Annotated in this window: 58 protein-coding genes (2 of these 58 cut by a window edge); 38 read left to right on the top strand and 20 right to left on the bottom strand. The window is 54.4% G+C overall.

What is annotated here, in order from left to right; translation table 11 throughout:
• The 8 genes from VGM48_RS08235 to hisB form a co-directional block, all read left to right on the top strand.
• Nucleotides 1-329, top strand: partial view of a hypothetical protein gene (locus tag VGM48_RS08235; protein WP_331577900.1) — the 3' portion only. 190 nt of this gene lie to the left of the window's left edge; 329 of the gene's 519 nt are visible here — the last part of the coding sequence; its start codon lies off the left edge, out of view; the stop codon is at nt 327-329.
• Nucleotides 326-784 carry a hypothetical protein gene (locus VGM48_RS08230; protein WP_331577898.1) on the top strand — a complete coding sequence of 153 codons (459 nt, stop codon included), beginning with the start codon at nt 326-328 and terminating at the stop codon, nt 782-784. Before VGM48_RS08235 ends, VGM48_RS08230 begins: the two co-directional genes overlap by 4 nt.
• Before the next feature lie 163 nt (nt 785-947).
• Nucleotides 948-1805: an ATP phosphoribosyltransferase gene (gene hisG, locus VGM48_RS08225; protein WP_331577896.1), complete on the top strand. Its 858-nt coding sequence runs from the start codon at nt 948-950 to the stop codon at nt 1803-1805.
• Nucleotides 1802-3085 carry a histidinol dehydrogenase gene (hisD, locus tag VGM48_RS08220; protein WP_331577895.1) on the top strand — a complete coding sequence of 428 codons (1284 nt, stop codon included), beginning with the start codon at nt 1802-1804 and terminating at the stop codon, nt 3083-3085. Before hisG ends, hisD begins: the two co-directional genes overlap by 4 nt.
• 4 nt (nt 3086-3089) lie before the next feature.
• Nucleotides 3090-4139, top strand: a complete 1050-nt coding sequence (gene hisC / locus VGM48_RS08215) for a histidinol-phosphate transaminase (RefSeq protein WP_331577894.1) — start codon at nt 3090-3092, stop codon at nt 4137-4139.
• Between the two features lie 67 nt (nt 4140-4206).
• Nucleotides 4207-5490 (top strand): PQQ-dependent sugar dehydrogenase, encoded by a 1284-nt coding sequence (locus VGM48_RS08210; RefSeq protein ID WP_331577893.1) that lies wholly within the window; start codon nt 4207-4209, stop codon nt 5488-5490.
• A gap of 4 nt (nt 5491-5494) precedes the next feature.
• Nucleotides 5495-5944 (top strand): cytochrome c, encoded by a 450-nt coding sequence (locus VGM48_RS08205; protein WP_331577892.1) that lies wholly within the window; start codon nt 5495-5497, stop codon nt 5942-5944.
• Nucleotides 5941-7080 (top strand): bifunctional histidinol-phosphatase/imidazoleglycerol-phosphate dehydratase HisB, encoded by a 1140-nt coding sequence (gene hisB, locus VGM48_RS08200; RefSeq protein WP_331577891.1) that lies wholly within the window; start codon nt 5941-5943, stop codon nt 7078-7080. Before VGM48_RS08205 ends, hisB begins: the two co-directional genes overlap by 4 nt.
• Before the next feature lie 9 nt (nt 7081-7089).
• On the opposite strand, the gene VGM48_RS08195 is transcribed toward hisB, so the two are convergent.
• The 3 genes from VGM48_RS08195 to VGM48_RS08185 all read right to left on the bottom strand — a co-directional run bounded on the left by VGM48_RS08195 (nt 7090) and on the right by VGM48_RS08185 (nt 9763).
• A complete protein-coding gene (locus VGM48_RS08195) occupies nt 7090-7671 on the bottom strand; it encodes a TetR/AcrR family transcriptional regulator (protein ID WP_331577890.1) in 582 nt (193 codons plus the stop codon).
• Nucleotides 7672-7720: 49 nt separating this feature from the next.
• On the bottom strand, nt 7721-8470 hold the full coding sequence (locus VGM48_RS08190) for a glucose 1-dehydrogenase (RefSeq protein ID WP_331577889.1): 750 nt from the start codon (nt 8468-8470) through the stop codon (nt 7721-7723).
• 138 nt (nt 8471-8608) lie between these two features.
• Nucleotides 8609-9763 carry a DUF5009 domain-containing protein gene (locus tag VGM48_RS08185; RefSeq protein WP_331577888.1) on the bottom strand — a complete coding sequence of 385 codons (1155 nt, stop codon included), beginning with the start codon at nt 9761-9763 and terminating at the stop codon, nt 8609-8611.
• Between the two features lie 191 nt (nt 9764-9954).
• Between VGM48_RS08185 and VGM48_RS08180 the strand changes: the two genes are divergently transcribed.
• From VGM48_RS08180 to VGM48_RS08125, 12 genes are read left to right on the top strand one after another with little or no spacing between them, the layout of a single operon-like run.
• Nucleotides 9955-11436, top strand: coding sequence for an anthranilate synthase component I family protein (locus VGM48_RS08180; protein ID WP_331577887.1), 1482 nt, complete (start codon nt 9955-9957; stop codon nt 11434-11436).
• 6 nt (nt 11437-11442) lie between these two features.
• Nucleotides 11443-12012 (top strand): aminodeoxychorismate/anthranilate synthase component II, encoded by a 570-nt coding sequence (locus VGM48_RS08175; protein ID WP_331577886.1) that lies wholly within the window; start codon nt 11443-11445, stop codon nt 12010-12012.
• Nucleotides 12009-13001, top strand: a complete 993-nt coding sequence (trpD, locus tag VGM48_RS08170; RefSeq protein WP_331577885.1) for an anthranilate phosphoribosyltransferase — start codon at nt 12009-12011, stop codon at nt 12999-13001. Before VGM48_RS08175 ends, trpD begins: the two co-directional genes overlap by 4 nt.
• Nucleotides 12998-13786: an indole-3-glycerol phosphate synthase TrpC gene (gene trpC, locus VGM48_RS08165; RefSeq protein WP_331577884.1), complete on the top strand. Its 789-nt coding sequence runs from the start codon at nt 12998-13000 to the stop codon at nt 13784-13786. The genes trpD and trpC overlap by 4 nt, the downstream gene beginning before the upstream one ends.
• Nucleotides 13783-14427 (top strand): phosphoribosylanthranilate isomerase, encoded by a 645-nt coding sequence (locus VGM48_RS08160; RefSeq protein ID WP_331577883.1) that lies wholly within the window; start codon nt 13783-13785, stop codon nt 14425-14427. Before trpC ends, VGM48_RS08160 begins: the two co-directional genes overlap by 4 nt.
• A 10-nt stretch (nt 14428-14437) precedes the next feature.
• Nucleotides 14438-15643: a tryptophan synthase subunit beta gene (gene trpB, locus VGM48_RS08155; RefSeq protein ID WP_331577882.1), complete on the top strand. Its 1206-nt coding sequence runs from the start codon at nt 14438-14440 to the stop codon at nt 15641-15643.
• Nucleotides 15640-16452, top strand: a complete 813-nt coding sequence (gene trpA / locus VGM48_RS08150) for a tryptophan synthase subunit alpha (protein ID WP_331577881.1) — start codon at nt 15640-15642, stop codon at nt 16450-16452. Before trpB ends, trpA begins: the two co-directional genes overlap by 4 nt.
• On the top strand, nt 16449-17036 hold the full coding sequence (gene hisH, locus VGM48_RS08145; RefSeq protein ID WP_331577880.1) for an imidazole glycerol phosphate synthase subunit HisH: 588 nt from the start codon (nt 16449-16451) through the stop codon (nt 17034-17036). Before trpA ends, hisH begins: the two co-directional genes overlap by 4 nt.
• Nucleotides 17037-17038: 2 nt before the next feature.
• Nucleotides 17039-17746 (top strand): 1-(5-phosphoribosyl)-5-[(5-phosphoribosylamino)methylideneamino]imidazole-4-carboxamide isomerase, encoded by a 708-nt coding sequence (gene hisA, locus VGM48_RS08140; protein ID WP_331577879.1) that lies wholly within the window; start codon nt 17039-17041, stop codon nt 17744-17746.
• Entirely contained in the window at nt 17740-18498 is a 759-nt protein-coding gene (gene hisF, locus VGM48_RS08135; RefSeq protein WP_331577878.1) for an imidazole glycerol phosphate synthase subunit HisF, read from the top strand. Before hisA ends, hisF begins: the two co-directional genes overlap by 7 nt.
• 9 nt (nt 18499-18507) lie before the next feature.
• Nucleotides 18508-19113, top strand: a complete 606-nt coding sequence (hisIE, locus tag VGM48_RS08130; RefSeq protein ID WP_331577877.1) for a bifunctional phosphoribosyl-AMP cyclohydrolase/phosphoribosyl-ATP diphosphatase HisIE — start codon at nt 18508-18510, stop codon at nt 19111-19113.
• Nucleotides 19114-19120: 7 nt separating this feature from the next.
• The gene (locus VGM48_RS08125) at nt 19121-20212 is read left to right on the top strand and encodes a TlpA disulfide reductase family protein (protein WP_331577876.1); all 1092 of its coding nucleotides are present in this window, start codon (nt 19121-19123) and stop codon (nt 20210-20212) included.
• A gap of 39 nt (nt 20213-20251) precedes the next feature.
• Here VGM48_RS08125 and VGM48_RS08120 read toward each other — a convergent pair whose 3' ends face one another.
• The 7 genes from VGM48_RS08120 to VGM48_RS08090 all read right to left on the bottom strand — a co-directional run bounded on the left by VGM48_RS08120 (nt 20252) and on the right by VGM48_RS08090 (nt 29987).
• Nucleotides 20252-21370, bottom strand: coding sequence for a DUF2911 domain-containing protein (locus VGM48_RS08120; RefSeq protein WP_331577875.1), 1119 nt, complete (start codon nt 21368-21370; stop codon nt 20252-20254).
• 177 nt (nt 21371-21547) lie between these two features.
• Nucleotides 21548-22270, bottom strand: a complete 723-nt coding sequence (locus tag VGM48_RS08115; protein ID WP_331577874.1) for a pyridoxine 5'-phosphate synthase — start codon at nt 22268-22270, stop codon at nt 21548-21550.
• Between the two features lie 140 nt (nt 22271-22410).
• Nucleotides 22411-22707: a hypothetical protein gene (locus VGM48_RS08110; protein WP_331577872.1), complete on the bottom strand. Its 297-nt coding sequence runs from the start codon at nt 22705-22707 to the stop codon at nt 22411-22413.
• A gap of 726 nt (nt 22708-23433) precedes the next feature.
• The gene (locus VGM48_RS08105; RefSeq protein WP_331577870.1) at nt 23434-25971 is read right to left on the bottom strand and encodes a TonB-dependent receptor; all 2538 of its coding nucleotides are present in this window, start codon (nt 25969-25971) and stop codon (nt 23434-23436) included.
• A gap of 31 nt (nt 25972-26002) precedes the next feature.
• The gene (gene rpe, locus VGM48_RS08100; protein ID WP_331577868.1) at nt 26003-26653 is read right to left on the bottom strand and encodes a ribulose-phosphate 3-epimerase; all 651 of its coding nucleotides are present in this window, start codon (nt 26651-26653) and stop codon (nt 26003-26005) included.
• A 30-nt stretch (nt 26654-26683) separates the two neighbouring features.
• Nucleotides 26684-27700: a tetratricopeptide repeat protein gene (locus VGM48_RS08095; RefSeq protein WP_331577866.1), complete on the bottom strand. Its 1017-nt coding sequence runs from the start codon at nt 27698-27700 to the stop codon at nt 26684-26686.
• 73 nt (nt 27701-27773) lie between these two features.
• On the bottom strand, nt 27774-29987 hold the full coding sequence (locus VGM48_RS08090) for a hypothetical protein (protein WP_331577864.1): 2214 nt from the start codon (nt 29985-29987) through the stop codon (nt 27774-27776).
• A 233-nt stretch (nt 29988-30220) separates the two neighbouring features.
• On the opposite strand from VGM48_RS08090, the gene VGM48_RS08085 reads away from it, so the two are divergent.
• A complete protein-coding gene (locus VGM48_RS08085) occupies nt 30221-30682 on the top strand; it encodes a hypothetical protein (RefSeq protein ID WP_331577862.1) in 462 nt (153 codons plus the stop codon).
• 1063 nt (nt 30683-31745) lie between these two features.
• Here the strand turns inward: VGM48_RS08085 and VGM48_RS08080 are convergent.
• Complete coding sequence (locus VGM48_RS08080; protein WP_331577860.1) at nt 31746-32465, bottom strand: LytTR family DNA-binding domain-containing protein; 720 nt, start codon at nt 32463-32465, stop codon at nt 31746-31748.
• Between the two features lie 79 nt (nt 32466-32544).
• Entirely contained in the window at nt 32545-32940 is a 396-nt protein-coding gene (locus tag VGM48_RS08075) for an Hpt domain-containing protein (protein WP_331577858.1), read from the bottom strand.
• Nucleotides 32941-33079: 139 nt separating this feature from the next.
• Here VGM48_RS08075 and VGM48_RS08070 point away from each other — a divergent pair, with 139 nt between their 5' ends.
• On the top strand, nt 33080-33523 hold the full coding sequence (locus VGM48_RS08070) for a hypothetical protein (protein WP_331577856.1): 444 nt from the start codon (nt 33080-33082) through the stop codon (nt 33521-33523).
• 87 nt (nt 33524-33610) lie between these two features.
• Nucleotides 33611-35923: a hybrid sensor histidine kinase/response regulator gene (locus tag VGM48_RS08065; protein WP_331577854.1), complete on the top strand. Its 2313-nt coding sequence runs from the start codon at nt 33611-33613 to the stop codon at nt 35921-35923.
• Between the two features lie 15 nt (nt 35924-35938).
• Here the strand turns inward: VGM48_RS08065 and VGM48_RS08060 are convergent, their stop codons facing one another.
• The 3 genes from VGM48_RS08060 to VGM48_RS08050 are packed head-to-tail and all read right to left on the bottom strand — an operon-like array spanning nt 35939 to nt 39645.
• Complete coding sequence (locus tag VGM48_RS08060; RefSeq protein WP_331577852.1) at nt 35939-36436, bottom strand: metallophosphoesterase family protein; 498 nt, start codon at nt 36434-36436, stop codon at nt 35939-35941.
• A 1-nt stretch (nt 36437) separates the two neighbouring features.
• Complete coding sequence (locus VGM48_RS08055; RefSeq protein ID WP_331577850.1) at nt 36438-38672, bottom strand: hypothetical protein; 2235 nt, start codon at nt 38670-38672, stop codon at nt 36438-36440.
• Nucleotides 38629-39645: a hypothetical protein gene (locus VGM48_RS08050; protein ID WP_331577848.1), complete on the bottom strand. Its 1017-nt coding sequence runs from the start codon at nt 39643-39645 to the stop codon at nt 38629-38631. Before VGM48_RS08050 ends, VGM48_RS08055 begins: the two co-directional genes overlap by 44 nt.
• Nucleotides 39646-39727: 82 nt before the next feature.
• Here VGM48_RS08050 and VGM48_RS08045 point away from each other — a divergent pair, with 82 nt between their 5' ends.
• From VGM48_RS08045 to aroQ, 13 genes are all read left to right on the top strand, one after another.
• Nucleotides 39728-40885, top strand: a complete 1158-nt coding sequence (locus VGM48_RS08045) for a homogentisate 1,2-dioxygenase (RefSeq protein ID WP_331577846.1) — start codon at nt 39728-39730, stop codon at nt 40883-40885.
• Nucleotides 40886-40959: 74 nt separating this feature from the next.
• Nucleotides 40960-42603 (top strand): amidohydrolase, encoded by a 1644-nt coding sequence (locus tag VGM48_RS08040; RefSeq protein WP_331577844.1) that lies wholly within the window; start codon nt 40960-40962, stop codon nt 42601-42603.
• 83 nt (nt 42604-42686) lie between these two features.
• The gene (locus tag VGM48_RS08035; protein ID WP_331577842.1) at nt 42687-43679 is read left to right on the top strand and encodes an aldo/keto reductase; all 993 of its coding nucleotides are present in this window, start codon (nt 42687-42689) and stop codon (nt 43677-43679) included.
• A gap of 57 nt (nt 43680-43736) precedes the next feature.
• Nucleotides 43737-44147 (top strand): hypothetical protein, encoded by a 411-nt coding sequence (locus VGM48_RS08030; protein WP_331577840.1) that lies wholly within the window; start codon nt 43737-43739, stop codon nt 44145-44147.
• A 122-nt stretch (nt 44148-44269) separates the two neighbouring features.
• Nucleotides 44270-44488, top strand: coding sequence for a translation initiation factor IF-1 (gene infA, locus VGM48_RS08025; RefSeq protein WP_188929708.1), 219 nt, complete (start codon nt 44270-44272; stop codon nt 44486-44488).
• Nucleotides 44489-44496: 8 nt separating this feature from the next.
• A complete protein-coding gene (ykgO, locus tag VGM48_RS08020; protein ID WP_038084689.1) occupies nt 44497-44613 on the top strand; it encodes a type B 50S ribosomal protein L36 in 117 nt (38 codons plus the stop codon).
• Between the two features lie 26 nt (nt 44614-44639).
• Entirely contained in the window at nt 44640-45020 is a 381-nt protein-coding gene (rpsM, locus tag VGM48_RS08015) for a 30S ribosomal protein S13 (protein ID WP_331577827.1), read from the top strand.
• A gap of 302 nt (nt 45021-45322) precedes the next feature.
• A complete protein-coding gene (gene rpsK / locus VGM48_RS08010) occupies nt 45323-45727 on the top strand; it encodes a 30S ribosomal protein S11 (RefSeq protein ID WP_331577825.1) in 405 nt (134 codons plus the stop codon).
• 119 nt (nt 45728-45846) lie between these two features.
• Complete coding sequence (rpsD, locus tag VGM48_RS08005) at nt 45847-46452, top strand: 30S ribosomal protein S4 (RefSeq protein WP_331577823.1); 606 nt, start codon at nt 45847-45849, stop codon at nt 46450-46452.
• A gap of 35 nt (nt 46453-46487) precedes the next feature.
• A complete protein-coding gene (locus VGM48_RS08000; RefSeq protein ID WP_331577821.1) occupies nt 46488-47483 on the top strand; it encodes a DNA-directed RNA polymerase subunit alpha in 996 nt (331 codons plus the stop codon).
• A 96-nt stretch (nt 47484-47579) separates the two neighbouring features.
• A complete protein-coding gene (gene rplQ, locus VGM48_RS07995) occupies nt 47580-48074 on the top strand; it encodes a 50S ribosomal protein L17 (RefSeq protein ID WP_349257093.1) in 495 nt (164 codons plus the stop codon).
• A gap of 114 nt (nt 48075-48188) precedes the next feature.
• Nucleotides 48189-49298, top strand: a complete 1110-nt coding sequence (carA, locus tag VGM48_RS07990; protein WP_331577819.1) for a glutamine-hydrolyzing carbamoyl-phosphate synthase small subunit — start codon at nt 48189-48191, stop codon at nt 49296-49298.
• 15 nt (nt 49299-49313) lie between these two features.
• Nucleotides 49314-49727: a type II 3-dehydroquinate dehydratase gene (aroQ, locus tag VGM48_RS07985; protein WP_331577817.1), complete on the top strand. Its 414-nt coding sequence runs from the start codon at nt 49314-49316 to the stop codon at nt 49725-49727.
• Between the two features lie 25 nt (nt 49728-49752).
• Here the strand turns inward: aroQ and VGM48_RS07980 are convergent, their stop codons facing one another.
• Nucleotides 49753-50433 carry a peptidylprolyl isomerase gene (locus tag VGM48_RS07980; RefSeq protein ID WP_331577815.1) on the bottom strand — a complete coding sequence of 227 codons (681 nt, stop codon included), beginning with the start codon at nt 50431-50433 and terminating at the stop codon, nt 49753-49755.
• Nucleotides 50434-50494: 61 nt separating this feature from the next.
• Between VGM48_RS07980 and VGM48_RS07975 the strand changes: the two genes are divergently transcribed.
• Nucleotides 50495-51154: a hypothetical protein gene (locus tag VGM48_RS07975; RefSeq protein WP_331577813.1), complete on the top strand. Its 660-nt coding sequence runs from the start codon at nt 50495-50497 to the stop codon at nt 51152-51154.
• Here VGM48_RS07975 and VGM48_RS07970 read toward each other — a convergent pair.
• From VGM48_RS07970 to VGM48_RS07960, 3 genes are all read right to left on the bottom strand, one after another.
• Nucleotides 51151-51966 carry an alpha/beta hydrolase family protein gene (locus tag VGM48_RS07970; RefSeq protein ID WP_331577811.1) on the bottom strand — a complete coding sequence of 272 codons (816 nt, stop codon included), beginning with the start codon at nt 51964-51966 and terminating at the stop codon, nt 51151-51153. The genes VGM48_RS07975 and VGM48_RS07970 overlap by 4 nt on opposite strands.
• A 62-nt stretch (nt 51967-52028) precedes the next feature.
• Nucleotides 52029-54440: a M1 family metallopeptidase gene (locus tag VGM48_RS07965; protein WP_331577809.1), complete on the bottom strand. Its 2412-nt coding sequence runs from the start codon at nt 54438-54440 to the stop codon at nt 52029-52031.
• 34 nt (nt 54441-54474) lie between these two features.
• Nucleotides 54475-55056 carry a HupE/UreJ family protein gene (locus tag VGM48_RS07960; protein WP_331577807.1) on the bottom strand — a complete coding sequence of 194 codons (582 nt, stop codon included), beginning with the start codon at nt 55054-55056 and terminating at the stop codon, nt 54475-54477.
• A 56-nt stretch (nt 55057-55112) separates the two neighbouring features.
• Between VGM48_RS07960 and VGM48_RS07955 the strand changes: the two genes are divergently transcribed.
• Complete coding sequence (locus tag VGM48_RS07955) at nt 55113-55619, top strand: DUF6702 family protein (RefSeq protein WP_331577805.1); 507 nt, start codon at nt 55113-55115, stop codon at nt 55617-55619.
• Here the strand turns inward: VGM48_RS07955 and VGM48_RS07950 are convergent.
• Nucleotides 55616-56330, bottom strand: the 3' portion of a protein-coding gene (locus tag VGM48_RS07950) for a hemolysin family protein (RefSeq protein ID WP_331577803.1). 596 nt of this gene lie beyond the right edge of the window; 715 of the gene's 1311 nt are visible here — the last part of the coding sequence; the start codon falls outside the window, past its right edge — the gene reads right to left on this strand; it ends in the stop codon at nt 55616-55618. The two genes, VGM48_RS07955 and VGM48_RS07950, sit on opposite strands and share 4 nt — an antisense overlap.

Genomic DNA, 56330 nt, shown 5'->3' with positions numbered 1-56330 from the left:
AGGCATTCGATTCCAGCCTCAGCGTGTACTGCTGGTTGCAGGTAGAGTCCAGAAAGATCATCCTGGAGTATATTCAAAATAAAGGTCAGGCCGATGGCCCATCTTCAGCGGAGCTGGCGGCGTCCAATCTTAGAAGGGGCCCCAAGACGGCAGCGCTTTACTTTTTGCTGTTGGAAGATGCGCCACCCGAGCATCAATGGGTATTTCGGGAATTATTCCTTTATGGACGGAGCAAGGAAGATCTGGCGCTTCATTCCGGTAAGGATCTGGCCTATGTCAGCAGGCTGCTCAGAGAATGTCTTGGAATGATCAGAAAAAACCTGGGTTGAATATAGAATTGTATATGCAAAGCGGCATCGTCGAAAGCTATGCCTTGGGTCTGGCCACACAGCAGGAGGTGGACGAATTCGAGCAGTTGTTGCCGCATTTTCCCGAATTAAAGGACGCGTTACTTGATTTCGAGTATCATCTCGAGTTGTTCTCGATCGACAACGAGATCCCGCCGCCGCCCGAGATACGGCAGCAGGTGGAGGACCGGCTGAGGGGTGTACCGGCCCTGCCGCACAGTACAAGGCGCGAATACCGGCGTCATGGTCCCGAATACGTGCAGGCAAAGGAGACGTCGAATCATATCCGGGTGCATAAGATCTGGCGGTCGTTGTTTATCGCGGTCTTTATCCTTTCGAAGATATTTCTGATCCTGGCGATCTATTATTTCCTGCAGTACCGGCATGCGGAGAAGCAGGCAAGCCAGGTGCAGGCGCCGGTAGAAAAGAAAAATTAATTTTGGACATTGGCCTTTGAACATTAATTTTGGGCACGAAATGCAATTTAACCAACAACGTCATCACCATCATGCATACTTACCTTAGGTAGGCCGGTGATGTTTTGTCAAGAACATAAATTACTAGGGGGCTTACCGAAAGGTAGGCCCCAATTTTTTTATTATGAACAAGCTAAAGATCGCTATCCAGAAATCAGGCCGTTTATACGATGAGAGCGTTAAGCTGCTGAAAGACTGCGGCATCGACCTGAAGAACGGGGTCAACAAGTTGAAGACCGAATGTGACAATTTCCCGATGGAGATCTATTTTCTGCGGGATGACGATATTCCGCAGTATGTGGAGGATGCGGTTGCCGATGTCGGTATCGTGGGTGAGAATGTCTTCTATGAGAAGAACAAGAAGGCGGAGATCGTCGAGCAGCTGGGCTTTGGGAAATGCCGGTTGTCCGTGGCGGTAGGCCGGGGGGAGCAGTATGATGGTGTAGAGTTCCTGAATGGAAAGCGGATTGCTACGACGTATCCGGGTCTGCTCAGGCAGTTTCTGGATAAGAACGGGATAAAGGCGGAGATCCATGAGATCAGCGGGTCGGTTGAGATTGCGCCGGGTATCGGACTGGCGGATGCGATCGTCGACCTGGTAAGCAGCGGCAGTACGTTGTTCATGAATGGATTGAAGGAAGTGGAGACGGTGTTGAAGAGTCAGGCGGTGTTGATCCGTAATGAGCGGCTTGACCCTGAGGTGCGGCAACTGCTGGAAAAATTCCTGTTCCGGATCCGGGCGGTGAAGAAGGCGCGGAATAACAAGTATATTTTATTGAATGCGCCTAATGACAAGCTGCAGGAGATCATCCGGCTTCTGCCGGGGATGAAGAGTCCGACGGTGTTGCCTTTGGCGGAGGTGGGGTGGAGCAGTGTGCATAGCGTGCTTAGCGAAAACGATTTCTGGGAGATTATCGAACGGTTAAAAGATGCGGGTGCGCAGGGTATTCTTGTGGTGCCGATAGAAAAAATGGTGATATGAGGATAACTGATATCAGGGAGACGGGTATTGTGGCGGCGCGGGCCTTGCTGACGCGGCCGGTGATCGATGTTTCGCGGCTGGAGCAGACGGTGGGTGCGATCCTGAGCGAAGTGCGGTCGGGCGGCGATGCCGCGGTGCGGAAGTTCTCGCTGCAATTCGACAAGGTGGCGCCGGAGCGGATGGAGATCAGCGCCGCCGAGATCGCCGCGGGGGGAGAAGGATTGGAGGATGCGTTGAAGGCGGCGATCCGGATGGCGAAGGAGAATATCGAGACATTTCACCGGCGGCAGGAGCGGACAGAAGAGATCGTGGAAACGATGCTGGGAGTCCGGTGCTGGCGGAAGGCGGTGGCCATCGAGAAAGTCGGCCTTTATATTCCCGGGGGGACGGCGCCGTTATTTTCCACGTTGCTGATGCTGGCTATTCCGGCGCGGATAGCGGGGTGCCGGGAGATCGTCCTTTGTTCGCCGCCCGATGCGCAGGGCCGGTTACATCCGGCGATATTATATGCGGCGGGTCTGGTTGGCATGACGCGGATCTTTCGCGTAGGGGGGGTACAGGCGATCGGGGCCATGGCTTATGGAACGGAATCGATACCTGCTGTCTATAAGATCTTCGGGCCCGGCAATCAGTATGTCACCTGTGCGAAGCAACTGGTGCAGCGGGATGGGATCGCGATGGATATGCCGGCCGGGCCGAGTGAGGTGGCCGTATATGCAGATGAGACGGCGGATGCGGGATTTGTCGCGGCCGATCTGTTATCGCAGGCGGAGCATGGGGCCGACAGCCAGGTGGTGTTGGTGAGCCCATCGGCGGTGGTTGTGGAGCGGGTGTTGGCGGAGGTGGACCGACAGGTGGCCTTATTGCCGCGTGCGGACATTGCCCGGAAGGCGTTGGTGAACAGCCGGAGTTTTATTGTAAAGGACGATGTTCAGGCGATGGAACTGCTGAATGAATATGCGCCCGAGCATCTTATTCTTGCGTGTCGCGATGCCGAGCGGCTGGCGGAGGATGTGGTCAATGCGGGTAGTGTGTTCCTGGGGCATTATTCGCCGGAGAGTGTGGGGGACTATGCGAGCGGGACAAACCATGTGCTGCCTACGAATGGTGCGGCCCGGGCATTTAGCGGGGTGAGTCTGGACAGCTTTGTGAAGAAAATAACGTTTCAACAACTGAGCCGCGAGGGATTGGCGGCGATCGGCGGGGCGGTGCAGGCGATGGCTTCGGCCGAGGGATTGGAGGCGCATGCGCAGGCGGTCAGGGTAAGATTGGAAAAATAAGATTATGTTCAATTTAGATAAACTTTTACGCGACAACATCCGGGAATTGGTTCCTTATTCGTCGGCCCGGGATGAGTTTCAGGGGGAGGCGAAGGTTTTTATCGATGCCAACGAGAACAGTCTTGGCTCGCCGCTGACCAAATGGTATAACCGGTATCCCGATCCGCATCAGCATGCCGTGAAGGCGGCGATCAGCCGGATCAAGGGAATTCCGCCCCAGCATATTTTTCTGGGGAATGGAAGTGATGAATGTATCGATCTGCTATACCGGGCTTTTTGTGTGCCGGGTAAGGACAATGTGATCATCAACCCGCCGACCTATGGGATGTATGAGGTGAGCGCGCATATCAACGATATCGAGGTGAGACGTGCTGTCCTGCTGGATGATTTTCAATTGGATCTTGTGCATCTGGAGAACCTGGTGGACGAGCATACGAAGCTGATCTGGATCTGCAGCCCCAATAATCCGACGGCCAATTCGCTTAACCGCCAGGATATCGAGATCGTCTTGAATAACTTTCCCGGGTTGGTTGTCCTGGACGAGGCTTATATCAATTTCTCGCGGCATAAGTCCTTTATCCAGGAGTTGAGCGACTATCCCAACCTGGTTGTTCTACAGACGATGAGTAAGGCCTGGGGGCTTGCGGGGCTGCGGCTCGGTATGGCCTTTGCGAGTGAAGCTATTATCGACATTTATAACAAGGTGAAGGCGCCCTACAATATCAGCCAGGCCACGCAGGAGCTGGCATTGAAGGCTTTGGAGGATGTAGGGCAGGTGAACGAGATGATCCGTCAGCTGGTGACGATGCGGGAGCAGCTGAGCCGTGATCTGGCAGCGCTGCCAGCTGTGCAACGGGTCTATCCCAGCGACGCCAATTTCCTGTTGGTCAAAGTCGGGAATGCGCGGGCGGCTTATCAGCATCTGCTGGATGCGGGGATCGTGGTTCGCGATCGCAGCAAGGTGGAGCTTTGTGAAGGGTGTTTGCGGATTACCGTGGGTACGGAACGGGAGAATGCGGAGTTGCTAAAATCAATTAAAGAATGGAAAGCCTAAGATAAAAATTAGTGATTGGCGCGGTGATTTTTTCGATTAAATTACGGGCCGTTAATACTTAGAAACTATGAGATCAATAGTCACGACAGTCATTTTTTTTCTGGTGGGGCTGGGAGCCTTTGCCGGGGGTGGTGGTAAAAAGGGCGGAAAGCATGCCGTCAGGCCGACGGATGCGGCCAGTCAGCTTAAGCTGCCGACGGGGTTCAGCGCGGTGACGGTAGTCGAAAATTTCGGCAAGACCCGGCATATCGCGGTGGCGCCCAATGGAGCGATCTTTGTTAAGCTGGCCCGGCTGAAGGATGGGAAGGGTATCTACCGGCTCGAGGATACGAATGGGGACGGCAAGGCGGATAAGATCAGCGGGTTTGGGACGTTTCCGGGAACGGGGATGGCTATCCGTGACGGCTATCTGTATGCTTCTTCGGATGAAGAGGTGTTTCGGTTCAAGCTGGATGCCAACAACAATGTCGTCGATGGCGATAAGCCGGAGAAAATCGTTACGGGGCTGCTTAGCCGTCATGAGCATGAGGCTAAGGCGATCACCCTGGATCATAGCGGCAATCTCTTTGTAAATATCGGCGCTTATTCGAATGCCTGTCAGCTGGCTGACCGGCAGAAGGGATCACCGGGTCAGATGCCCTGTCCGATCCTGGACTCTGCGGGCGGCATCTGGGAATTCAAGGCCGACCAACCCAATCAGACCTATGGCACCGGCGCGCGTTATGCCACCGGCTTGAGGAATGTGGTCGGGTTCGACTGGAATACGCAGACGAACAGCCTTTTTGTTATGCAGCATGGCCGCGACCAGCTGAGTTCGCTGTTTCCGCAATATTGGAACGACAAACAGAGCGCCGAGTTACCGGCGGAGTGTATGTATGAGCTGCACAAGGGATCCAATTGCGGCTGGCCGTATATCTTTTACGATCAGATCCAGCATCGCCAGGTGTTGGGTCCCGAGTATGGCGGCGATGGTAAAAAAGGGCCGGACAAGCAGTACCAGGACCCGATCGTAGCCTTTCCGGGGCATCTTGCGCCGAATGGGTTGCTGTTTTATACGGGTAACCAGTTTCCAGAAAAGTACAAGAACGGAGCTTTTGTAGCTTTTCATGGCAGCTGGAACCGGGCGCCTGAACCGCAGGCGGGATATTTTGTTGTGTTTGTGCCGTTCAATAATGGTAAACCCAGCGGCAAATGGGAAGTCTTTGCCGATAATTTTTCGGGCGGACCCGAAAAGACGGCATCCGGCCGGGTTGATTATCGTCCCTGTGGATTGGCGCAGGGACCGGATGGGTCGATGTATGTAACCGATGATACAAAGGGTACGATCTGGAAGATATCCTACAAGAAATAATGTTATGAGCAGATCCATTTTTTTTTCCATGCTGGGCGGATGTCTTTTCTTGCTGGCGACGGGGCTTATGGCCCAAACCAAAAAGCCGGCTCCCGCGGGAGGTGGAACGGCTGCCTCGATCAAGAGGGGCAAGCCCGTTTATCTTCAACAATGTCTGGCCTGTCACCAGGCGGATGGGCTTGGGGTGCAGGAGATGAACCCGCCGCTTTCGAAGACTAAATTCGTTCTTGGCGACAAGGTGGCGCTGATCAAGATCGTGCTGAGCGGGATGCAGGGTGTGCAAGTGGAAGGCGATGACTATCATGGTATCATGGCGCCGCATCCTGATCTGACCGATCAGGAGATTGCCGATGTGCTGACCTTTGTGCGGAACAACTTTGGGAACAGGGCGACGGCGGTGTTGCCTTCGCAGGTGAAGGCGGTGAGGGCGACACTAAAACCCGTGGCGAAATGAAGCGCATCCTATTTATCGACAGAGACGGTACGCTGATCAAAGAAGCGCCGCCGAGTTACCAGATAGACTCTTTTGAGAAACTGGAATTCTATCCGGGGATGTTCGAGTATATGGCGCGGATAGCCAGGGAATTCGATTTTGAATTACTGATGGTGACCAACCAGGATGGCCTGGGGACGGCCGACTTTCCGGAGAATACTTTCTGGCCGGTGCAGAACTTCGTGCTGAAGGCGTTGGAGGGCGAGGGGATCCGGTTCAGTGAGATCTTTATCGACCGGTCGTTCCCGGCGGAGAAGGCGCCGACCCGCAAGCCGGGAACGGGGATGCTGACGAAATATATCGGGAACCCCGGGTATGACCTGGCCAATTCCTTTGTAATCGGCGACCGGATCACCGATGTGCAGCTGGCGAAGAACCTGGGTTGCAAGGCCATCTGGCTGAATAACGATCCGGCGCTTGGCGGTGCGGAGGTGAGTGATTCCCGGCGTGACCTGGAAAGCGCCATCGCGCTCGAGACGCCGGATTGGAGTAAGATCTATGAATTCTTCAAGCTGGGACTGCGGCATGTGGTGCATGAGCGAAATACCAATGAGACGCGGATAAAGATCGATCTCAATCTCGATGGGAATGGGAGGGCGGCGATCGTAACGGGGCTGGGTTTCTTCGATCATATGCTGGATCAGATTGCGCGGCATGGGAAGATGGACCTGACGATCCGGGCGGACGGGGATCTGCATATCGATGAGCATCATACTATCGAGGATACGGGCATCGCCCTTGGGGAGGCGTTTGGAAAGGCGTTGGCCGATAAGCGGGGAATGGAGCGATATGGTTTTGCGTTGCCGATGGATGAGGCCGAGGCGAAGGTGCTGATCGATTTTGGCGGCCGGCCGTGGATCGTCTGGAATGCGGAGTTCCGGCGGGAGCGGATCGGGGAGATGCCGACGGAGATGTTCTTTCATTTTTTCAAGTCGTTTTCGGATGCGGCGCGTTGCAATCTGAATATCGAATGCAAGGGGGAGAATGAGCATCATAAGATAGAAGCTATTTTCAAGGCGTTTGCCAAGGCGATCAGGATGGCGGTCCGGCGGGATCCGCTGAGTCTGGCGCTGCCGAGTACGAAGGGGGTGTTATAAGGCCGGCACCTAGTCCAGGACGGATATCGTCAGTTGGATGATGTCGTCAAAGGCGGCCTTGTCGGCAGTAGATTTGCCGGTGACGCGGATGCCTACGATGGTATTGTAGAGGAAGCGGGCGAGTGCCCTGGGGTCTTTTTTGTCAGAAATTTCTCCGTTGTTTTGTCCATTCCTGATCACCGTATAGAAAGTGTTCTCCAATTGCTGTTCGCTCTGGCAGATGATGGCGTTGGCTTCCTTGTCGTGGTGGGCTGTTTCGACTGCGGAGTTGATAAGAAAACAGCCTTTATGCTGCTTGTCGCGGATCATTTCCTGGATGGTCATGTCCATTAACTGCCGGATCGCGGCTTTTGCCGGAATGGATCCGTTGAGGAGTTGCGTTATGCCGCAGCACTGTTCCTGCTGGTAGCTTTGCAATGCTTTCAGATATAACTGGCGTTTGTCACCGAAGGTATCGTAGAGGCTGGAACGGCTGATACCGAGGCCGTCAACGAGGTCTTGCATGGAAGTCCCATTGTACCCTTTTTGCCAGAAGAGTTTGATCGCTTTCGCCAATACTTCGGTCTCATCAAAATCTTTTGTTCTTGCCATGGTGAAAATAACTTTGCCTACCAGCTGATAGGCAAAGTTAATCATTTATTTAGTGGACACCGCCGCTGGCTGTCAGCGTTTCGCCGGTGAGCCAGCCGGAGTCATCCGAGGCCAGGAAAACGGCGATGGAGGCGATGTCGCCGGGCTGCCCGATGCGGCCGAGGGGTGACTGCGAAGCGAGGTGTTTTTCGAAATCGCTGCCGATGAATCCGGCGGTATGGGTGCCTTCGGTCTCTACCATGCCGGGATTCAGCGAGTTAACCCTGATCTTTTTAGCGCCCAATTCCTTGGACAGGACGCCGCTGATGGCGTCGACTGCGCCTTTTGTCGCCGTGTAGATCGAGCTACCGGCGGGGGTCATGCGGGTGACGGCCGAGCCGATGTTGATCACGCTACCGCCGTTGTTGCCAAAATTCTTCACCGCCTCCTGGGTCGTCAGCAGCAGACCGAGGACGTTGGTATTGAACTGGCGGTGGAATTCTTCTTCCGTGACTTCCTCGAGCGTTGTGAACTTATAGATGCCCGCGTTGTTGACGAGGATATCGACGCCGCCGAAGGCCTTTTTTGTTTCGGCGAAGAGGCGGGTCACGTCTGCTGCCTTCGAGACGTCGCCCTGGATGGCGACGGCCTTGCCGCCTTTGCTCTTGATGTCGGCGACGACTTTATCGGCTCCTTCTTTCGAGGAGGAGTAATTGACGACTACTGCTGCGCCGGCGGCTGCGAGGCCTTTGGCTGTTTGTGCACCTATTCCCTTGGAAGCGCCGGTTACTACGGCGACCTTGTTTGCTAATTTGCTCATTGTTTGTTTTTTTTGTCGACAGGCATTTTGGACCGATCGTTCCACAAAGATAGGCATTTTTGGAATGATCGTTCCAATTATGGGGGATTTTACAGTTCTATGACAAACGGGGGGCAGGGGCGTTGAGACAGTGGGGTATCATACCTTAAAGAAGATCTTTTTCTTGTACAGGAAGTAGCAGAGGCCCCATTCGAGGCCGAAGACGCACAGGGCGGTGACGATGCCTTTGATGATAACGGGGATATGGGCGATGGTCATCAGGCCGTTGGTGACGGCGCCGACGTAGCCGGTGAACCAGCGATCGCCGACAATTTCAAAGAATAAATAGATGAAGAGGGAGTTCATGCCGATGATGGTGAAGAGCTCGAGGCGCCGGCGGTGGTTACGGATATCTATCCACCAGTAGCAGGCGGCGAGGACGAGCAGGCACCAGCCGAGGGAGGCGATGGTGAAGCTGGAGGTGGCGATGCGTTTGATGATGGGGGTGATGCCGGCGGCATCGATCGCATAGCCGAGGACGAGGCAGGCGATGCCGGATAGCCCGAGGAGGCGGACTTTTTTGGGGGAGGGGCCAAGCAGGAGTTTGCCGGCGAGGGCGCCGGCGATGGTGTGAACGGCGGTGGGGATGCAATTGATCGCGACCCAGCCGCCTTTGTTGATCTTGTTCATCAGCAGGAGATCGACATAGTTGCCGAAGTTGTGCTGATCGGTGAACGGCTGATCGAAGCCGGGGATATGCGTAAATCGGTAGAGGATCTCGGTGAGGAGAAGGAGTGCGGCGCAGGTGGCGATCTGGGCGGGGATGGACCAGCGGAAGATGAGAAAGGCCAGGAGGCTGGTGAACGAGAGTTGGGTGAGAACGTCCCAGAGTTCGAAGGACAGGCCGTTGCTGCGGACGGCGTAGTCGAGCACGCCCCAGAAGAAGAGCCAGCCGGAGCGTTTCAGGGCTTTGCGAAAGGACTGGTTCCAGGTGTAGCCCTGTCGTTGCTGGCGATGCAGCGAGAAGGCCATGGCGGCCCCGGCCATGAACATAAATGCGGGCTGGACGAGGTCCCAGGCGCGGAGGCCGTGCCAGGGATGGTGGGCGAACTGGATGAAGAGGCCGTGGAGTGCGGTGTTCTCGCTTTCTTTTTGGAGATGTTCCCAGAGACCGGCGGCTTCGAGGGCCAGCAGGACCATGATGAGGCCGCGCATGAAATCCAGGGAGAGGAGACGCGGGGGGCGGGGCGACGCAGGCGGCGATGGTTGGACCGGTGGCGTTGAAGTTGTCGGGGTTGGCTGGGTGGGAGGCATAACTAAATATAAAAAAATTTGGCGAAATGGTTTTAAGCTGCCATATTTGCTGTCTAATGAATCAGAAATTTAATCAACAGTGGTGGTGGCATACAAACTCCAAGCGGGGCAAGTAATGCTATTACTATAGTTTATTACCATATTTGGGCCCCGATATACGGGGCCTTTTTTATTTACATGACCGCCGCATTATGAAAAAGATCGCAATTAAAACGCACTGTAAGAAGCTTCTCTCGGATATCTATACGCCGGTGGGTATCTATCTCCGGCTGCGGGACCGGTTCCGGGATACGATCCTGCTGGAAAGCACGGATTATCATGCCGCGGACAACAGCTACTCCTTTATCTGTATCAATGCCGTTGCCGGCATCGAGATCACGGATAAGAAGAGTATCGAGTTCAAGTTGCCGGGGCAGACGCCGGAGCGGCAGCCGCTTGGGAAGCTTGCTGAGACGCCTCAGCTGTTGTGGGATTTTATGCAGCGATTCGAGATCGAGCCGGCGGGGGATAAGACTGTAAGGGCCGTGCAGGGACTGTTCGGGTATACGACATTTGACGCGGTGCAATTCTTCGATACGGTGCAGTTCCGGGAGCGGGGCGAGACAGCGGGCAACGGGTCCGCGGATGGGAAAGCGGGCAACAGATCCGCGGATGGGGTACGGCCGGCGATCCCGCTGATGCGCTACCGGCTTTATCAGTATGTGATCGCGATCAACCATTTCAAGGACGAGCTGTTTATCTGTGAGAATGTCATCGCCGGGCTGGAATCCGAGCTGCCGGTCGTGGAGTCGCTGATCCGAAGCAAGGACGTACCGGTATATCCTTTCGAGGCGGTGGGTGAAGAAGTGTCGAATATGACGGATGCCGAATACCGGGAGATGGTGGAGAAGGGGATCAAGAGCTGTCATCGCGGGGATGTTTTTCAGATCGTGCTGAGCCGGCGATTCCAGCAGGGTTTCCGGGGTGATGAGTTCAATGTCTATCGGGCATTGCGGAATATCAATCCTTCGCCCTATCTCTTCTTCTTCGACTATGGCGACTATAAGCTGATGGGGTCTTCGCCCGAATCGCAGATCCTTTTACAGAATGGGGAGGCGATCGTCCATCCCATTGCGGGGACCTTTAAACGCAGCGGGGACGATGCGATCGACCGGAAGGAGGCGGACCGGTTATTGAAGGATGAGAAAGAGAACGCCGAGCACGTCATGCTTGTCGATCTGGCGAGGAACGATCTGAGCCGGAACTGTGACGACGTGCATGTGGAGCAATACCGCACAGTCCAGTTCTACTCCCATGTGATCCACCTGGTGAGTGAGGTGCGGGGCAGGTTGCGGGCCGGATACAATCCCTTCTACCTGATGGCGACGACGTTTCCGGCGGGGACTCTGAGTGGGGCGCCGAAATTCAAGGCCATGGAGTTGATCGATGCGTATGAACCGACGTCGAGGAGCTATTATGGCGGATGTATCGGGTTTATAGGTTTCGATGGGAGTTGTGTACATGCGATCATGATCCGCAGCCTGCTGAGCCGGAACAATACCCTGACCTACCAGGCGGGGGCGGGCGTTGTAGCTGCCAGTAAGCCGGAGAGCGAATTACAGGAAGTGAATAATAAATTGGGCGCGCTGAAATCGGCTATCCGGTGGGCGGCGCAGTTAACCGAAGCAAAATAAATTATCGTGACACGTATTCTTGTTTTTGACAACTACGATTCCTTTACGTATAACCTGGTGCACCTGGTGGAGAAGCTGCTGCAACAGAAGGTGGATGTGGTTCGCAACGATGCCCTTCCGCTGGAAAAGGTGAAGGACTATGATAAGATCATTCTTTCTCCCGGGCCGGGGATCCCTTCCGAGGCGGGGTTGTTGCTGCCGCTGATAAAAGAGTATGCGGCTTCGAAGTCCATCCTTGGGGTTTGTCTGGGTCATCAGGCGATCGGCGAGGCTTTTGGCGGGAAGCTGGTCAACCTGAGCACGGTATATCATGGGGTGGCGACGCCGGTGAACGTGCTTCGGCCTGCCGGGGTTTTTAAGGGAATGCCGGAGACCTTCGACGTGGGGCGGTATCACAGCTGGGTGGTGAGCGATGAAGGATTTCCCGATGAGCTGGAGGTGACGGCGCGGGATGAAAAGAAATTGATCATGGGATTGCGGCATAAACGGTATGATGTGCAGGGGGTGCAGTTCCATCCTGAGAGTGTGTTGACACCGGCTGGAGAACAGATAATGAAAAATTGGTTGGCGTTATGAAAAAGATCTTACAATATTTATTCGAACACAAGGTCCTGCCACGGGAGCAGGCAAAGGACGTGCTGACGCGGATTGCGCGGGGAGAATTCAACGACAGTGAGATGGCGGCTTTTATCACGGTGTACCTGATGAGAAGCATCACCATCGACGAGCTGCAGGGATTCCGGGATGCGTTGCTGGAACTCTGCGTCCGCGTGGACCTGGACGGACAGGAGACCATCGATATTGTCGGTACCGGCGGCGATGGGAAGAACACCTTCAATATCTCCACGCTGTCCTGTTTTATCGTGGCCGGTACGGGGCACAAGGTCGCCAAGCACGGCAACTATGGGGCTTCGACGATCAGCGGCGCTTCGAATGTGATGGAGCAACTGGGCTACCAGCATAAGAACGATCCGGGCAAGCTGCGCAAGGAGATCGATGAAGCGGGCATCTGTTTTTTGCACGCGCCGCTTTTCCATCCGGCTTTGAAGGCGGTGGGGCCGATCCGTAAGGCGTTGGGTATCCGCACCTTTTTTAATATGCTGGGACCGATGGTGAATCCGGCTTTTCCGGCGACGCAACTGGTGGGTGTGTACAACCTGGAGATGGCGCGGATCTACAATTACCTCTTACAGCAGACGAGCGGGCGGTTTACGATCATCCATGGGCTTGACGGGTATGATGAGATCTCGCTGACGGGTGATACCAAGGTGATCACGAATGCGGGGGAGCGGATTGCCACTCCCGAAGAATTAGGAAAGAGAATGGTAAATGCTACCGATATTTATGGCGGTAATACGGTGGAAGAGGCTGCGAAGCTGTTTGTGCGGATCCTGAAGGGTGAAGGGAGCTGGGCGCAGTCCGCGGTGGTGCTGGCTAATTCCGCGATGGCGCTTTATTCTGCGGGTGGGTTCGCCGGTTATGATGATGCGTATGCTGCTGCGGTGGAGAGTCTGGAAAGCCGAAAGGCCTATGGTACCCTGGAAAAATTAATTTCGTTGCAATGAACATTTTAGATAGGATAGTTGAATATAAGCGTGTCGAGGTGGTGGAGCGGAGGGCGGCGGCGCCGGTGGAAGTGTTGGAAGGAATGGCGGGTTTTGGCCGGAAGCCCTTGTCTTTGCGGGCGTTTCTTACCGATCCCGGGAAGACGGGGATCATCGCCGAGTTCAAACGGCGGAGTCCTTCGAAGGGAGTGATCAACGGGGGCGCGGCTGTGGAGGAAGTGACGAGGGGATATGCGGCGGCGGGGGCTTCCTGTCTGTCGGTGCTCACGGATGGGCCTTCCTTTGGCGGCAGCAGTGAGGACCTGATGGCGGCGCGGGTGAATTCCATCCCGATCCTGCGGAAGGATTTTATCGTCGATGAATATCAGATCGTGGAAGCAAAGGCCATCGGGGCGGATGTGATCCTGTTGATCGCGGCCTGTCTGTCGCCTGCGGAGGTGCGGCGGCTGGCGGAGTTTGCGACATCGCTGGGCCTGGAAGTGTTGCTGGAGATCCATGGCGAGGATGAGTTGGGGCATATCTGCGATGCGACGCCGATCGTCGGGGTGAATAACCGCGATCTGAAGACCTTTACGGTGGATATAGAACGAAGTATCCGGCTGATCGACCGGATACCGAAAGATAAATTACTGGTTGCCGAGAGTGGAATTGATCAGGTGGAAACGATCTGGCGGATGCAGGATGCCGGATTTCATGGATTTCTTATCGGTGAGCGTTTTATGAAAGAACAAAACCCTGCGATTGCCTTTGCCTCATTTGTCGAACAGTTTAAAATGCGTGAATGAGAGTAAAAGTCTGCGGAATGACTGACCTAGAGCAGGTCAGGCAGTTGGACGCCATGGGTGTCGACTTTGCCGGTTTTATCTTTTACCCCAAATCCCCCCGGTTTGTGTTGCGGCACCTGAGCGGCGAGCAGGTGAAGAAAGCCCGGCTGCGGTTGGGGAAGGTCGGTGTCTTTGTGAATGCAAGTTATGATGAGGTGATGAAGCAGGTGGACAGCTTTGGGTTGGACATGATCCAGTTGCATGGCGACGAGACGCCGCGGCTTTGTGAGCAGCTGTCCAATTATATTACGGTGATCAAGGTGTTCCGGCTTGGCGAGAACGACCCGGTGGAATGGCTAGTCCGAAGTTATCAGGACTCCTGTGATATGTTTCTCTTTGATACGGAAGGGGCGGGTTATGGTGGAACGGGGAAGAAGTTCAACTGGGATACGCTGAAGCCCGTGCATATCGATAAACTTTTCTTTTTGAGCGGGGGGATCGAGCTGGGGGATGTGGAACGGCTGAAAGAATTCGAGCGGGAGCCGGTTGCGGGGAAGCTGTTTGCGATAGATATCAACAGCAAGTTTGAAGTAAGTCCGGGGATAAAGGACCTGAAGAAGATCCGTGCCCTGCTTGACGGGGTGAAAACGCAAAACAAATAATCAAATCTTTATGATAAAGGAAAGAGTCAGCAAGTCGCCGGATGAGCGAGGGTATTATGGGAAGTTTGGCGGCGCGTTTATTCCTGAGATGCTTTATCCCAATGTCGAGGAACTGCGGAAGCGCTATCTCGAGATCATGCATGAGGCTTCGTTCCAGAAGGAATACCAGAGCCTGTTGCGGGATTATGTGGGCCGGCCTTCGCCGTTGTATCTGGCCAGCCGGCTGAGTGCGAAGTATCATGCGCCGATCTATCTTAAACGTGAGGACCTGAACCACACGGGGGCGCATAAGATCAACAATACGATCGGGCAGATCCTGCTGGCGCAGCGGCTGGGGAAGCGGCGGATCATCGCCGAGACGGGGGCGGGGCAGCATGGCGTGGCTACGGCGACGGTGTGTGCGCTGAAGGGGGTGGAATGTATCGTTTACATGGGTGCGAAGGATATCGAGCGGCAGGCGCCGAATGTGGCGCGGATGAAGATGCTGGGGGCGAAGGTCATTCCCGCGACCAGCGGCAGCAAGACCCTGAAGGATGCGACGAATGAGGCCATCCGGGACTGGATCAACAATCCTGTCGATACGCATTATATTATCGGGAGTGTCGTCGGGCCGCATCCTTATCCGGATATGGTGGCCCGGTTTCAGAGTGTCATCAGCGAGGAGATGAGGGTGCAGCTGAAAGAGAAGACGGGCAGTGAACTGCCGACACATGTCATCGCCTGTGTCGGCGGCGGCAGCAATGCGGCGGGGGCTTTTTATCATTTCCTGGAAGAGGGGGAGGTCGAGCTGATCGCTGTCGAGGCGGCGGGGCATGGGGTTCACAGTGGGATGAGTGCGGCGACCACGCAACTGGGCAAGCCCGGTATCCTGCATGGCAGCCGGAGCTTTGTCATGCAGACCGAAGATGGGCAGGTGGTGGAACCGCACAGCATCTCGGCGGGATTGGATTATCCGGGTATCGGTCCTTTGCACGCGTTTCTTTTTGACAGCGGCCGGGGCAGGTTTCTGAGCGCTACCGATGAAGAGGCTGTGACGGCGGCCTTTGAGCTTACCCGCCTCGAGGGTATCATCCCGGCGCTGGAGTCGGCGCATGCGCTGGCGGCGCTGGAACAACTGGAGCTAAACGAAAAAGATACGGTAGTGCTTTGCCTTAGCGGGCGGGGCGATAAAGACATGTCGACGTATATGCGCGTCATGGAAGGAGGTACATTATGAGCAGGATAACAGAGCTGTTTAAGAGAAAGAATAACCGGGTGTTGAATGTCTATTGCACGGCGGGCTTCCCGCGGCTGGACAGCACCATCGAAGTGATGAAGGCCTTGCAGGACAATGGGGCCGATCTGATCGAGCTGGGGATGCCTTATAGCGATCCGCTGGCCGATGGGCCGGTGATCCAGGCGAGCAGCACGAAGGCGCTGGAGAATGGCATGACGATCGCGCGGCTTTTCGAGCAGCTTGCGGCTATGCGGGAGAACATCCAACTGCCGGTGTTGCTGATGGGTTATATGAATCCCGTGTTGCAATATGGTTTTGAGAAATTTTGCGAGGCTGCGGCGAAGGCCGGGGTGGATGGGTTGATCCTGCCGGACCTGCCCATCTATGAGTTCGAGACGGAATATGGTCCGGTGATGAAGCGGTATGGGCTGGACTTTGTGTTCCTGGTGACGCCCGAGACCTCGGAGGCGCGGGTCCGCCAGGTGGATGCGCTGAGTTCGGGTTTTTTATATGCCGTTTCGTCTTCCTCGACGACAGGGAAGAACAAGGATCTGGGAGAGCAGGAGGCTTATTTTGCAAGGCTGAAGCAGATGAGACTGGGGAATCCGGTGTTGGTCGGTTTTGGCATCCGGGACAGGGCGACGTTCGAAGCCGCCAGCAAGTATGCGAATGGGGCGATCATCGGGACGGCGTATATCCGGGCGCTGGAAGAAGCGGAGAATATTGGGACTGCGACAAAGAAATTCTTATCGGGGATACTTGGCTCCGGCGAACCCATCGCGGAGACGGGAAAAAGGGGGCCACGATGAAGCTGGTAATTATCAAATACAATGCGGGGAATATCCAGTCGGTGTTATATGCGCTGGAGCGGATTGGCCGGGACGCGGTGGTCACCGATGACCCTGCGGAGATCGTTGCGGCTGACAAGGTGATCTTTCCGGGGGTGGGTGAGGCGAGTACGGCGATGGGTTACCTGCGGGAGCGGGGGCTGGATGGATTGATCCGCGGGCTTCGCCAGCCCGTATTGGGGATCTGCCTGGGGATGCAGCTGATGTGCAGTTACAGTGAGGAGAATGATACGACTTGTTTGGGAATATTTGGCGAGCGGGTTCAGCAATTTTCGGGGGACGGCGGGCTGAAGGTGCCGCAGATCGGGTGGAACAATATCTATGATCTGCGGACGCCGTTGTTTGAGGGGGTGGCGGAGAAGAGTTATTGTTATTTTGTACATGGATATTATGCCGCGCTTGGGGAGCAGACGATCGGGAAGACGGAATATGGTCCGGCGTACAGCTCGGCCCTGCATCGCGACAATTTTTATGGCGTTCAGTTCCATCCCGAGAAATCCGCGCAGGCGGGGGAAAGGATCCTGAGCAATTTTATTGACCTATAATTATGGAGATCATACCTGCAATTGATATTATCGACGGGAAATGTGTCCGGCTGACGCAAGGGGACTATAGTCAGAAGAAGGTGTATAACGAGCGACCGCTGGAAGTGGCGCAGGCATTCGAGGATGCGGGGTTGCGGCGGTTGCATCTGGTCGACCTGGACGGTGCGAAGGCGGGGGCGGTGAAGAACTGGAAGGTGTTGGAGACGCTGGCGGGGAAGACGGGGCTGGTGATTGATTTTGGCGGCGGGATCAAGACGGCGGCGGATGTGGAGATCGTCTTCAACTCGGGCGCTGCGCTGGCGACGGTGGGCAGCATTGCTGTAAAGGACGGGCCGCTGTTTGTGAGTTGGTTGCGGGAGTATGGGGCGGAACGGTTTTTGTTGGGAGCAGACGTGAAGGAGGAGAAGATCGCTGTGGGCGGATGGCTGGAGACGACTGACCGGTGGGTGTATGACTTTATTGCGGAGTATCTGGAGAAGGGGGTTAAGCAGGTGTTTTGTACGGATGTGAGTAAGGATGGTTTGCTGCAAGGGCCGGCGCTTGACCTGTATCAGAATATCGTGGGGAAGTTTCCCGAGCTGCATTTTATCGCCAGCGGCGGGGTGAGCGGGATAGAGGATGTGCGGCTGCTGGAAGAGGTAGGTTGTAAAGGTGTGATCATTGGAAAAGCCATCTATGAAGGAAGGATAAAGCTGGAGGAGTTATGTTGACAAAACGCATTATTCCGTGTCTGGATATCAAGGACGGCAGGACCGTCAAGGGGGTGAACTTCGAGAATATCCGCGACGCCGGTGACCCGGTGGAACTGGGCGCCCTGTATGCGCGGGAGGGTGCGGACGAGCTGGTGTTTCTGGATATTACGGCCACCAATGAGAAGCGGAAGACGCTGAGCGAACTGGTCAACCGGATCGCGCATCATATCAATATTCCGTTTACGGTGGGTGGCGGTATCAGCAGTGTCGACGATGTGCGGGTGCTGTTGCAGAACGGGGCGGATAAGATCTCCGTGAATACCTCGGCGTTCCGCCGGCCGGGGCTGGTGTCCGAACTGGCAAAGGAATTTGGTTCGCAGTGTGTGGTAGCGGCGATCGACACGCGGATGGAGGAGGATGGGCAGTGGTATGTCTATCTTAATGGGGGTAGGGTGCGGACGGAAATCCTGTGTGCGAACTGGGCCCGGGAGGCGGTGGACCGGGGTGCGGGGGAGATCCTGCTTACCTCGATGAATAATGATGGAACGAAGAAGGGTTTTGCGTTGGATATTACCCGCCAGCTGGCGGAGTCGCTGCCGGTGCCGGTAATTGCATCCGGCGGGGGCGGGATACCGGATCATTTTGTGGAGGTTTTGCAGGGGGGGAAGGCTGATGCGGCGTTGGCGGCCAGTATCTTCCATTTCAAGGAGGTCTCCATACCGGAATTAAAAGGATATTTGCAGGGACGCGGGATCGCTGTAAGACTATAAATTTGTGTTATGTCTATCGAAGTAAACTTTGGAAAGTCGGCTGATGGCCTTGTGCCGGCCGTGATACAGGATCATCTTACCGAGAAGGTGCTGATGCTGGGATATATGAACCGGGAGGCGCTGGATCAGACGCAACAGGAGGGGAAGGTGACCTTTTTCAGCCGGAGCAAGGGCAGGCTTTGGACGAAGGGGGAGGAGAGCGGGAATTTCCTGCTGGTGAAGCAAATCGTGGTAGACTGCGACCAGGATACCTTGCTGATCAAGGCGGAGCCGTTGGGGCCTGTTTGTCATACGGGCGCCGATACCTGTTGGGATGAAAAGAACCATCGGGAGGACTTTCTTGTTTGTTTAGAAGAGATCATCGGTCAGCGCCGGCTGGAGGGGGATCCCGAGAGCTCGTATATTGCCCGGCTTTTTGGCAAAGGAATGAATAAGATCGCGCAGAAGGTTGGGGAAGAGGCGGTGGAGTTGGTGATCGAGGCGAAGGATCATGATGATAAGCTTTTTCTTAGTGAGGCTGCCGACCTTTTGTTCCATTATTTGATCCTACTCAATGCAAAAGGTTTTACCTTACAGGATGTAACGCAGGTATTGAAGGAAAGACATAAAAATTAGTCATTATATGAAGTTGTTTTTTGGGGTGTTGATGGTGTTGCCGATGGCGATGTTTGCGCAGAAGACGGAGCCTGAATTTACGATCCAGGGCAAGGTTGCGGGCATAGCGGAGAGTTCCGTCGTTTTTGTGACGGATGCTTCGAACCCGACGGATACGGTGGCGACCGGCACGGTGAAGGGCGGGCAATTCCTGCTGAAGGGGCATGTGTCCGAGCCCAATCTTTACGAAGTAAATTTTGGTGTTGCGAAGAAGAAGGTCCCGGTCTTTTTGGGAAATGATAAGATGACGATGACGGGTGATGTGGAGAATATCGCGCAGATAAAGACGATGGGATCGCCGAGCAACGATGATTTTGCGGCTTTTCAGGCCTTGTTCACGCCTTATTTTACGCGGCTGAATAATGTGATGCGGGATGCGAATGCCATGGATGCGGCGAAGAAGGATTCGCTTTTCAAGATCTACAAGCGGCTGACGGATTCCATTTTTGTGTCGGTGGATGGATTTATTGCCAAACGGCCCAATTCCTATGTATCGCCGTTTGTGCTGGTGGTCGTCAATCAGCTGACGGAGGATGTGATGTCGCAGGAAAAGCGTCTGCATTCGCTGTCCGCGGATGTACAGAAGGGATATTATGCGCAGTATCTCGCGCCGCAGCTGGAGAAGGCGCATATCGGGGCGATCGGTACGGATGCGATCGATTTTACGCAGAATGACACCGCGGGTCATGCCGTGACGCTCTCTTCCTTTAAGGGTAAGTATGTGTTGGTCGATTTCTGGGCGTCCTGGTGTGGACCCTGCCGGATGGAGAATCCCAATGTAGTGGCGACCTATAAGAAGTTCAAGGATAAGAATTTTACGGTGCTTGGCGTCAGTCTCGACAAGGCCAAGGAGCCCTGGGTGAAGGCCATCAAGGACGACGGGCTTGCCTGGACGCAGGTGAGTGATCTGAAATTCTGGTATAATGACGCGGCCACCAAATACCATATTGAAAGCATTCCGCAAAATCTGCTGGTCGATCCGAGTGGAAAGATCGTGGGACGAAACCTACGAGGGGTGGAGTTGCAGCAGAAGCTGTGCGAGTTGCTGGGATGCAATTGAGATAAAAAGAAAACCCCGCCGCCGGCGGGGTTTTCTTTTTTAGTTTATATCCTGTCCTTTCTCCAGCTTTGGCAATAGTGTTGCGATGTTGTTCTTATTTATGGTGTCGGGCGCCTGGGCCTGGGCTTTCTTCAGAAACTCGAGGGCTTTCTTATAGTCCCCTGTGGCCGAATAGGCGCGGGCCATGCCCATATTCGTCGTGAAATCATTCGGGTGTTTGTTGTAATTGAACTGGAAGGCGTCGAAGGCTTCTTTGGTTCGCTTCTGGATCAGGAGCTGGCGGGCATACTGATGGACTTCCTGTTCCTTTGCGATCGGCAGGGCTTCTTTCATGGTGGCGTCGGCCTCGTCTTTGCGGTTGAGGAGGCTGAGGATCTGTGCTTTTGTGGAAAGCGTCTGGAAGTTCTTGTCGCCGATGAAGGGAAGGCTGATGGCGTCGTCGGCCCAGGTGAGGCCTTCCTGGAGATCGGTATTGCGTGTTGCGCACCACTGTGCGGCCTGCATGTAGCTGTTGTACGTGAATCCTTTGTTGTTGCGTAATTCGCGGCGGAAACTTGCGAGCTGCTGATTGGGATAGTCCACTTCCACTTTGAAGGGGATGCTGAGTTTTTCCCATTCGAGGGCGACGGTGGCGGCATTTTCTTTCTGATCGGTGAAAACATAGTGGAGGCGTTCGATATCCTTGTCGAGGGGTTGGGGTTTGACGTCGACGCGGAGGGCATCTTCTTTCGGGTCGTAGAAGAAACTGCCCCAGGAAGTGGTGTTGTGAGAGAAGATGAGGGTGCAGTTGCTGGCTCCGTAGGCGACAAAGAACCCGTATTTGCCGGCCGGCAGGGGTTTGCCTTCGACGGTTACATCGGTGGAGAACTCGATGGTGGTATTCTCATTGGCGCCTGCCCGCCAGGGGGCGGCTTTGCTGGTCCCGAAGCCCTGGTCGGTGTAGCCTTCCGGGACGAGTTTCCCCCAGATCTGGCCTTCGCGGCCTTTGACGGCGGGGCGATCGTAATTGATGGTGACGTCGGTGAGACCGACGCGTTCGCTGACGGAGGCTTTTTTATTACCGCCGTCGGGGAGGGTTGTCAAACCCTGGGCTGAGCTTTGGGTGGTGGCGAGACATAGAAAGGCCAGCAGTCCGCCGGCTAAGATGGCTTTGGTCATATGGTTGCATTTTGCGAGTGAAGGAAAGTGAACAGTTAGCCTTATGAAGATAGTCGTTGCATCCGCGGAGTGGAAGTGAATTTACACCGAAGGCGGATAGCAGGGATATGGAGTCGCGGTTTCGGGGCGCGATGGGAAGCGTTGAAGAAAAGGGGGGAGGCGTTGAAAAAGGCGGGGTCAGGGCAGTTGGAGCTGGCGTTTATAGAGTTGGATGGCGTTTTCGTAGCCCAGGTAGATGGCGTCGCAGATGAGGGCGTGACCGATGGAGACTTCGTCGAGGCCGGGGATATTGCGGGCGAAGTAATGGAGATTCTGGAGATCGAGGTCGTGGCCGGAGTTGAGGCCGAGGCCCTGCTGCCGGGCGCGGATGGCGGCTTCGCGATAGGGGGCGATGGCGGCTTCGCGGTTGTCGGCGTAGCCGTGAGCGTAGGCTTCAGTATAGAGTTCGATGCGATCGGTACCGGTTTCGGCGGCGCCGTCGATCATCGCGGGGATGGGGTCTACGAAGAGGCTGACGCGGATGCCGGCTTTCTGGAAGAGGGCGACGGTCTCTTTGAGATAGTCTTTATGACGGATGGTATCCCAGCCGTGGTTGGAGGTGATCTGGTTCAGGGCGTCGGGGACGAGGGTGACCTGGGTGGGTTTTACGTCGAGGACGAGATCGATGAATTTTTGTTCCTGGGAGTTGCCTTCGATATTGAATTCGGTGGTGATGATCGGTTTGATGGCGTAGACGTCGGCGTAGCGGATATGGCGTTCGTCGGGGCGGGGGTGGACGGTGACGCCGTCTGCGCCGAAGAATTGGGCGTCTACGGCTGCTTTGAGGACGTCGGGGTTGTTACCGCCGCGGCTGTTGCGAAGGGTGGCGAATTTGTTGATGTTGACGGAGAGCTTTGTCATGGGACAAAGTTAGGGGAAATGAAAAGAGACAGCCTGACGGGCGCCAATAAAAAAGCGGCACCATCCTGCGGCGCCAACGAAAGAGAGGCACTCACGTGCCTCTGGGGGGGTCAAGACCATATTTGAATGAAAAGAAAGACTTAGTTGAGATGAATGACGGGGCCTTCCGCGGATTGCTTGAAGAGGCGGGTCTCGAAGACCGGATCGGCGGTGGCTGTTTTTATTTCCAGTTGATAGTTACCGGCGGCAAGGTTTTGCAGATTATCCAGGGGGACGCGGTTGATGCCGATCTTAAGGCCGGCGCCCAACATGCGAATGATCTTTCCGTGCTGGAGATCGGCGAGGAGGATGATGCAGTCGATCGTTTCTTCGCAGGTTATCTCGAGCATGAGATAATGATCGAATGGATTCGGATATACCGAAATTTCAATTGCCATAACCATAGCCTCTGGGATTTAGTTTAGGGGTTTTAGGAGATCGCTAAGGGGTAGCTGCGTTGAGTTGGGATGCGCGTTAGAACCGATCGGCGGGGTGAACCTTGGTTACTACACGTACGGGGATCAAAGCGGGCATTTTGTCTTTCTGGTAGGTCAGGGAAAGGACTGTGTTAAGGATGTTTGTGAGTGTTTTCATTTGATGCGCGTTTAGATAATATAGGCCAATTTGCGGCCAAAAAATTAAAATGCTGAGGATGAGGTGATTGGGAAATCATTGTCACAGGATGGGTTCCCACGGTGGGAGGATTGCGGTTTTTTTGGGAATTCTTTCGTGAATATACGCAAAAAACTTGCGGGTTTAACGAAAAAATTTTGCGTAAAACATGCAAAGAGACTCCGGGGAGACGCCTAAATGGCGGGTTTAAAACCGGCCTACGAGTTTGAGGTTGAGGAGGCGGGGGGTGAGGCGGTTGGGGATGGCGTAGGGCAGAGCCGCCCACGGGGCGGCTGGCCGAAGGCCCGACATTGGCCCTAGGAGGCGCCGAGGGCGCCGGAATGGACAGGAGGCAACGAGCGGAGCAGGGACAATGGTATCTGCCGGCCTGCGCTAGGGATCGTCAGGAGTGCCGTTCGCGACAGAGAGCCCGGTCCAGAACCGAGCCCCCAGGCGAAGGTTCGGGACGAGGAGACGCGTGGCAAAGCAGCGTCGACGAAGTCCGAAACGCCCTAGAAGCGACCTACGAGTTTGAGGTTGAGGAGGCGGGGGGTGAGGCGGTTGGGGATGGCGTAGGTGGTGTTGCTGAAGTCTTTGATCAGCAGGTAGGAGATGGTGTTGGCGCGGTCGATGAGGTTGAAGACCTCGAGGGTGGCCCAGATGTTCTCGAAGTTGCGGAAGGGGCTGTGGCTGCGGCGGTTGCTTTTTTCACTGTCGAGGAGGAGGGCGCTGAAGCCGATGTCGATGCGGATATAGGGGTCGATGGTCAGGGCGTTGCGATATTGGAGATTGCCGGGGATATTGAAGGGGAGGTTGCTACCATATAAAAAGTTCAGATAGGCCTTGAGGTTCTTGTTGGTGGCGAGGTAGTCCTGGAGGTAGAGGCCCAGGTTGAAGAGCCGGTCGCTTGGGCGGCGGACCCAGCCCATTTTCGTGCGGGTACTATCGAGTGGGTGGCCGAGGCTGTCGATGGTATACCGGTTGAAGAAGGTGTCGATCTTTTCCATCGAGCGCATGAATCCGAGGCTGAGGTAGCTTTCGGCGTCCTTTACCAGTTCGCCGGTGAGGCGGAATTCGACGCCCGTCGCATAGGCTTTGGCGTCATTGAGGGCGAAGTATTGGATATGAACGTTGTTGATGTCATAGGGGTCGACGCGGCTCATGTTCTTGTAATAGGCTTCTGTCGTGAAGCGGAAGGGGCGTTCGCCGAGCTTGAAGTTCTGGTCGAAGCCTGCGGTCACCTGCCAGCTGCGCTGAGCTTTCAGGCCGGTGTTGAGGGTGCCGTCGGGGCGAAGCATCTCGCGGAAGAAGGGTGGCTGGTCATAGATGCCGACGGAGGCGCGGTAGATGATATCGCGTTTCGAGGAGCGGGGGCGCCAGGATGCGCCGAGCCTCGGTGAAAGGAGGAGCTCGTTGTTGAGATCGTTGTAATTATAGCGGATGCCGCCCTGCAGGGTGAAGCGGGCGGAATCGCTGAAGAGCAGATTGTCCTGGATATAGCCCGTGGTGCGGGTGATGCCGGGGTGCTGATCGCCCTGTACGACATTGCTGACGGTGGGTACGCCGGGGACATAGGGCAGGGAGTAGCCGGCGGAGTCCTGGTATTGCCATTCGTCGAGGTGAGATTGGACTGTTTGGCGTTCGATACCAAGTCCCCATTGCAGATAGTGATGCTTGAGGGAGAGATAGCCTTTGTGGGTGGCGTTGTAGACGTCGATGTTCAGGCGATCGCGCGAGAAGTTCTGGTAGGCGCCGGCGCCGAGGGGGTTGGTGATCTGGCCAAAGGTGGAGCTGGTCTTGTCGAAATCCCGATCGCCGAAGAGGTATACGCCGATGATATCCTGGGATTGCTGTTCCTTGTCTTCGAAGCGCGAGGCCATCCATTTGAACTTCAGCCGCGGGTTCAGCTGTTGGGTGAGGGAGAGCCCGAGGAGATTGGTCTGATAGCTGTCTTTTTCCTGACCGTCGAAGAAGATATCGAGGCCGAGATTGGCCGTATAATAGGGTGAGAAGATGGAGGAGGTGAGCTGGCTGGATTGGGGGATCAGATGAAAACGGGTCTGGGAGAGGGCGCCGAGCAGTTCGAGCTGGGTGCGTGGGTTTAGCTGATAGCCCAGCTGGGCCTGGAGATCGGATGAGGAGGGGGCGTAGGTTCCCTTTGTTTCCTGGCTGCTGAGCAGGCTGCTGTTGGTGCGGTTGCGGGCGCCGACGAGCCAGGTGAATTTGTTGTTGGCGGCGGTGCCTTCGAGATGGAGGCCTTGTTCGAGCAGACCCACATAGGCGGACCCGCCGAATTCGGTTGGCTTCCTGTATTGGATATCGAGGGCGGAGGAGATCTTGTCGCCATAGCGGGCCTGGAAGCCGCCGGTGTAGAAGCTGACGCTGCGGGTGAGCTCGGGGTTGATGATGCTGAGCCCTTCCTGCTGGGCGTTGTTGACGAGATAGGGGCGGAAGACCTCGAAGTCGTTGATGTAGGTGAGGTTCTCGTCATAGTTGCCGCCGCGGACGGAGTATTGCGAGGTGAGTTCGTTGTTGGAGCCGACGAAGATCTTCAACAGGCTTTCGATGCCGCCCACGGGGGTGGGGATGTTGATGGCGTTCTTTGGATTGACTTTGATGAGGCCGGCTTCCTGGCGGTCGCGTTGGTCCTGTACGATGACCTGCTGGAGGGCTTTTGCGCCGGGTTCGAGGCGGACGACGATCTTTTCTTCTTCGTTCTCGTTGAGCAGGAAGTTGCGTTGTTCGGTTTTATATCCGGTGTAGGAGAAGACGAGGGCGATCGCTTTTTCCGAGGGTACTTTTATGCGAAAGGTGCCTGAATCGGTGGTGGTGAGGCCGGATTGGCGGCCGAGGATCGTTACGGAGACGTTGGGGAGCGGGTTTTCGTTCTCATCGAGGACGCGGCCGGAGACGAATGCGACATGGCGTTGCGGGGCCGCGGGGGTATGCGGGGGCGTGGGGGTATGCGGGGGCGGAGGCTTTTTTTGAGCAAGCGCCGGGAGAGCCAGCATCTGGGAGAAGAGGATCAGGGCGGCGATTACGATTCTCAAGTAAGGTTTGTTTACGATGGGTGAAGAACGATCAGGCGATGTTTTTAAGTGTGTGGATGGTTGCTTTTGGGTCTTTGGAGTGAAAGACGGTGCTGCCGGCCACCAGGACGTCGGCGCCCGACCTTACGATCATCGCGGCATTGTCCAGGGTGACGCCGCCATCGATCTCGATGAGTGTGGGGAGGCCCCGGTCGTGGATCATGCGGCGAAGGTTGCGGATCTTCTGGCAGGTGTGGGGGATGAATTCCTGGCCGCCGAAGCCGGGGTTGACGCTCATGATGAGGATCATATCGATGTCCTGGAGGACGTCGGTGAGGAGTTCGACAGGGGAGTGCGGATTCAGCGCCACGCCAGCTTTCATTCCGAGGGAATGGATCTGCTGGAGGTTGCGGTGGAGGTGGCGGCAGGCTTCGATGTGCACGGTGAGGCGGTCGGCGCCGGCTTTCCGGAAGGCCTCTGCATAGCGTTCGGGTTCTTCGATCATCAAATGGACATCGAAGACCTTTTTGGTGGTTTTGCGGAGCTGTTCGATGATGGGCATGCCGTAGCTGATATTGGGGACGAACCTTCCGTCCATGACGTCGAGGTGGAACCAGTCAGCTTCGCTTTCGTTGAGCATTTTGCATTCATCTTCGAGGCGTAGAAAATTCGAGGCCAGCAAAGAGGGCGCTATGATGGGCATGATTCGGCTTGTTTGCTTTAAAGATAGTGATTATTGGAGTTTTTTGATGTGCTCGGCGGCTTCGCTGAAGTCCTTGTCGAGGGCTATGGCCTGGCGGTAGTAGAGGATGGCCTGGTCCTTATTGCCGTTGGCTTCATAGCAGCGGCCGACCCAGTAATAGCCGTCGGGGTAAGTATTGGATACTTTTATGGTCATCAGGAAGGTGCCCATGGCGCTATCGTATTGCTTTTGTTTGTAGAAGGCGATGCCTTTTTCGAGATAGCCGTCGGTGAACTTCCAGTCGCGGCGGATGCAGGAATCGAATTGGGCGATGGCCTTTCTGTATTGGGCGGTGTTGGAATAAAAGATGCCCTTTATGAAGAGTGGGTCCAGCAATTCGTGCGCGGTGTCCCTCTTGAGGATCCCGTCGCAGATGGGCAGCGCGGCGGAGTTGCGGCTCTCGGCATAGAGATGAGCGAGCTCGAGGCCGTAGGTGTTGGTGGGCTGCAGCTCGAAGGCCCTGGCGAGGGCCCGGATGGCGGAGGCGGTGTCCCGGCTTTTTTCGAGCAGCAATCCCTTCTCGTACCAGGCTTCGAAGTTGGCGCTATCCTTAGCGAGCAGCTTGTCATAGATGGCGAGGGCTTCGCCGGTTTTGCCGTATTGCTGGTAGAGTTCGCCCAACAGGGTGAAGAAGGCGGGGTTGTCCGGGAATCGCTTTTCGCAATCGTTCAGTACCTGTACGGCGCGGTCGGCCTGGCCGATGATGGAGAGGGTGGAGGCATAACGAAAGCCCGTCATCTCGTCGGGGCGGAGCTCCCAGGAGTGGCGGAAATCGTTGGCCGCCAGTTCGTGGAGGTTATTGCGGGAGAGCAGGTCTCCGCGCCGGAAATAAAGCCCCGCGGCCAGATCGGCTTTTGCCTGATCGAGGCTATCGGTCAGGGGAGCATAGGGCAGGCGATGGAGAACTGCCCCGGCATCGTCCTTTTTGCCACTGTGTTGATCACAGCCGGCTGTCAGGAGCGCGGCGCAAAAGACGGCGAGGGACAGGGTCCGTACAAATGGGTTCATAGGGCAAAAATAAGGATTGCGGCAAAAAATCAACTTCCGATGATCCTTTGCCGCAAAAAGACTTTAAAATGACCTAGCGGACGAGCAGGTTGAAGCTGTGGGTGGCTGACTGACCGATGGTCTGCACGACGACGGCGTTCCCGGGCTGTGTTGTCGTGGGAAGATGAATGGCGTATTGGGTCTGGCCCTTCACCTCCGTGCGATAGAGCAGCTGGCCGGTCATCGTGAAGACGTTGACGACCATCGCGGCGGTGTTGGCCGTGGTGAGATAGAACGTCGCGCCGACGGTGGGGTTGGGGTGGATCCCGACGGTGCTGTTTGCCGCGTCGACCGTGACGGTTGCGATGGGTGAGTAGAGGATCTTGCCATTGGGGTCGATCCTTTCGATGCGGTATTCGATGGACCCGGCGGGGGCGTCGGCATCGGTATAGCGGTACTGACCGTTGGTATAGCCGCCGGCGTCGATGGTCGTGATCGTGCTCCACTGGTCGTCGCCGGTATTCCGTTGGATGAGATAGCGATCGGCGGTGGTAATTTCTTCATCGGAGAAGCTAATAGCGACCTGGCCGGCGCCGGCAGGGGTTGCCGTGAGTTGTACGTTTGCGGTTGCCAGGACGACGCAGGGTACGGCGTGGTTGGCGCTGATCGTGCCACAGCCATATACGTAACCGGTGGTGCAGGCGTGTTGCGTGCCGCCACCGCCACAGCTGACGATATTGGTTTTGAGTGAATTATTGATCGTCTGTAAATAATTATTGTTACTGGCGATGCCCATCGTAGAGGCGCCGTCGACACTGAAGCTGCCGGAGACGCTGACGGAGGCTGTGTTGGCCATGGTGCCGTCACCGATACTGAACCATGTGCCGCTTTGAATTGCCATGGAGTTGGAAGTGATGCTGTTGTTTCCCTTGAGATAGACGGAGCTTCCGTTTATATTGATGCCGTTTGTGACGGAAAAGGTCGAGGTGCCGGTCATGGTAAACGTGCTATGCCCGGAGATGCCGGAAGAGTTGCCGGTGAGGGAAGAGTTCCCGTCCATCGTGACGGTGGCGCCCGAGAAGTTATCGCTATTGGTGATGCTTGCGCTTGTGTTATTGAGCCCGAAGGCGCCACCCGTCACCAAGAGTCCATTGCCGCTGACAAAGCTGCTGGTGAATGCGCTGGTGGTATTTTTTAGGGTAAGGCTGTTGGTGATCGGAATGTTGGAGGTGGCGGCGGTGATCGAACCACCGGAGGTGGTCAGCGAGTTGCCTCTAAGTGTACTGTTGGCAAGCGTGACGGGTATATCGGTCAGGTTGATGGCATTGGTAATATTTACCGTAGTCGTGGCAGCGTTGAAGGACCCACCGGAGTCAGTGAGTGAGTTGCCGGTAAAGCTGCCGCCGGTGACCGACACGGCGGTATTGGTCAGGTTGATGGCGTTGGTGATGCTGACGGCGCCGCCGTTGGTTGCGGTGATGGAACCGCCGGTAGCGGTTAATGCGGAGCCGGAGAACGTCGAGCTGGTGGTGCTGGTCATGGTAACGTTCGTATTGGTCAGACTGACGCCGTTGGTGGTGGTGAAGGAGTTGGTGGAGCCGTTCATTACTATGTTATCGTTAGACAGGCTTGTGCTGCTGGCGCTGATGGTCGAGGTGCCGGCGAGATAATAATCGCTGCCGGTGGAGGTCATGCCGTTACTTACGTTCATCGAGGAGTTTCCTGCGAAGGCGAAGGAGGAATTTATGAAATTCGTCTTGTTGGTGGAGAGCGTTACGCCGTTGGCAACGGTGACATTGCTGTTCGAGAATGTGTCGACCTGATTGACCAGTGTGAGGTTCGCGTTGAGATGGAGCGAGTCCTTGTCGAGGGTGCTCTTGCTCAGCGTGAGGGCGGCGTTGACGGAGACCCTGCTGCTGTCGATATTGGTCCGGCCGTTGGCGAAGTTCATCGAGGCGTTGAAGGCCACGGTGTCGCCGTAGAAGCTGATATTGCTATTCTGGTTAAAAGACTGGTTGATGATGACCTGCATATTTTTGAACGAGTCGACCCCGTTGAGGGTGAGGTTGGACCCCGCCTTGATGAGGACGGTGCCGCCGTTAAACGTACAGGTGGTACAGGAGCAGGTATTGTCGATGGTGACGGTTACTCCGGGGGAGATGTTGATGATACAGTTGCTGCAAATGACGCCGCTTCCGAAGGAGGAGGTGCTGACGTTTGCGGTAACGGGATAAATCGTCTGGGCTTCGGTGGAAAGGGAGAGACCAGTGAACAGGAGGAAAAGGACTGCGTAAAGGGTCGGTTTCATAAAAGGATGATTTTCTAGCGGATAGAGGATCAATGGTCTGTATAAGGAGTTCCTAAAAGGGTGCCGGAAACATAAGTGATTGATTTTCAATGGATGTAAGTAGGTGTTTGTCTTTAACCATTTCCCAATCCGGGAGGTGGATTCCCAGTTTTGCCGGCGCGACAATTATTTTCCGTTTTAGGAAGGCGGTCGTAGCTTTGGACCCATTTGCGAAATCTTTAAAACCTATTTACATGTATACGGGAGTGTTATCTCTTCATAGTTTTCTTCGTTGGGTGATCCTGATATTGGAAATTGTCGTGATCTACAAGAGTTTTACGGGTATGACCGGGAACCGGCCGTTTACGGCGGGGGATAAGAAGGCGGGGTTATTCCTGATGATCTCGGCGCATACGCAGTTGCTGGTGGGGATCTATCTCTACCTGGCGGGTCCCTGGGGGATGGCGACGATCCAGAACCTGGGTTTTGGGGAAGCGATGAAGGATCCTGTGGCGCGGTTTTATGCGGTGGAGCATATTTTCGGGATGCTGGTGGCGATCATTCTGATCACGCTGGGCCGTGGGGTGGCGAAGAAAGCGATCCCGGATGCGGCGAAGCACAAGCGGAGTTTCTGGTTGTTCCTGGTGGCGTTGGTGATTATCCTGGCGACGATACCGTGGCCGTTCAGGGCGGGGATATCCAGACCTTGGATCTAAGCTAGAGGTTGTCTTTCGCGGCCGCCTGCGGCGGCTACAGTTGAGGCGCTAATGATGGGCGGCCTTCGGCCTAAATAGTCACCGCCGCGATGCTATCGCGGCGGTAATTTTTTGTCAGGGTTCTACGATCGTTCTGGCGTTTCTTCGGAATTGGATTTTTGCACTACAACATAGTTTTTTTCGGAGCCTGGATCTTTTTGGTTTTTCTGAGGATGTTGGCCGATTGGGTTTTCAGGGTTTCGGATTATTTTGTTTTTCGGATCTGGATCGTTTTCGTTTGCTGATACAAAGATGCGAAAGGGGAAGGGGGTTTGGAAGTTTTTTCGATGGAGGGGTTGATTTGCGCGACGAAGGTGAGGATTTGACGACGAACGAATTCTCGGCTTAAGGTGGTTGATGGGCTGGTGGGCGGCGGGTGGGCGGCGGGTGGTTGCCTTTTCACGGCCGCCGGGGCTGCCACAGTTGAGGCGTTAATGAAAACCGCCACGGAGTTCCGTGGCGGTTAATTTCTTGTCAGGGCCATCAACGATCTTTTTCAGGCTTCAAAAGGGAATTAGGATTCTTGTTTTTTTCCCGGGTTCTACCCTGGCATTCTTCTAGTTTTTTTTCGGATCTGGACTTTTACTGTTTTTCGGTTGGATTCAGGTTTGGCCATTTGGTTTTTCGGATACAGGATGGTTTTCATCGGATGGATCGTAAACGGGCTTTCATGGATTAGTTGGAACTGGTTTTCTTTGGATTTGGATCGTTGGATTTTCCTGGATCTTGGATCGTTGGTTTCTCTTAGGACGTGGATGTTTGGATTTTCAGGATTTGGATGGTTGGCTTTTCAGGATTTTTGGATCGTCGGTTTTTCAGGATCGTTGGATTGGTGGTTTTTCGGATATCGATCTGGTTCTTCTGTTTGGATTGGATTGTTTTCGTTTGCTGATACAAAGATGTAAAACAATGTTAAAGAAAGGAAACTTATTCGATGAAGGTAGAGTTTTGCCCGACGAAAAGGGGCCTTGCCCGACGAATGGAAAGACTTCCCGGAAATAGAAGATGAAGCGTTTTGGGAAGCTTAGAGAATGTTCAGCCGCGCGGCGACTTCCTCCTTGTGACCCTTGCCGATAGGTATCTGATTGCCAAGGAGGTAAATGGTATTCCCACGAATGTCATCAATCTTTGTGATGTTGACGATGTAGGATCTGTGGACTTTCAGGAAGTTGGGGCCGACGAGTTTCTCTTCCATGTTCTTTAGCGTGCTATAGGTGATATAATTCTTCCCCTGGGTGACGAATTTGACGTAATCGCGCATGCTTTCGAGGAAGAGGATATCATCTTTCTTCAACTTGATCAACTTGTCTTCGGCTTTGATGAAGAGAAAGTCGGTGTCGGGCGCGGTCACTGCCGGTTGCGGAGGAGTTGGGGCGGCGGGTGTCGCGGCGACCTTTTGTTGCAGCTTCTCGATCGCTTCCTGAAAGCGTTTGTAGGTGAACGGTTTTTTCAGGTAGTCGTCGACATGGTATTGAAAGGCGTTGAAGGCGTATTCGGTCTTGGAGGTGGTGAGAATGATCCTGGGGGAATAGGTGAGGCGGTCCAGCAGATCGAAGCCAGTGGCGCCGGGCATTTCTACGTCCAGGAAGAGCAGATCCACCTTTTCCCTGTCGAGGAAGTCGAGGGCATCCATTACGTTCAGGAAATGCCCCTTTACCTCGACCAGTTCGCTCTTCTCACAGAACTTACGAAGAAAATCCGCGGCTATCTGGATATCTTCCACTATAATACAAGACAATTTCATAGCATCCGAAAAACAATCCATTCAAAAAATATTCCTACCCGGATGTTTCTTTGTGGGCAGGAGGTAAGCATCAATAAAATCAGCCGTTCGCCTCGTTAAATTCCCTCAGCCGGCCATATTCTTTTTCTATAATATGTTGCGCCCGTTCTTTCCGCTGTATCAGCCGGATATAGTCCAAACGCAATTCTTCCACCGTATTAACGGAACATTTGTTCTCGAATTGTTGACAAAGCTCCTGGAGATCGGTAAATCCTACATAACCGAATAAAGTTTTGCAGGTGTGCACGCTTGTTCCCAAAACGGGAAGGTTTTTACCATCATAGGCTGCTTCCACCCGGTCCCAGTAGACGGGCAGGTCGCGGAGGAAATCTTCGAAAACGGTTTCCGCGTATAGCGTATCACCATCGAAGAGTTCCGCCAAAAAGCTGGCATTCAAGCTTTCATCAAAAACAAACCCAGTACGGAAATTTTGCATATTTGCTGCAATTTTTTAGTTCGCCGCCCGTTTGTACAATAATATATGTAGGACCTACATATAATTCACCCGGCAACGGGAAAACGAGACTCTATCCAGACGGGAAAATCTTGTTTTTTATTGTCCAAAATCCAGATTTATGAAAAAATTTCGACCCTTGCTCCTACTATTGATCACCGTAGGAACCATCACCTCTTCATCTACCGTTTATGGTCAAACGCATTGCGACCTGTTGCAAGTGAACAATGCAGCCGCGGCAGTTCGCGCGTCTTCGGCGAATTACTGGTTTGGCATCATGGAACTTCCTTTTCTTTTCATCTCCGTCTTTTTCGCCTTTCTCACCGCCTATGCATTAAGGGGCGGGAAGTTCGGCAAGGGGATGACCTATATGGCCTGGGGGTTTCTTGTCATGGCGGTGGGTCACCTGCACATGCAGATCGAGCACTACTACGGCATCAACATCTTCAAGACCTTGCTGGGTCAGATGAGCGGTTCGATCGCCTGGTTCGCTGCCCTGATCGTTACCTGGGCATTGTCCGGGCTCGGATTCTGGTCCATCTATAAGGCCAGTAAAGGCGCATAACCCTATTTCGTTCGTTTGCTAATCCCGGACGGAAGGGACAATGAGGAGCGGGGCTTCCGGGGATCTATCGTTGCTTAAGGCGTTCTCATGCTAAAACAATTACTGAAGGGGAGGGGCAAGCCGGCCGCTTCCCGAAGATCGGATAAGGAATCCGCCCTGTACAAGGCGCTGTTTGAATTTCTCATCAGCAGTATCACCGTTCCCGCCGATGCGGAACAGCTGATCCAGCTTGGGAATAAGGCGGCCACCAAGGGCGACGAAGAAGTTTTTCACACCTATTTGCTGTTCGAGAAATATCTCGCTTCGTTCGAGCAGGAGCGGAATACCCGGAAATCATTACGGGAGCGGGTGCGGCAACGGTTTCCCGTTCTTTTGGAGGACGGGTCCATTTTCAATATCCTTTTCGTCTCCGAGACGGAGCAGAAGAATACGCTTGCGATCCATTTCCTGCAGCCTTTTCTAGCGGCGGTAAAAGACAAGTTCGGCAAGGCCGGCGACGGCTATTTCGAGCGGAAGATGGCCGATCTGGCCGTGCTGGATACCCAGCGACGGGATCCCGAAGCGTTTCGGAAATTGCAGTTCCTGAGTTTTGACGTTTTCAAATTCATCGGCAGCAACTATGGTGAAGCGCTGGCGGGAAAGATCTTCGAGAAAAGCTATGACTCCTTTTCCAACAAATACAAGGAACTGGAGTTTTTCCCCTATATGATCACGATGGTTCCGAAGGAGATCGTGGACCGTGAGCACCTTGGCATCTTTACCCAGGCGCAGATCGAACAGATCTTCCTGGAAAAACTGGCCGAGTCGGAGCAGTTGAACATCGCGCTGGACCAGAAGATCAGGGAGAACGAGCGCACGCAGCGTTTGCTGCGTAAGAATGAGGTCATGCTGAGCGGCGTGATCTCCTCGGCGCTGGATGCGATCGTTATCACAGGGGGTTATGGTCATATCATTCACTGGAACCAGGCGGCGGTGGAGATCTTCGGCTATACGGAGAATGAAGTAAAAGGGCGCACGCTGCTGGAGACGATCCTTCCGTTGTCGTATGATCAGGAACAATGGAGCGGATTCCCGGGTTTGCAGCATCAGAATGTGACGCCGATGCTGAATCAGCGCCACGAGCTGACGGCGGTGCGCAAGAACCAGGAAGAATTTCCCATCGAACTGACCGTAACGGCGATCGTTGACGAGCAGGAATCCTACTACAGTGCGTTTATCCGGGATATTTCCAGCCGGCGGCAGCGTGAGCAGGAACTGGTGCAGATGAAGGAAAAGGCCGAACAGGCGGCAAAGGCGAAATCGCAGTTTTTGAGCGTGATGAGTCATGAATTGCGGACCCCGTTGAATGCGGTGATCGGCATCACGCATCTGCTCTTGCAGAGCCAGCCGCGGGAGGACCAGCAGGAAGACCTGCGCACCCTGCAGTTCTCGGGTGAGAGCCTCCTGCATATCATCAACGACATCCTTGACTTTACCAAACTGGATTCCGGGAAGATCGAGCTGTCGGCGATAGACTTCAACCTGCGAGAGCTGACGCAGAGTCTTTACCAGTCCTTTAGCTATACGGCGCGGGAAAAGAATATCGTTTTTGACGTCGAGTATGATGAGCGGATGCCGTTCTATGTCAAAGGGGATAATTTCAGGCTGTCGCAGGTATTGAACAACCTGATCAGCAATGCCATCAAATTCACCAAAGAGGGCTCTGTGAAACTGAAGGTCGAGTTGGTGGAGAACGCCGGCACGAGTTTTATCACCCGTTTTTCGGTGGTCGACTCGGGTATCGGCATTCCTGAAGATAAGCAGGAAAAGATCTTCGAACAGTTTACCCAGGCGGACAGCAATACGACGCGGTTGTATGGCGGTACGGGTTTGGGGCTTTCGATTTCGACCCGGCTGGTGGAACTGATGGGCAGTCAGATACTCCTATCCAGCGTTCCGGGGAAGGGTTCCAATTTCAATTTCACGCTGGCCTTGCAGTTGGGCCATCATTCCGATACGGTTGCGGCTTTGCCGAAGGTGATGAACAAGAGCAATGACGCCTTTATGAACAAGACGATCCTGCTGGCGGAGGACAATGTCTTCAATGCGAATATTGCGCGGCGATTTATCACGGGCTGGGGGGCTCAGCTTGAGATCGTTGTTGACGGACGCCAGGCGCTTGAATTTGTTTCCCGGCGGAAATATGACCTTATCTTAATGGACGTGCAGATGCCGGTGCTGGATGGGTTTGCGTGTACCCGGAAGATCCGCAAGCATTTCAAGGATATCCCGATCCTTGCGATAACGGCCTCGCCGAAGAATGAGATCATCAATGAGATCATGGCGTGTGGGATGAATGATTTTGTGAGCAAGCCGTTTAAGCCGAATGAGCTGAGGAGCAAGTTGCTGGAGTGGCTTTGAGGCGGTGTTATTGACCTAGCCGCGGGGTCCGAGTTCGATGACCTCACAATCTTTCATATTATCGCCGTCGATGACGAAGCGGATGACCGTGCGAACGGTATGCCAGCCCTGGCGGCCGGCGGCGCCGGGGTTCATGTGGAGGCACTGGAGCTTTTCGTCAAACATCACCTTTAAAATATGGGAGTGCCCGTCGATGAACAGCCGGGGCGGGTCGGCTTCGAGTATCTTTTTGACCCTTGGATTATAGCGGGGCGGATAGCCGCCGATATGGGTCATGAACACGGTGATCCCTTCTGCCTGCCATCGCAGGTTCTCCGGGTAGACGCTCCGGATATCCGAGCCATCAATGTTCCCGTACACCCCTTTCAGCGGTTTAAAATCGCTTAGCCTTTTTGCGAGATCGATCGTCCCGAAATCTCCGGCATGCCAGATCTCATCGCAGGATGCGAAATGGGTGAAGATCTTCTCATCGAGGAAATGGTGTGTGTCGGAGATGAGGCCGATGCGCAGCATGTTATTTGTTTTTTTGGATATAACTACGGAAATAGCCGCATTCTTTTATCACTTCCTTATAGTATTGGGTGTTGGGGTATTGCTTCAGGCCTTTGAAGCCATCCCAGGCGACGAAGTTGGGTCCGTTGTAATCATAAATGTTCTTTGAAAAGATGTTCCTGTTGTACCAGTCGTTGCGCTGGCATTTTGCGAGGAGGTATTGGCATTTTGCCCGCTGTTCGTCGGTCTTTGCGGCTCCAAGGGCGATGGTATAATACTTTATCGCGGTGGTCATGCTCATCAGCGAGTCGCGGAAGACCGGATCGATGGACTCGGGCATGGAGTGATCCGAGCCGAGGACCTTGCCTTCATAAAAGACGCGGGCGTTGCCGTAGTGGGTGATATTGTACTGGGCGTTTCCCATGAGGATGGCGTTGGTATAGACGTCGGTGGCGGAGGAGAGCTTGTTTTTTAGTTCGCTCAATTTTTCAAGCAGGGAGAGTTTGCTGTATTTGATCTTCTGGGCGGCCGCATGGTCGCAGTCGTGGCAGTCGATGATCCGGGCGTTGAACGGGTTGCCGGGGAGGATCGTGGTTGCGGCGGAGGGCGCTTCTTTGATGGCGGCGATCGCCTCATCGGGATTGTCGTTGAGGCAGCGGATGACAGCCTGGTACTCGAAGAGATCGACCAGCTGATTGCTGCAGAGATGGGCGCAGAGCTGGTCGTAGCGGGTCTTGTCCGGTCTGCCGAGAAAGGCTTTTAGGGCTTCGACGTTTTTGTTGTCGGTATAGAAGACGGGGGCGGTGACGAAACATTCCGATCTGACCCTGTCGCCTTTGAGAAGATATTTGGCGGCCATTGTCTTTTTCAGCCAGTCGAAGGCGTAGTTACTCCGGAAGCTGTTGTCGTTTTGAATGCTTTCGAGCCATTCGATCTCCGGGAGCAGCTTTTGTTCCAGGGAATTGTCGATGGCGGGGGCGGCGGAGAGGGTTGTGATCAGCCGTACCAGGCGGAACTGGGCCTGGGGAAGGCGGTCGTGAGGGACGAGGGGTTCTGCCTTTTTGTAATTGGCTATAGCGGCGGGGTAGTGGTGTTCGAGGGTGTTCAGATAGCCTGCGGCGAGGTGCCAGATCCAGGGTTTGGCGCTATTGCCGGCCGCGGCAATGTGGGTAACGAGGGTAAGCAGCGAGTCGCCGGCGGGGGATGGGGTTTGTTGTACGGGGAGCGCTTCTTGCCGGTCAGCCAGACTTTGTTGTTCCCGGATGTTGACCGCGCGCGCCAGGAGGAGGTCGAGTTTTTCCGAGCGTGGGTCGAGTTGGTAGATGCGGGTTATCGCTCTTTGCGGATCGGAATAGAAGATGCCGAGCATTTGCCAGAGGGTTGCTTTTTCTTCGGCGGACCGGCAGAGGGCAAGGGTGCCCTGCCAGTCGGCTTCTTCCTGTGGATGGAAGCTATAGTGGGCTACGGTCTTCAATTCGTCGCAGCTGTCGAAGACGCGGCTGTAATAATAATTGGCCTTGCTGAATTGTTTTTGTTTGTAATAAGCGCCGGCGGCGTAGGCGAGACTGCGGTACCAGATATCGTTATGGGGGAACTTTGAGTTGTAGCTGTCGAAGAGGTGGATCGCGGTTTCCGGGCTGCTGTTAAAGAAGTGGCTGCGGACCAGCTGGAACCAGTAGCGTTCCTGGAGAAAGGGGTCGGTGGTTTTGTTGAGGGCCTCCTGGAGTTGGTTGTCGAGCGACTTTGCTTCGAAATGCGGTTTGGGCTTTGTGCTGTCCTGTTCCCAGGAAGGGGTGATGGGGGTGAGGGCGAAGGCCTCGCATTTTTTGGCGAGACGGAGATAGTGGATGAAGGCGATGATTTTGGGGTTTGAATTCATGCCAGAGAGGCAGGCGGGGCGGTAGTCCGGTTTGGCCTGGAGCCACGCTATTGCGCTGTCGAGGGTGGAGGCGTCCGCGGTGTTGAGCAGGTGGTCCAGCGTTTGGTAAGGAAGCGTCTTGCCGAACCATTCTCCCCAGTCGCCGATATTGGCATATTTCCACCGGGTGAGATGGCTTTCATCGTGGCCGATGCCGTAGTAGAACTGCGCGGAATAGAAGAAGGGGCTGTAGGCGCTGTCGACGAAGGTTTCGGGGGTGAAGCTGGAGGTTCCGTATTCCGGTCCCCAGTCACCGGCGCATGCCAGCACGATGCTTGTGGCGATGGTGCAAACGCTAGTCAGTATGATCCCGGATCTTTTTAAAAAGGTGTTTGTCATATTGCAGGAGATTTTGGCGGTCCAGGTCGAAGAAAATGAGATTGCGGATACGATGGTTGGTGTGACGGTTGACCTCGGTGACGATCTCGCGGAGGTTGTCCGAGGAAACGGATTCGATCTTTATATCGTCGTTCTGTTGGAAATAGTATCCTTTTTTGAAGCAGGCGTGGAAGCAGAGATACCGATTTGGGGAAGGGCAGGCAAAGTTGGTATCCTTGTCAAACATGGGCTCGTTCATTTTATCCAGCAGCTGGACCACTTTACCATTTCTTATCAGTAATGCCCAGGAAAAAACCGGCAGGGCCAGGTCGAGGGTCAGCGGGTAGGAGCGAAGGGAGGGGGTGTAGCGGTGGGCTATCGTCCGGTCGTAGATGGAACTGCCGGGACCCGCGTCGATGTTGCCCATATTGTAGAACATCAGGGTTCCGTGGTCGACCGGGGGGATACCGGTCCGGTCGGGGTATTTCACCTGATGAAGGCGGATGGTAGCGGACAGGGTCAGGCCTGTGGTTTGTTTATACCGGCGAAGGAAGGTGAAGTACCGGTCTTTTGTTTTGTCCGTCCAGTCGCAATCGAACTGGATCTCCTGCGGGTGCAGTTGTGCGGAAGCGTTGATCCGGCGGACGAGCGCCCATACTTTATCGACAAGCGCGGGTATGCCGTCGGGAGTGATCTGTTGGAAAACGCGGTTGCGGAAGAAAACGACCGGAACGATCGTGTAACCGGTTGGGATACTATCGAAGTGGATCGGCGTGACAGGTGAGGGCAGGGTGTCGTTTGCCGGCCAGTCTACGTCGAAATAGCGGATATAAAGTGATTGAACGGAGTTATCGCGGAGGGCTTTTTGTTCGGTTGAGTCGAGGGCGAAGGTGGTGCGCCAGTAATAGAAGCTAATGGTTTTTGGCCGGTGGTGACAAGCGGTTGCGGAAAAGGCCAGCAATAAGAACAGGGATCGAAGAGATGGCGTGGACACCGCGATAAGTATTTTTTGATAAAGGTAGGGGGAATCGGTCCATAACAGGGAGGATTTAGTAATTTTAACCAACGATTTGTTTATGCCGCATTATCACTCTTTGGGGACGATTCCCCACAAACGTCACACGCAATTCCGTCAGTCCAACGGTTCGTTGTATTCCGAGCAATTATTTTCGACGGAAGGCTTTTCCAATGATTATTCGTTGTTGTATCACGTTCATCCACCGACGGAGATCATCGCCACCGACGAGCCTTATGATGTCATGCCGAGGATTGCGGAGGAAAAGATGCTGAAGCATCGCAGCTTTGAAGGGTTTGGGGTAAGGCTGGAGGCTGATTACCTGCAAAGCCGGAAGCCGGTGCTGGTGAATAACGACTGTCATCTCGTGCTGGCGGCGCCGGGCCGCAGTATGGAGGATTATTTTTATAAGAATGCGGATGCCGATGAACTGATCTTTATCCACGAAGGCAGCGGCGTGTTGAGAACGATGTATGGGGAACTTAGTTTCGGCTATGGGGATTATCTTGTCGTACCGAGAGGGACGATCTATCAGTTGCGGTTTGACACCGCGGAGAACCGGCTTTTTATCGTCGAGTCCTTTAGTCCGATCCGTTATCCCAAAAAATACCTGAGTCCTTATGGGCAGTTGCTGGAACATTCGCCATACTGCGAGCGGGATATCCGGGGTCCGCAGTCGCTTGTCACGCGGGATGAGAAGGGCGATTTCCTGATCCGGACGAAGAAGAAAGGGCGGATGTACGGGATCCATTACGGGCATCATCCCTTCGATGTGATCGGGTGGGACGGTTGTTGTTATCCGTTTGCATTCAGTATCCATGACTTCGAACCGATAACGGGCCGGGTTCATCAGCCGCCGCCGGTGCACCAGACCTTCGAGGGACATAATTTTGTCGTTTGTTCGTTCTGTCCGCGGTTGTTCGATTACCATCCATTGGCGATCCCGGCGCCGTATAATCACAGCAATATCGACAGTGATGAGGTGCTTTATTATGTGGATGGTGATTTTATGAGCCGGAAGAATGTGACCCGGGGGATGATCACACTGCATCCTGGCGGCATTCCGCACGGGCCGCACCCGGGGGCGGTCCAGCGAAGTATCGGGGCGAAAGAAACGAAGGAACTGGCGGTGATGGTTGATACTTTCCATCCGTTGTCCCTGACGATAGAGGCGTTGGAGATCGAGAATCCCGGTTATACCATGAGTTGGGCGGAATAGGGAAGGGGCATGCCCGTTGTTAGTTGGGCGGCTTGGGGGTGATTCTGTATATTCGGGGGAAATACAACTGCAATATGAAATTCTCTTCATCGAGCCTGGCGTTTGTACTTGCGGCCGTGGCTTTGTATTCCTGTCACTCGAAGGGGCAGGCCGATCTGGTTCTTGTCCATGGAAAAATATATACCGTCGACAGTGCCTTTACCCGGGCTGAGGCGCTTGCGGTAAAGGACGGAAAAATACTGGCGGTGGGTTCCGATGCGGATATTCAGAATAATTATACCGCTGCCGAGACGGTCGACCTGGGTGGCAAGGCCGTGTATCCGGGGTTTATCGATGCGCACGGACATTTTGTGGAGTACGGCAATTCGCTTTTTACGGCCGCTTTGTTTGGCAGTACGAGTTTCGAGGAGGTGGTGCAGCGGGTGAAGCAATTTGCGGATGCGCATCCGGGTCTGGCCTGGATACAGGGCAGGGGATGGGATCAGAACAAGTTCCCCGGCAAGGCATTTCCTGAGAATACTTTATTGAATCAGCTATTCCCGTCGACCCCGGTGGTGTTGGAGCGGGTGGATGGGCATGCGCTTATCGCCAATGCGAAGGCGCTGGAGCTGGCGGGTATCCATCCCGGTCAGATCCTGGTGGGTGGTACGGTCGAGACGAAAAAGGGAAAGCTGACGGGGATCCTGATCGACAATGCGCAGGGATTGATCCGTCGGGCGATGCCGATGATGACGGCCGCCGAGTTTCAGCAGCGGATCGATTCGGGCCAGCAGCATTGTTTTGCGCAGGGGTTGACGACGGTGACGGATCCCGGGCTGGGCCGCAGGGAGGTCGAGGGATTGGATTCGCTGCAAAAGGCGGGTGTGCTGAAGATGCGGGTCTTTGTTATGTTGCGGGACAATAAGGAAGTTTTGGACTACTATCTGCCGAAGGGACCGTATAAGACATCTCTGCTGTATGTGAAAGGGGTGAAGGCCTATGCTGACGGCGCACTCGGCAGCCGGGGCGCCTGTCTGTTGCAGCCTTATGATGACCGGCCGGGCTGGCAGGGATTTTTGCTGAGCAGTCCGGCGCATTTCGATTCGCTGGCGGCCCGGCTGACCGGCACGGACTGGCAGCTTTGTACGCATGCCATCGGGGATTCCGGCAACCGGATGATCCTAACGGTGTATAACAAGTACCTGAAAGAAAAGAACGACAAGCGCTGGCGCGTGGAGCATGCGCAGGTGATCAACGATGCCGATTTCGATCTTTTCGGCAAGACTTCGGTTATCCCTTCGGTGCAGCCTACGCATGCCACCAGCGATATGTATTGGGCGGTGGAGCGGTTGGGGCCGGTACGGATGAAGGGAGCGTATGCTTTTAAGCGACTGTTGCAGCAGAATGGCTGGCTGCCGCTGGGCACGGATTTCCCCGTGGAGGACATCAGCCCGTTCAAGACTTTCCTGGCGGCGGTGTTCCGGGTGGATGCGAAGGGTTATCCGGCGGGCGGGTTCCAGATGGAGAATGCGTTGACCCGGGAGGAGACGATCCGGGGGATGACGATCTGGGCGGCGAAGGCGGATTGTCTGGAGAAGGAGATCGGGAGTCTGGAGCCGGGGAAAACGGCGGACCTGGTCATCCTGGATAAGGATCTGATGACGGTGGGGCAGGGAGAGGTGTTGTCCACCGGGGTGGTGGCGACGTATGCGGGAGGGAAGAAGGTATATGGCCGATAAGAAAAATCTGAGCTTTTACTGAGAATAAAATTATTGACCTGCGTTTGGGGGCGGGTGCTATAGTTTTGCGGGAAATTGAACATATGGAATACAGACAACTGGGGGAATCGGGACTTTCGGCTTCGGTGATCACGTTTGGCGCCTGGGCGATCGGCGGCTGGATGTGGGGTGGCAGTGAGCGGTCGGATGCGGTGGCGGCTATCAGGGCTTCCTATGAGGAAGGGGTTACGTCGATCGATACGGCTGCGGTGTATGGGCAGGGGCTTAGTGAGGAGATCGTCGGTGAGGCGTTGCAGGGTATTCCGCGGGACAAGGTGCAGATCATGACCAAGTTCGGGATGCGCTGGGACCTGGCGAAGGGGGATTTTGGCTTTAAGAGCAAGGATAATGAGGGCAGACCGCTGGATATTTACAAGTATGGTGGGAAGGAGAGTATTATAAAAGAATGCGAGGACAGTTTGCGGCGGTTGAAAACGGATTATATTGATCTCTACCAGCAGCACTGGCCGGATGTCACTACGCCGATCGCGGAGACGATGGAGGCGTTGGCGCAGTTGCAGAAGGCGGGTAAGATCCGGGCCGCGGGGGTGTCGAATTATGATACGGCGCAGCTGAAGGAGGCGGAGAGGACGATCCGGCTGGCTTCGGACCAGGTCCCGTACAGTATGGTGCGGCGGGATATCGAAGAGCAGCTGGTTCCGTATTGTATCGGGCATAAGAAGGCGATCCTTGCCTACAGTCCGTTGCAGCGGGGGCTTTTATCGGGCAAGATCCGGCCGGGGCATCGGTTTGGCGAGGGGGATAACCGGGGGGACAGTAAGTATTACCAGGGGGAGAACCTGAACCGGATCAATGGGTTTTTGGATGAATTGCGGCCGATGGCGGAGGCGAAGGGCGCTACCCTGGCGCAGCTGGTCATCCGGTGGACGATCCAGCGGCCGGGGATCACGATTGCGCTGGTAGGGGCGAGGGATGCCCGGCAGGCGGTGCAGAATGCGAAGGCGATGGAGGTGGGGCTGACGGCGGAGGATGTGGTCTTTATCGATAAAAAGCTGGATGGGTTGAAACTGGATTAGTTGGGTTGTGTTTTGAAAATCCGTAAATTGGATCATAACAACATAAAACGATGTCATATGATTCAGTTTCACGAATTACGAATGGGCGACCTGGTATTGGTCGAATTTGATGGCCAGAAGACGGAAGGGGAAGTGATCGATCTGGATGGTGCGGAAAGGAAGATACAGGTTCGGACGGGTGATGGCCAGGACTTTTGGTATTCGCCTAATGACTTGTATCCCATTATGTTAAATGAAGACCAGTTGTTGAAATTCGGATTTGAGAAGCAGGTGCAGGCGGATGGCAAGATCAAGTATCTGAAGGGCCCGTTTCGGATCTTGTCCGGAAACGGGAATTTTTCCGATTTTGAGATGTGGTATCGGGAAGACCGGCGGCATATCACGCGGCCGTTGAGCGTCCATGGGTTGCAGAACCATTTCCACCAAATGACGAAGATCGACCTTACGCGGGCGGTTCAGGAGCATTAGGATGCGGGTCTGAATATGTCCAAGAGGTGAATTGAGCTAATGTTGCGGCAAAAAATCATATTTTCCCGGGATTTTTTGACGTAATCGAATATTATTCCTATCTTTGCGCTCCCAAAAACTGTATGGCGAAACAAGCACTCATTAAACAAGATGGTATCATTCTGGAAGCCCTATCCAATGCTATGTTCAAGGTGAAGCTGGAAAACGGGCACGAGATCCTGGCCACCATCTCGGGTAAAATGAGAATGAACTACATACGGATTTTGCCGGGGGATAAGGTGGGGGTTGAGATGAGCCCTTACGATCTAACAAGAGGTAGAATTATATTCAGATACAAATAACAATTGTCATGAAAGTTCGTGCATCCATTAAAAAGCGCAGCGCCGATTGTAAGATCGTGAGAAGGAAGGGTAAGCTGTATGTTATCAACAAGAAGAATCCCCGCTTCAAGCAGCGCCAGGGTTAATTAAACAAAAAATTCAATTTTAGAATATGGCTCGTATTGCCGGTGTAGACTTACCAAAAAATAAAAGAGGGGAGATTGGGCTTACCTATATTTTCGGTATTGGCCGTTCGACTGCTCAGTATATCCTGACCAAGGCCGAGATCGGTTTTGACAAGAAAGTGCATCAGTGGAATGATGAAGAACTGAACGCTATCCGTAATATCATTACGAATGAGTTCAAGGTGGAAGGTGCGCTTCGCTCAGAGGTGCAGATGAATATCAAGCGTTTGCTGGATATCGCCTGCTACCGGGGGCTGCGTCATCGTAAGGGTCTGCCTGTTCGTGGTCAGCGTACGCGCACCAACAGCCGTACGAGGAAAGGTAAGCGTAAGACGGTTGCCGGCAAGAAGAAGGTAGCCAAGAAATAGTTGAACCACATGAGCTGGCAGCTGCCGATGGGCATCGCTTTGGGGCAGGGCCGGCTTTTGTTGTCGATATGCACTGTTGAATGTGGATCGACGCCAGATACCGGGGTGCAGGCGGAGGGTTGATCCGGCCGCGAGAGCGGGAAGTATTTTAAAACAGGCGAAACCGGCCGGTTGATCCGGGCGGAAGAGCAAAGCGGACCACGGGTCCGCTGGCCGAAGGCCCATCAAAGACGGATTAGCGTCGGAGGGTACCTTGGCCAGAACCCGGAGACGCTAAACAAAAGATTACCTAAGGTAACCGTATGGCAAAAGCACAAGCAAACAGCGCAAAAGCCGCTGCTAAGAAAAGGATCGTCAAGGTCGACGTTTATGGTGATGCGCATGTCACCGCCAGTTTCAACAACATTATCATCAGCCTTACCAACAAGAATGGGCAGGTTATTTCCTGGAGCAGTGCCGGGAAAATGGGTTTTAAGGGTTCCAAGAAGAACACGCCTTATGCGGCCCAGATGGCCTCTTCGGATGCAGCCAAGACTGCGGTTGACGCGGGTCTGAAGAAGGTGGATGTTTATGTAAAGGGTCCCGGTTCGGGCAGGGAGAGTGCCATTCGCGCTCTTTCGAACAACGGGATCGAGGTGGTGATGATCAAGGATGTGACGCCGCTGCCGCACAATGGCTGCCGTCCGCCCAAGAAACGTCGTGTATAGTATAATTATCAGCGATCGCTCCTACGGAGCGATCGTATTTATAAAAGCCGGGTAAGATTCAATTTTAAGATTTTTGAATAATCTTGCCCGGGTAACTCAAAAATCTAACAAAGAAAAGTATGGCACGTTACACAGGACCGAAAACGAGAATTTCCCGGATTTTCGGTGAGCCGATCTTAGGCAATGGCAAGTATCTGACGAAGAACAGCAATCCTCCCGGCCAGCATGGCGGGACGAAGAAGCGTAAGGCTCCGGGCGAGTATGCCCTGCAGCTGAAGGAAAAGCAAAAGGCCAAGTACACCTATGGGGTACTCGAGCGCCAGTTCCGTAAGACTTTTGATGAGGCCAACCGCCGCAAGGGGGTAACCGGTGAGAACCTGATCAAGCTGCTGGAAAGCCGGCTTGACAATACTATTTATCGTCTTGGCGTAGCGCCTTCGCGTCCTGCTGCCCGTCAGCTGGTGGCTCACAAGCATGTCACGGTGAATGGTGAGGTCGTCAATGTTCCCTCTTTCCAGCTGCGTCCCGGTGATGTCATTTCACTGAAGGAAAGCGCCCGGGGGAATACGGGTATCACCAGCCAGATCCGCGGCAAGAATGCCAAGATCAACTGGCTGGATTGGACCGAAGCCGAGTTCAAGGGAACTTTTATCGCTTATCCCGAGCGGGAGAGCGTGCCTGAGAACATCAAGGAGCAGTTGATTGTTGAGTTGTACAGTAAGTAAGAGTTGTTAGTAACCGTTAAATCGTAAATTTAAATATGGCCATTTTAAATTTCCAGAAACCAGACAAGATCATTCTTCAAAAGGCGACTGATTTTGAAGCTCAATTCGAATTCCGCCCTTTAGAGCCGGGTTATGGTGTCACCATCGGGAATGCCCTTCGCCGGGTGTTGCTCAGCTCTTTGGAAGGATATGCGATCATTGGGGTCAAGATAGAAGGTGCCGATCACGAGTTCGCTACCCTGAAAGGCGTGACGGAAGATGTGGTGGAAATCATCCTGAATCTGAAGCAGGTTCGTTTCAAGAAGAAGGTTGATCATGAAGTGGCACAGGAAAAGATCACGCTGAGCCTGAAGAACAGGACGGAATTCACTGCCGGAACGCTGGGAGAAGCTACTCCTTCGTTCGAGGTTATGAACCCCGGGCTGCTCATTTGTACCCTGGATTCTTCTGCGAAGTTGGACATTGAGATCACCATCGGCAAGGGCCGTGGTTATGTTCCGGCCGAAGACAATAAGCCCAAAGACGCGCCGTTCGGTTTTATTCCGACCGATGCTATATTCACTCCCATCAAGAACGTGAAGTATTCCATCGAGAATACCCGTGTGGAGCAGCGCACCGACTTTGAAAAGCTGATCATGGAAGTTTCCACGGACGGGACCATTCATCCGGAAGAAGCTGTCAAGCAGGCTTCGCGTATCCTGATACAGCATCTGATGATCATCACCGACGAGAACATCACCTTTGACAATAAGGAAGAGAAGAAAGAAGACCTGGTGGATGAGCAGACGCTTCAGCTGCGGAAGATCCTGAAGACGCCGCTGGAAGACCTGGATCTTTCGGTTCGCGCCTTCAACTGTCTGAAAGCCGCCAAGATCAACAGCCTTAGCGAGTTGGTGACCTATGAGCAGGAAGACCTGATGAAATTCCGCAATTTCGGTCAGAAGTCTCTGGCTGAGATCGAGCAGGTGCTTGGGGAACGCGGTCTGCACTTCGGTATGGACCTCACGAAACTCAAAGTAGACGACGAGTAACAAATTTCACGACCGGCCTCCGCAATGCGGGGCCGGTCTCTTTTTTTATACAGCCTTACAATTCCTGACACGGTGTAAGGTTTAAATCAAACAGTCATGCGTCACGGAGACAAAATCAACAATCTGGGCCGTACAGCTTCGCATCGGAAAGCGTTGCTTAGCAATCTGGCCATTCAGCTGATCGCGCACAAGCGGATCGTTACTACCCTCGCCAAGGCAAAGTCCCTGCGGACCTATGTTGAGCCGCTGATCACCAAGGCAAAGGACAATACTACTCACCAGCGTCGCGTCGTATTCAGTTACTTGCAGGACAAGGAAGCGGTTACCACGCTGTTTGGCGAGATCGCCACGAAGATAGCCGGTCGTCCCGGCGGTTATACCCGGATCATTAAATTGGGTACCCGTGTCGGTGACAACGCCGAAACGGCCCTGATCGAGCTGGTCGATTTCAACGAGGTTTATGGTAAAGGCAAGGGTGAGGTTAAGGATGCCGCAGGCAAGAAGACCCGCCGTGCAGGTGGCAGCCGGAAAAAGGCTACTCCCGCCGCCGAGGCCAAGGAATCCAAGAAAGAAGACAAGGGCGCTGAATAATAGTAATACACAGGGCTTCTGGATAAAAATTACCGACCCGGCATCTGCCGGGTCTTTTTTTTAAGTAGTTTTGCACAATTTTCATTTTCGTACTATCCAAATTTTTCGTTCCACATGTCCCATACTTCCACACACATCCCGGCTGTTCTCCTGCTTGAGGACGGCACTGTTCATCATGGCCAGGCTTTTGGTAAGAAAGGCACCACTTCCGGTGAGATTTGCTTCAATACGGGCATGACGGGCTACCAGGAGGTGTTTACAGATCCCAGTTATTATGGTCAGGTGTTGATCATGAACAGCGTTCATATCGGTAATTATGGGGTCAAGGAGAGCGATGTGGAGTCGGGCGGCGTCAAGATCCGGGGGCTTATCGGCCGTAACCTGGAGGAGCAGTTTTCGCGGATGCAGGCCAAGGGTTCGCTGGATGAATATCTGAAGGCCAGCAATATCGTCTGTATCGAGGGTGTCGACACCCGGAGCCTGGTGTCCCATGTCCGGGTCAAGGGAGCGATGAATTGTGTCATTTCTTCGGAGACGACCGATCTCGACGAACTGCGGGCTGTTTTAAAGAAGACCCCTTCGATGGATGGGCTGGAACTGGCTTCGGTTGTCAGCACGGAAAAGGAATACGAGGTGGGTGATCCGGCTTCGTCGCTGCGGGTCGCGGTGCTGGACTTTGGGGTGAAGAAGCATATCCTGCAGTGTATGGTGGACCGGGGCGCCTATGTAAAGGTATTTCCTGCCCGGACGCCGCTGGCGAGGCTGAAGGAATTCTCGCCGAGCGGCTATTTTCTTTCGAATGGTCCGGGGGATCCCGCGCCGATGGACTATGCCATCCCGATGGTGAAGGAACTATTGAAAGAGAAGAAGCCGCTTTTTGGCATCTGCCTTGGGCATCAGCTGCTGGCCCTGGCCAATGATATTCCGACCTTCAAGATGCACCATGGGCATCGTGGGCTGAACCATCCGGTGAAGAACCTTATCACCGGTCGCTGTGAGATCACGACGCAAAACCATGGTTTCGGTGTTGACCCTGTAGCCGTTCGCAAGGCGTCGAATATCGAAGTGACGCATGTCAACCTGAATGATGAATCGATCGAAGGCATCCGGTTGAAGGACCGGCCGGCCTTCTCCGTTCAGTACCATCCTGAATCGACGCCCGGCCCGCATGACAGCCGATATCTCTTTGATGAGTTTGTCGCGCTGATGCGGCAGTACAACTAAGCAAAAGCCACCGGTATGACTATAACGATCATCAACGGTCCCAACCTCAACCTGCTGGGGGTTCGCGAGCCTTCGGTATATGGCAGTGAGACCTTTGAGCAATATTTCGCGACGTTACAGCAGCAATTCCCCCAGGTGAAATTCGAGTATTTCCAAAGCAATGTGGAAGGAGAGCTGATCAATGAGCTACAGCGTGCGGGATTTGCTTCGGATGGGATCATCATGAACCCGGGCGGCTATACGCATACTTCGGTTGCGATCGGCGATGCTATTGCAGCGATCCCCGCGCCGGTGATCGAAGTGCATATCAGTAATGTTCATGCGAGGGAAGAATTCAGGCATATCTCCCATGTTTCCGCGAAGGCCAGGGGAACCATTGCCGGACTGGGGTTGAAGGGATATGAATTGGCGGTGCGGTACTTCCTTTAAGCGCGACTTGCCGCCTGCTGCCTGGTTATAAGAATATCTGCAGCATCAGCGCGAAACCCGTGTCCTGTTTGGGATCATCCGCCTTCCGGATGATATGAAGGCCGGCGGGACTCCACATCTTGAAGACATCCCCTTTTTTATGGACCAGGACCTCGTGTTCGATCGTTGGTTGGAGCATGCCGCGGGCAATCCAGCCCAGATCACCTTTTGTAGCGGTTTCACCGCCCATGGAGTAGGTTTGCGCCATCTGCTCGAAACTTGCGCTGCCGTTTCTGATCTTTGCGATGATGGCGTCGGCCAGGGAGTCGGCGACGCGGCGGCGGAATATGGCTGTGTCAATAAAGATCTGGTTGAGATGATAGAACTGGTTTGGGGCTTTGCTGAGTAACTGCACCAGGTATCGTCTGCCGGCAGGACCATAGGGGCCGTAGACCTTTTTTTCCTTGCCGTTATAGGCCAGGCTGTCGGCGATGCCGTTGAAGTGCCGGGTCCGACTGACGATGATGGTATCGATCTTGAACTGTTTTTTGAGGATGTCGCGGGTATAGAGGAGGGGATTGGGGGATCTTTCCAGTTCGGCCTTTATTTGGGGGATGGTAGTCGGGACGGATGAGGAGGGCTGGACGGTGGTTCCCCGGGCGGGTTTTGTCTGGGCCCGGAGGGTGGAGCCGGCCAGGAATAAAAACAAAAACATGTATAGTTTCATGTCAATCAGTTGGATAGACAAATGTATCATAAATTGGAACGATTTTCGTTATTTTATAGTGATGATACGAGTCTTATTTTTCCTGCTCCTGGCGACCACACTTACCGCGTCGCGCGCTTTTTCCCAGTGGAAGAGCTTTATCATCAGCCCCAAGGGGGACACACTGAATTGCGTGGACAACGATAATAAAAGAGAGGGCCGATGGGTGATCCATGTGGATGAGCTTCGGGGTGAGCCGGGTTATGAGGAAGAGGGTATTTATAAGAACAACCGGAAAGAGGGGCTTTGGCGGCGGTATACGCTGTCGGGTGATATCTCCGGGGTGGAGTTTTATAAATGGGGGCTAAAGGATGGGGTTTGCCAGTATTTCGGCATGAACGGCACGTTGTTGCGGGAGGAGAGCTGGCGGGCGATTAACCCCGATAAGGAATATGATACGTTACAGATCGAGGATGTGGATCATCTCGATCACTATAAGACCGTTGTCGTGAAGAATGAGGGTGCTGCCATCAAGGACGGCACCTGGAAATACTACGATCCCGCTACCGGTATGGTCGCGCGGACGGAGACCTATACGGTAGGGAAGTTAGAGCATCCGGCCCAGCAAACGGCGGCGGCCTCCACGGCCCCCAAGACGGTTGCCAAACCGAAGGAAGTGCTGGAGTTTGAGAAGAAGATCGGCAAGAAGAAGGTGAAGGTGCAGGATGGGAGTGTGTATTAGTTTTTGTTGAAATATTTCCAAAAGAACAGGACCTGGTAGTCGATGCTGTTGTTCCAGTAATCATGATTGTGTCCGCCTGGGCGTTCGATGTAGTCGTGATCGATCTTTTTATCCAGTAATTTTTGATGGAGGGCGCGATTCACGGGAAGAAAGAAGTCGCTGACGCCGCAGTCGAAGATGATCTTTAGCTGACCGTTGCTGAGATCGTCGACGGCGTGGATCACCGTGTTGTTTTCCCAGTTGTCTTTATGGGTGGCGTAGTCGCCGAGGTCTTTTTTTATTCCCCAGGACCCTGGGAACGGGGTGAAGTCGACGCCGCCGCTGGTGGCGCCGGCTGCGCCGAAGAGATCGCGATGGCGGATGGCGAGGTAGAGGGCGCCGTGACCGCCCATGCTGAGGCCGGTGATGGCGCGGTGGGCATTTTCGGCGCGGGTGGGGTAGTGGGTGTCGATATAGGAGATGAGTTCTTTTGTGATAAAGGTTTCATAGCGGACCGAAGGATCGATGGGGCTGTCGAAGTACCAGCTGTCGTAGCCGCCATCGGGGCAGACGAAGAGGATACCGTCGGTGGTGGCTTCCTGCGCGAGTTGCGGGGCGGTTTGGATCCATTGGGCATAGTTGCCGCTGTGGCCGTGGAGAAGATAGACGACGGGCCAGTGAGTGCCGGCGGCGGGTTTTGCGGCAGGGCTGATGACGACGCATTTGATGTCCTTGTTCATGACGGTGCTGTGGACAAGGATGGTGTCGACGGTACCGGCGAAACTGCGGGTAGCGATGCCGGCGATCAAGAGGAGGGAGAGGAAGATCTTCATTGGGTGAAATTATGAAAAAACCCCGGCTGACGGCCGGGGTTTACTATTTCGGGTGGTTCTTATTAAAAGGCTTTCTTATCCTTACCCGTCATCTGCATCGGGTTGTTGGCCTGGGGGATGGCGCGGGGTCCGAGTTGCTTGGCTTTGAATATCTCGAACTTGCTTTCCGTCTGAACGACGGGCCAGCTGTTGTTGCTTTCGTCGATGTCGGCGGTCTCGCGGTTGGGGTCGAGCTTGATGCTCCTGACCTCTTTGTCCTTTACGAAGAGCTTGGTAAGACGGGCTTCGTTCTTGCGCCAGACCTGGGCGGGGATTCGTTCGATCTCCCTGGTCCCATCTTTATAGGTCCATTCGATGATAATGGGCATTACCAGGCCGCCTTTGTTGCTGAACTGCAGTTCATAGAACTGTTTGGACTGAAGTTTGGACTTCTCGGCATCATCGAGGGGTTCGTCGGAGAAGCTGTTCACTTCCCGTCCATTGATATGGGTAGACTCGACGGTATAGGTAGCCGTATCGTAGGGGATCTGTCCGCGGGTGTATTTGTAGTAGAAATCGTGCAGGCTCGTGTCCGCGTCCGAGGGGAAGACGATGCTCTTGTCTTCGCGGTTCCTCACTTTGGAGATGTCCGTCGGGAACTTGCCGTCGGGGTAGGGCTTGTCGATGTGTTTTACCACGGTGGTCGTGGTGTGTTCGGGGACATGGCTGAAGTCGGGGGTCAGGTGTTTGACGCTGTCGAGGGAAAGATCGACAGGTTCGATCCCGTAGAACCAACCGCGCCAGTACCAGTCGAGGTTCTCCGCGCTGGCGTCGTTCATCGTCCGGAAGAGATCGGCCGGGGTGGGATGCTTAAAGGCCCAGCGTCTTGCATATTCCTTGAAGGCGTAGTCGAACAGCTCGCGGCCCATGACGGTTTCGCGGAGGATGTTGAGGGCGGTAGCGGGTTTGGAATAGGCGTTGGGGCCGAAGTTGACGATGTTCTCCGAGTTGGTCATGATCGGCTCCAGCTGATCCTTCGGAAGCTTCATATAGTCAACGATCGCCCAGCCCGGACCTTTGCCGCGAACGGGGAAGTGATTATCCCAGCGTTCTTCGGTGAGGTATTCAACGAAGGAGTTGAGGCCTTCGTCCATCCATGTCCACTGGCGTTCGTCGCTGTTGATGATCATCGGGAAGAAGTTGTGGCCTACTTCATGGATGACGACGCCCAGCATCCCGTACTTGGTGGCTTCGCTATAGGTGCCGTCTTTTTCGCAGCGGCCGTAGTTGAAGCAGATCATCGGGTATTCCATCCCATTGGCTGCTTCCACGCTTTGTGCCACGGGGTAGGGGAAGGGAATGGTGAAGTGGGAATAGGTCTTGATGGTATGGGCGACGGCCTTTGTGGAGAAGCGGCGATAGAGGGGATAGGCTTCCTTGCCGTAGTAGCTCATGCACATGACCTTCTTTCCTTCCACATAGGCGGGCATGGCGTCCATGACGAACTTGCGGGAGGAGCCCCAGGCGAAGTCACGGACGTTGTCGGCTTTGAATATCCAGGTCTTCGTAGCCTTGTTCTTTTTGACCTCGGAGGCCTTTGCTTCGGCGAGGGTCACGATCTCGACGGGTTCTTTTGCCGTCTGCGCCTGCTGCCAGCGGGCAAATTGGCCGGGTGTGAGCACCTGTTGGTAGTTCTGGCATTCGCCGGTGGCACCGATGATATGATCGGCGGGAACGGTCATCTGCACTTTGAAATTGCCGAAGGTGAGCGCGAATTCCCCCCGGCTGGTGAACTGGTTGTTCTGCCAACCCTGGAAGTCGCTATAGACGCACAAGCGAGGATACCACTGGGTCATGGTGAAGAGGTAGTTACCATCTTCGGGGAAGTATTCGTAACCGCCGCGGCCGCCGGTCTTCATACGATCGGAGATATGGTAGTTCCAATTGATCTTGAAGACGAATTTCTGACCGGGTTTCAAGGTTGCCGGCAATTCGATGCGCATCATGGTCTTGTTGACCATGTGGTCGAGGGGTTTGCCCAATGCGTCGGTGATCTTGACGATGTTGTCGCCGTAGTCGTTGGTCTCTTTGGCGTTGGCTACGCGGTCGAGCATCTGGTCGCTGACGATCTTCGGCATGCTGCTGCCGTCCTGGTAGTTGGCGTTGTTCTTCGTGCTGTGTTCGTTCTCGTCGAGCTGCATCCAGAGATAGGTCAGTTCGTTGGGGGAGTTGTTGAAGTAGGTGATGGTCTCCGAGCCGGTGAGCCATTGTTTGTTCTCGTCGAGGGAACAGGTGATGTCATAGTCGGCACGTTGCTGCCAGTATTTCGGTCCGGGTGCTCCGCTGGCCGTCCGGTACTCGTTCGGCGTTGGGAGGATGGTTCCCAGCGCTTCGAACTTGTTGCCGTGGTTGGAGGTGGGATTGTTATGGATATCCTGCGCCTGGATCGCTCCTGCGACGCAGATACCTAACAAAATAAGCAGTTTGTTCTTCATGTGTGTATGTGTTTTGATAATAGACAAGCTTTGTTCAGGGCCAGCGATCAAAAGCCATTTTCAACGAGGCGAGCAGCACCAGCGCCGATGCGCCTCTCACCCACCATATCCTGCGTATCCTGACGAGCTGCACGAAAATAAAGGAAATTACCAGGATTGCGGCAACCACGACCAATTGGGCGGCTTCGATGCCCAGGTTGAATGCCAGCAGGGGCAGGACCAGTTCGTCTTTTCCTACGAGACTGACGAGGGTGCTGGCGAAGGCCAGGCCGTGGATCAGTCCGAAGAAGAGGGCGAAGAAATAGATGATAGGCAGCCGGGAGGGATGTTCTACCCGGTCCTGCCGCTGTACCAGGTTGTTCAGGGCCGTTGCGACGATGGTCAGCGGGATCAGGAACTCGATCCAGCGGGTGGCGATATGCACCAGTCCCAGGGCGCTGAGGGCCAGGGTGACGGAGTGACCGATCGTAAAAGCCGTGACGAGGACGACCACTTTTCTCCAGTCCTTTGCGAGGTAGCGCAGGCAAAGGGCGGCTACGAAGAGGATATGATCGAGAGCCTCGGGGTTGAGGATGTGATCGATGCCGATGCCAAAATAGAGTTTAAAATCCGACATGGTGGGGAAATTGTAAAATTATTCAGACTTTTGTCTTTCTGAAATTTACTTTTTAAATGGCGGCATCTTTATTTAAATGGTTTAGCGTAGCCCTTATCGGGGTGATCATGACAGCGGCGGGACCGCATCCTCTGTATATCAGCGTCACGGAGATCAATCATAATCCCAAGGATAAGATATTGGAAGTCAGCTGTAAAATGTTTACCAACGACCTGGAGGCGGCGCTGGAGAAGATGTCGAAGACGCCTGTCGATCTCTCCGCCGCGAAGGACAAGGCTGTCGCGGACAGGCTGGTAGCGGAATATGTCGAGAAGCATCTGCGGCTAAAGCTCGACGGGAAGGCCGTTGTACTTCATTTTGTGGGCAGTGAAAAGGAAAATGACGGGACCTGGAGTTATTTCCAGGTGAACGATGTGCCGGCGGTGAGGCGCATCGAGGTGGTGAACGAGCTGCTTTACGACAGTTTCAGCCAGCAGATCGGTATCATGCATGTGACGGTGGGTGGTCAGCGGAAGAGTACGCGGCTGGATTGTCCCGAGGCCAGTGCTTCCTTTGACTTCTAGCCTTCTTCTTCTTCCTTGTATTCTTTCTCCATTTCTTCGGAGAGGGTTACCAGCACCTTGTCGATGCGGGCGGAATCCATATCGATGATCTCGAAGGTGAAGCCCCGCCATTTCAGTTTTTCCCCGGTGCCGGGTATATGTTCCAGTTCGCTTAAGATGAACCCAGCCAGGGTGTCGAAGTCATCGCCGCCTTCGGTGAGCCAGTCGCCTTTATGGAAATGGGCGAGAAAATCATAGAAGGGGATCTGGGCGTCGATGAGATATCCCCCTTCGGGCCGTTGGGTTATCTCATAATCCGCGACATCCGGCTGGGCGATATCGCCGATGATGGCTTCCAGAATATCGTTGAGGGTGATCAGTCCGAGCAGGCTGCCGTACTCATCGACGATGAAGCAGCAGTGGATCTTCGATTGTTTGAACTTTTCGAGGACCATGTAGGCGCTATTGTTCTCGGGCACGAACAGTGCCTGGGTCATGATATCCTTGAAAGGGACATTGTCGTCGGTGACGTAGAGGTCTTTGATGGACACGATGCCCTTGATGTTATCGATCTCTCCGTCGCAGATGGGATAGACGGAGTGGGGCTCGCGGATGATCTTTCCCTTGATGGTCTCTTCATTTTCCTGGAGATCGAACCAGATGATGTCGCTTCGATGGGTCATCAGCGAGGTGATGTTGCGATCGCCGAGGTGGAATACCCGTTCGATGATC

Source organism: Puia sp. (assembly GCF_036500295.1).
GTDB lineage: Bacteria > Bacteroidota > Bacteroidia > Chitinophagales > Chitinophagaceae > Puia.
Note: the sequence above shows the minus strand (reverse complement) of the source record. Positions and strands in the feature narration are given on the sequence as shown.

Coding starts and splice junctions, on each gene's coding strand:
- hisG (WP_331577896.1), top strand. CDS start 948: ATGAACAAGCTAAAGATCGCTATCCAGAAATCAGGCCGTTTATACGAT.
- hisD (WP_331577895.1), top strand. CDS start 1,802: ATGAGGATAACTGATATCAGGGAGACGGGTATTGTGGCGGCGCGGGCC.
- hisC (WP_331577894.1), top strand. CDS start 3,090: ATGTTCAATTTAGATAAACTTTTACGCGACAACATCCGGGAATTGGTT.
- VGM48_RS08210 (WP_331577893.1), top strand. CDS start 4,207: ATGAGATCAATAGTCACGACAGTCATTTTTTTTCTGGTGGGGCTGGGA.
- VGM48_RS08205 (WP_331577892.1), top strand. CDS start 5,495: ATGAGCAGATCCATTTTTTTTTCCATGCTGGGCGGATGTCTTTTCTTG.
- hisB (WP_331577891.1), top strand. CDS start 5,941: ATGAAGCGCATCCTATTTATCGACAGAGACGGTACGCTGATCAAAGAA.
- VGM48_RS08195 (WP_331577890.1), bottom strand. CDS start 7,671: ATGGCAAGAACAAAAGATTTTGATGAGACCGAAGTATTGGCGAAAGCG.
- VGM48_RS08190 (WP_331577889.1), bottom strand. CDS start 8,470: ATGAGCAAATTAGCAAACAAGGTCGCCGTAGTAACCGGCGCTTCCAAG.
- VGM48_RS08185 (WP_331577888.1), bottom strand. CDS start 9,763: ATGCCTCCCACCCAGCCAACCCCGACAACTTCAACGCCACCGGTCCAA.
- VGM48_RS08180 (WP_331577887.1), top strand. CDS start 9,955: ATGAAAAAGATCGCAATTAAAACGCACTGTAAGAAGCTTCTCTCGGAT.
- trpD (WP_331577885.1), top strand. CDS start 12,009: ATGAAAAAGATCTTACAATATTTATTCGAACACAAGGTCCTGCCACGG.
- trpC (WP_331577884.1), top strand. CDS start 12,998: ATGAACATTTTAGATAGGATAGTTGAATATAAGCGTGTCGAGGTGGTG.
- VGM48_RS08160 (WP_331577883.1), top strand. CDS start 13,783: ATGAGAGTAAAAGTCTGCGGAATGACTGACCTAGAGCAGGTCAGGCAG.
- trpB (WP_331577882.1), top strand. CDS start 14,438: ATGATAAAGGAAAGAGTCAGCAAGTCGCCGGATGAGCGAGGGTATTAT.
- trpA (WP_331577881.1), top strand. CDS start 15,640: ATGAGCAGGATAACAGAGCTGTTTAAGAGAAAGAATAACCGGGTGTTG.
- hisH (WP_331577880.1), top strand. CDS start 16,449: ATGAAGCTGGTAATTATCAAATACAATGCGGGGAATATCCAGTCGGTG.
- hisA (WP_331577879.1), top strand. CDS start 17,039: ATGGAGATCATACCTGCAATTGATATTATCGACGGGAAATGTGTCCGG.
- hisF (WP_331577878.1), top strand. CDS start 17,740: ATGTTGACAAAACGCATTATTCCGTGTCTGGATATCAAGGACGGCAGG.
- hisIE (WP_331577877.1), top strand. CDS start 18,508: ATGTCTATCGAAGTAAACTTTGGAAAGTCGGCTGATGGCCTTGTGCCG.
- VGM48_RS08125 (WP_331577876.1), top strand. CDS start 19,121: ATGAAGTTGTTTTTTGGGGTGTTGATGGTGTTGCCGATGGCGATGTTT.
- VGM48_RS08120 (WP_331577875.1), bottom strand. CDS start 21,370: ATGACCAAAGCCATCTTAGCCGGCGGACTGCTGGCCTTTCTATGTCTC.
- VGM48_RS08115 (WP_331577874.1), bottom strand. CDS start 22,270: ATGACAAAGCTCTCCGTCAACATCAACAAATTCGCCACCCTTCGCAAC.
- VGM48_RS08110 (WP_331577872.1), bottom strand. CDS start 22,707: ATGGCAATTGAAATTTCGGTATATCCGAATCCATTCGATCATTATCTC.
- rpe (WP_331577868.1), bottom strand. CDS start 26,653: ATGCCCATCATAGCGCCCTCTTTGCTGGCCTCGAATTTTCTACGCCTC.
- VGM48_RS08095 (WP_331577866.1), bottom strand. CDS start 27,700: ATGAACCCATTTGTACGGACCCTGTCCCTCGCCGTCTTTTGCGCCGCG.
- VGM48_RS08090 (WP_331577864.1), bottom strand. CDS start 29,987: ATGAAACCGACCCTTTACGCAGTCCTTTTCCTCCTGTTCACTGGTCTC.
- VGM48_RS08085 (WP_331577862.1), top strand. CDS start 30,221: ATGTATACGGGAGTGTTATCTCTTCATAGTTTTCTTCGTTGGGTGATC.
- VGM48_RS08080 (WP_331577860.1), bottom strand. CDS start 32,465: ATGAAATTGTCTTGTATTATAGTGGAAGATATCCAGATAGCCGCGGAT.
- VGM48_RS08075 (WP_331577858.1), bottom strand. CDS start 32,940: ATGCAAAATTTCCGTACTGGGTTTGTTTTTGATGAAAGCTTGAATGCC.
- VGM48_RS08070 (WP_331577856.1), top strand. CDS start 33,080: ATGAAAAAATTTCGACCCTTGCTCCTACTATTGATCACCGTAGGAACC.
- VGM48_RS08065 (WP_331577854.1), top strand. CDS start 33,611: ATGCTAAAACAATTACTGAAGGGGAGGGGCAAGCCGGCCGCTTCCCGA.
- VGM48_RS08060 (WP_331577852.1), bottom strand. CDS start 36,436: ATGCTGCGCATCGGCCTCATCTCCGACACACACCATTTCCTCGATGAG.
- VGM48_RS08055 (WP_331577850.1), bottom strand. CDS start 38,672: ATGACAAACACCTTTTTAAAAAGATCCGGGATCATACTGACTAGCGTT.
- VGM48_RS08045 (WP_331577846.1), top strand. CDS start 39,728: ATGCCGCATTATCACTCTTTGGGGACGATTCCCCACAAACGTCACACG.
- VGM48_RS08040 (WP_331577844.1), top strand. CDS start 40,960: ATGAAATTCTCTTCATCGAGCCTGGCGTTTGTACTTGCGGCCGTGGCT.
- VGM48_RS08035 (WP_331577842.1), top strand. CDS start 42,687: ATGGAATACAGACAACTGGGGGAATCGGGACTTTCGGCTTCGGTGATC.
- VGM48_RS08030 (WP_331577840.1), top strand. CDS start 43,737: ATGATTCAGTTTCACGAATTACGAATGGGCGACCTGGTATTGGTCGAA.
- infA (WP_188929708.1), top strand. CDS start 44,270: ATGGCGAAACAAGCACTCATTAAACAAGATGGTATCATTCTGGAAGCC.
- ykgO (WP_038084689.1), top strand. CDS start 44,497: ATGAAAGTTCGTGCATCCATTAAAAAGCGCAGCGCCGATTGTAAGATC.
- rpsM (WP_331577827.1), top strand. CDS start 44,640: ATGGCTCGTATTGCCGGTGTAGACTTACCAAAAAATAAAAGAGGGGAG.
- rpsK (WP_331577825.1), top strand. CDS start 45,323: ATGGCAAAAGCACAAGCAAACAGCGCAAAAGCCGCTGCTAAGAAAAGG.
- rpsD (WP_331577823.1), top strand. CDS start 45,847: ATGGCACGTTACACAGGACCGAAAACGAGAATTTCCCGGATTTTCGGT.
- VGM48_RS08000 (WP_331577821.1), top strand. CDS start 46,488: ATGGCCATTTTAAATTTCCAGAAACCAGACAAGATCATTCTTCAAAAG.
- rplQ (WP_349257093.1), top strand. CDS start 47,580: ATGCGTCACGGAGACAAAATCAACAATCTGGGCCGTACAGCTTCGCAT.
- carA (WP_331577819.1), top strand. CDS start 48,189: ATGTCCCATACTTCCACACACATCCCGGCTGTTCTCCTGCTTGAGGAC.
- aroQ (WP_331577817.1), top strand. CDS start 49,314: ATGACTATAACGATCATCAACGGTCCCAACCTCAACCTGCTGGGGGTT.
- VGM48_RS07980 (WP_331577815.1), bottom strand. CDS start 50,433: ATGAAACTATACATGTTTTTGTTTTTATTCCTGGCCGGCTCCACCCTC.
- VGM48_RS07975 (WP_331577813.1), top strand. CDS start 50,495: ATGATACGAGTCTTATTTTTCCTGCTCCTGGCGACCACACTTACCGCG.
- VGM48_RS07970 (WP_331577811.1), bottom strand. CDS start 51,966: ATGAAGATCTTCCTCTCCCTCCTCTTGATCGCCGGCATCGCTACCCGC.
- VGM48_RS07965 (WP_331577809.1), bottom strand. CDS start 54,440: ATGAAGAACAAACTGCTTATTTTGTTAGGTATCTGCGTCGCAGGAGCG.
- VGM48_RS07960 (WP_331577807.1), bottom strand. CDS start 55,056: ATGTCGGATTTTAAACTCTATTTTGGCATCGGCATCGATCACATCCTC.
- VGM48_RS07955 (WP_331577805.1), top strand. CDS start 55,113: ATGGCGGCATCTTTATTTAAATGGTTTAGCGTAGCCCTTATCGGGGTG.